Here is a 54,172-nt window from a genome sequence, read left to right as displayed (position 1 = left end):
GGATCGCCGACGTGGGCGAGGACAGGGCCAAGGAGTTCGACTTCGTCTTCTACCTCTCGGCGGGGCAGGACGAGAGCTCCACCTGGCAGGAGTTCGGGCAGATGAAGTTCAACTCCCCGGAGGAGGTGACCCCCGAGTGGGGGCCGCAGGACCCCGCGCTGCCCAACTGGGTGAAGACCCGGTACGTCCCCTGGTCGTCCTGGGCGTCGGGCTCCACCATCTGGCCGAACGCCGTCAGCGGTAGCTCGACCCAGGCGGAGAGCTCCGGAATGGGCGTCTTCGCGCACGAGTTCAGCCACATCCTGGGGATCGGCGACAACTACAACAACCCGTACGCCATCCCCGCGCGGCGCGCGTACTCCGGCCCGTGGGAGATGCTGAGCCGCGGCAGCTTCAACGGGCCCGGCGGCCCGCACAGCCGGTGGACGATCCCGGCGACGGGCGGCGGATCCATGGGCGCCCAGCACATGCTGCGCAACAAGCTGAAGCTGGGCATCGTCGACCCCGGCCACGTGCTGCAGCTGAACCGCGACACCCTCGCCGCGTCCGGCACCGTCGTGGCCAGGGTGACCGCGCGCGCCGCCGACCCGGGCGCGGGCGGGCTCGCGGGCATCAACCTCAAGCTCGGCGAGGGCGGCGACAAGAGCCCCGAGTGCCGTGAGGACCAGGACCCGGTGTGCGACGGCGGCGGCTACGACAACTACACCCTCGAAGTCGTCGACCGGATGGGCTTCGACTCCTTCACGCCCGACTCCGGCGTGCTGCTGTCCAAGACCAAGGACGCGGACGACGCCCCGTTCATCTGGGTGAAGGACGCCAATCCGCAGGACATCGACAAGGTCGACTTCGTCCTGCCCAACGGCACGCCGCAGAAGATGACGATCGGCGACTACCGGCAGCTGTCGGACGCGCTGTTCCACGCCGGGAACGGCTCGGGCAGCGAATTCGAGTACGTCGACAAGGCGAACCGGCTGCACTTCTACGTGCTCGACCTCAAGCGCGATTCCAGGGGAGTCCTGTCCTACACGGTCGCGATCCGTTCGCTGGACGGCGCGGGGCCGCAGCGCCGCGACGTGAAGGTCGACAAGGGCGAGGCGCGGGACGCGGGCTCGGGCTGGGTGAAGTGCACGATGCCGCTGCGCAACTCCGGCAAGGGCGGCGGCGGGCACCACGCCTCGGACGTGTACCGGCTGACCGCGTCGGTGTCCGAGGACGGCTGGACGACCTGGGTGCCGAACCAGTTGGCCACCGCCAGGGCGGGTGAGCGGACGTCGGTGGAGGTCTGGGCCAGGCCGGGCGCCGGTGCGGACCGGCGGGCGAATCTGCGGGTGAAGGCGGTGTCGGAGAGCGATCCGAGCAAGGCCGACACCGGCACCTGCCGCCTCGGCTGACTCTCCGAGGGCGACCCCGTCGCCGGCCGCGCGAGCGCGCGGCCGCCGCCGGAGGCTGCTGCATGACGTTCCGCCCCGTCACTCGGTTTACCGACGATATCGAATCGTTACCAAACTGCCCGGGTGCTCGATCCGGTGATCAGTGCCTGCGCGGCGTCGCTGACCTCGCATTGATCTCCAATAGCAACGATAACGTTGCATTGCGTGATCTTGGGTGAAAAGTCCGAATGGTGTTAAGTTCCGTGATCCCCGGAGGTGATCACGTGAACGGTCGGCGCCTGCTCGCCCTCGCCGCCCCGCTGATGGCCGTGGCCATCGGCACGCCCGCCTTCGCCTATTTCGTTCCTGATTATTCCGAGCAGGTCGCGGCCACGGCGTCGGCCGCGGTGCCGTCCAAGGAGCCCTACGTCCTCAAGGTCGGCACGAGCCCCGACGGGGCCGCCCTCGGCGGCATGGCCAAGAGCCTGAAGACGACCGGCGTCCAGGAACTGCTCACCCAGAAGGGCAACCGCCAGGGCGAGTGGGGCGGAAACTGCGGCGCCTCGGCCGGGGTCCCCGCCGGGGCGAAGGTGTTCTGCTTCAACTCCGGCGACACCGCCACCAAGGAGTGGTACCCGCAGGGCGTCACCGGCGTCTCCGACGCCCAGGCGGACGAGAGGTGGGGCACGGCGAAACCCCTCCTGGTCAGCTGGTACGACCACGACAAGAAGGCGCCGCACAAGAGCGCCCGCGTGACCTTCGTCAACACCGAGGACAACACCTACCGGCACGCCCTGCTGGTGTGGCCGTACCGCAACGCCAGGGGCAGGACCACCTACGAACCCGTGGGCACGCACGGCTCCGACACCGGGATCCACGCCGGGGGCATCGCCTGGTACGGCAACCGCCTCTACGTGTCCGACACCAGCGCCGGCCTGCGCGTGTTCGACATGCGGCAGATCTTCGACCTGGGCAAGAGCGCGAACGGGTCCACGTCCAAGCCCGGCCTCGTCGGCCTGCACGGCAAGACCTACCACGCCTACGGGTACCGGTACGTGATGCCGCAGGTGCTGTCGTACGTCCCGGACAGGCCGTCCGGAGGGCCCTGCACCGTCAACGGCACCCCGAACCACTCCTGGCTGTCCATCAACCGCACCGGCAAGGACAGGCTGGTGACGGGGGAGTGGTGCAAGAACGGCAACGGGCGCGTGGCGCAGTTCCCCCTGACCAGCGGCAGCCCCGGATCGAGCGACCTGGAGACCGACGCCCAGGGGCGGGCCACGCCGTCCTGGGTGGCCCGCCTTCCGGCCTCCTACGTCCAGGGAGGGGCCACCGCGGACGGCACGTGGTGGTTCACGCGCAACGTCCCGTTGGCGGAGCACTCCTACCCGCCCGGCCAGAACAAGAACCAGGGGCAGCTCGTCCAGGCCGTGTGGGCGGACGGCTTCGAGGACGTCCAGCGCGAGACCGTCTCCTTCGGCCCCGAGGACCTGTCCTGCTGGCGCGGGGCCGACCAGGTCTGGACGGTCGCCGAGCACCCGGGGCAGCGCGCGCTCTACGGGATGAAGAAGCCGCAGTGCTGAGCGCTACTGGCGCACGCAGACCTCAGGCGTGACGGCCACAGCAGCGACCCGCCCGGGGGAGCGGGGTGCAACCCAGGCCCCCAGCGCCACCGTCCCCAGGGCCGCCAGGGCCATCCCCGCGCCCACCCACGCGGCGAAGCGGTAGCCGAAGCCCGCGCCGATGACGAGCCCGCCCAGCCAAGGCGCGATGGTGTTGCCGACGTTGAACATAGAAGTGACCGTGGCCCCCGCAAGGGTCCGTACCTCGCCAAGGGTCGCGTACACGCGGACGCTCACCGCGGGGTTGGTCGCAAGACCGAAGCCGCCGAGCAAGGGCACCAGCACGATGACGGCCACCGCGTTGGAAGCCCCCAGAGCGATACCGGCCGATGCCAGCACAACGCCCGTCATTCCAATGGTGAGCGTGCGGAACGGGTACGCGTCGGCCACCCGCCCCCCGATGACGATGCCGATGAGCGACCCCACGCCGAAGAGGGCGAGCACGCCCGGCACCCACCCCTCCGGTAGGCGCGTGGTGTCGGTGAGCATCGCCCCCAGATAACTGAACGTCGCCATCATCGAGCTGAAGGACAGGGCGCTCGTCCCGTACGCGATCCACAACCCGGGCGAGGCCAGGCTGCGCAACTCCTCGCGCACCCCCGGAACGTTGCCAACGGACGCGCGGCGCGCACCTGCCAACGCGGTGCCCACTCCCACCAGGGCCACCGTGGACAGCACAGCGACCGTCCAGAACGCCGCCCGCCAGCCCAGGTACTGCCCGAGGAAGGTCCCGCCGGGAACGCCCAGGACCGTCGACACGGTGATCCCGCCGATGACGATCGAGACCGCCCGCCCGCGCGCGTCCGCCGGCACCAGATCGACCGCCGCGACCACCGCCACGCCGAAGAACCCGGCACTGGCGAACGCGCCCACCAGCCGGGTCGCGAACAGCACCTCGTAGCTCGGCGTCAGCGCGCCCGCCACGTGCGCCAGCGCGAAGACGGCGAGGAAGGCGAGCAGCGCGGTGCGGCGCGCCAGCCGCAGCGTGGCCATCGCCAGCACCGGCGCCCCGGCCACCATCCCGAGGGCGTACGCGGAGATCAGCAGCCCCGCGGTGGGCACCGACACGCCCAGTTCGTCCGCCATGGCGGGCAGCAGCCCGGCCAGCATGAACTCCGAGGTGCCCTGCGCGAAGATCGCGAATCCCAGCACGTAGATCGCCCACGGCACAGGCGCTCTCCTCCCTGTTTTGAATCGATCAGTCCAAAAAATGCCCGCAAAAAAGGCGAAACCCGACCGCGCTCAGATCGCGCGGAGCGCCGCGCCCGCCACCGCCTCCAGCGCCGGCCGCCCCAGCCCCGAACGGGCCGACACCCGGATCCCGCCGATCGTCGCGATGACGAAGTGGGCCAGCTCGGACGGGTCGCGGCCCGGATCGATCTCGCCCTCGCGCTGCCCGGCGCGGAACGTCGACCGCAGGATCTCCAGCCGCCGCCGGTAGTCCCGCTCCAGTAGCGCGGCGATCTCCGGATCGCGGGGCGCCAGCTCGATCCCGGTGTTGACCACCAGGCAGCCCAGCCCGTCCCCGGTCTCGTCGTCGATCATCCGCCGGAACAGCTCGGCGATCTTCTCCCGGACCGTCCCGGACCCCTCCAGCAGCTCGGTGTAGTCGCCGGCCTTGAGCTCCATGTAGCGCCGCAGGGCCCGCTCGAACAGCTCGTGCTTGCTCTTGAAGGTGTTGTAGATGCTGCTGCGCCCCAGGCCGGTGGCCTCGCACAGGTCCTGGGTGGAGGTCGCCTCGTACCCGGCGGTCCAGAAGGCGCGCATCGCTGCCTCGACCGCCCGTTCCTCGTCGAAGTTCCGCGGCCGGGCCATGGCGGCACGCTACCACGTTTTGAAACGATCGATCCAGAACCCGAAACCGCGCCCCGCCTGTCGGCGGCGGCCGCTACCGTCGCGCGCATGAGCTACTCGCTGAGCCTCTACCTCGTCGACCTCGCCAAGGCCAACGGCGCCATCGGCGGCGGGGACGACAAGCTGCGACGAATGATCGGCGGCCGCTTCAAGTCCCAGCTCGCGCACGCCGACGAGGAGTTCTCCTCCTTGATCGAAGACGGCGCCCCCACCCGCTACGACGCCGTACGGGCCGTCATCGAGGGCGGCCCCTACGACGAGGCGCACGCCTTCCAGTACGCCTACGCCTACGAGATGATCTGCCAGTTCTACGGCCGGCGGCTCTTCAACAACCATTTCTCGCCGTACCGAAGCGGCTGGCTGGAAACCGTGGACAAGGGCCTCTCCGACCTCGGCATCAAGGCCGTCAGCGTCACCGACTTCACCTACGGGTCGGTCCCTTCCGCGCTTCCCGCCCCCGAGCACCTGCCCTGCTACGGCGAATGGTCACCCGACCAGTGCGCGGAGGCCCTGACCCAATGGGAGTCGACCACCCAGGAACAGCGCGACTCCCTTGACCACGAGGTCCTGGAAGCCATCGATTACTGCATCGAATGGACCCGCGAAGCCCAGACCCGCCCAGGCTGCGGAGTAGCCGCCTTCGAATTCTGATACCCCGCGACCGGCACAAGGACCCTGGCCACCCCCTCACTCAAGAACCTCGAGCGTCGGCAGGGAGCCTTCGACCCGCGCGTCGGCCGAAGCCGGACTGATCGTCGTCAGACGCTCGCCCACCTCCGCCCGCACGAAACCTATCCCGACCGGATTGTGCCGGGACAGCCGGTACTTTCCCGGCTTGAGCGCTGCTTCGGCGGGAATGATGACCTCCGCGGCCGTCGTCCCGTTGAAGGTCCAGGAACAGTGCTTGTGGTCGTAGTACTTTTCCTGGTCGTTCTGCCTGAGGAGTGCGCCTTGGACGGGAACGGGCGTGCCCGAGGGAATGTCATTGGGTGATTTCTCACTCGTGCGGTAGAGCCAGAATTTCGGCTTCTTGGAGTCCTTGCTCTCGTTCTTCTGCTCTCCCAGGGCGACGCTGTACGAACTGTGGTAGGCGTCTCCCCTCTCCGAGTCGGGACCGTGGCAGCGGAACCGTCCCGGACCGAGATACTGCAGGCCCCACGGCGTCCGTCCGTGCCAGGTCGTGTCGACCCGGACGCGCGTTCCGGCCCTGGCCCGCGCGGGGGACACGGTGATCTTCTCGCTGATGAGCGGGCTCGCGTCGGTGTCGCCGTCGGGGATCGAGGTGTTGTCCAGGACGACACGAGGGCTGCCGAAATACGCGCGGTAGTCGCCTGTGGAGGTGCCTCCCACATCGGCGCCCGCGGGCAGAAAGTACGTCGCGATCATGACGGCCGCCGCCGTCCCGGCGACGGCCCCGCCCGCCGCCTTCGCTCCCCCGATCTTGGCCAGCAGGCCATTCCCGCCGAGCGCATGTGCGGCTTCGCCCGCAGAGCCGATGACCGCCCCGGGCGAGAGGGCACTGCTGATCAGCGCGAAGGGAAGGGCGGCCGCGAGGACCGCCGCGGCCGTTCCCAGCGCGATCAGGCCCCGCCGCTCCCAGCCGGCACCGTAGTTCGCCACGGCCGCCGCCTCGAGCTCGTCGAGAAACGCCGCCACGTTCCCTCGGCGCTGGCCAGGATGCTTCGCCATCCCTTGAACGATGAGGGATCGCAGGGCTTCCGGCACGCCGTCGATGGGAATGGGCGCCGCCATGTGCTGCGCCCGCAACTCCCCCTGCGTCGCCGCGCCGTAAGGCTTGCGGCCGGTGACGCATTCGAAGAAGACGCAGGTGGCGGCGTAGACATCGGTGGCAGGCGTCGCGGGCGCCCCCTGCCACTGCTCCGGTGCCATGTAGGCGGGCGTGCCCATGATGCCGCCCTGGCCGGAGAGGACGGCCACTCCGAAGTCGATCAGCTTGCTCTGGCCGTCGCTCTGGACCAGGACGTTCGCCGGCTTGTAGTCACGATGAACCACACCGACGGCATGGGCGGCGGCCAGGCCGCGTAGCGAGCCTTTGAGGACGGTGAGCGCGGCCTCCGGCTCCAGCGGCCGATCGCGCCGGTCCAGCACGGCGCGGAGCGAGGGACCGGCGACCACCTCCATGACGATCGCCGCTCCCCGCGGAGCCTCGACATAGTCCAGCAGGCGCGTCACATGGGGATCGGCCACGCGCCTCAGCAGCTCGGCCTCGCTGCGGAACGTGGCCCGGGCATGCGAGTCCCCCAGCAGCCCGGACGCCAGATACTTGATCGCCACGTGCTGACCGGACACCTCGTGGCGCGCCAGCACGACACGCCCCTGCGCGCCGGCGCCCAACTCCTGGAGTTCCACATGCCCGGGGAGCCGCCAGCCCCCCGAACTCATCCGATCTTCCGAAGCTGCTTGGTCAGCACCCCGCTCGCCCGCTCCGCGATCGGCCCGGACTCCTTTCCCGGCTCCGTCCGCTCGTAGTACATCGTGGCGACCACCAGGTTGCCCCGCGCCGCGTAGTCGTACATGACATGGAAGATGTTGTATTCAGTGTTCGAGGCCGAATACTCCTGCCGTTCGGTGCCGCGCAGCCGATTCCATCCGGCGAGCGTGTCCTCGCTCACCTTCCAGGTGTCGTTGTGCGCGTACAGCGTGAAGTCCTCGCGGATCTTCTTGGCCGCCACCCGTCGTTTTGCGGGGCACGAACGCGCCTTCTTCTTCAGATCCTCGTAGGAACCGGCGGCGGCCTGGGCGGTGGCGTAACGGGCCAGCACCTGGGTGTACTTGACTTCGTTCTTTCCGCTCGCACGGCTGCTGAACTGGCGGGTCGTGATCTGCGGGTCGCCCTGGAGCCTGGTCGCCGTGAGCGAGCAGATGGGGGCGCCCCCGTCCTTGAGCACGTCGGCCACGGTGCGGATCTCGCGGATTCCGGAACCGATGTCGCCGGGGCCGATCAGCCCTCGTTTCACCTGTTCCGCCGTGTAGACCGGGGGCGGCGCGGACGTGCTCGGGGCCGCCTGGCTCGGGCGGGGCGGTGCCTTGGGCTCGTCACCGCCCCCGCAGCCGGTCATCGCCAACGCCGAAACGGTCAGCATCACGGCCGGGAGTCGCAGGCCGGACCCGGCACGGCCCCTCCGCCACGTCATGACCGGGTGTTGGTCTGGATCTCGCCCACGACCAGCGGTGTCGGAGGCGAGGTCATGGACATGTCGGCGAGGTCGCCCCCTGGCGCGTCGCACTCGCCGCCCTGGCACGTCCAGCTGACGCTCCACGTGATGGTCGCGGTGATGCGGTAGGCGCCACCGGGGGCGGACGCTGAAGAGCGGTTGTAGGTGTGGCCGCATTCCGTGCTGTTGGGTCTGCCCGGCCCGTTGCAGTCGAGGGTCGTCTCGCCGAGTTCCCAGCGGACCGAACGCGGGGTCGCGGTCGCCTGGACGAGCTGGTCACCGGCGGAGATGGGCGGGGTGGAGACCGTTTGGAAGCCGTCCACCCACAACGCCGTGCGCATCCTGACGTACGTCTTGTCGGCCGGCGCGGTATGCGCGGTCGGGACCGGATACGGCGCTTCGACGCGGGCCCGCTCGGCCAGGTCGATGGTGGCCGGGGGCGCGGCCGCCGGTGGGGCAGCCGGGCCGCCTCCGACGCCCAGCCCTTGGTCGTCTCCGCCCAGGGTGGGGATCCCGCCGCCTCCGCCTCCTGAGCCGCCTCCGCCGGTGCCGCCTCCTCCGCCGGACTGGCTTCCGTCGCTTTCGGGGAAGCAGACGAGGTTGCCGGGGGAGCCGCAGGGGGCCGCGTTGGCGTGGGCGGCTGTGAGGAAGGGGACGGCGAGCGCGCCTACCAAGGACGCGCCTGCCAGCACCTTCAGCCTGGGGTGCGGGTGGTGGGGCATGAGGGTTCCTTCGGTGGGTGCCGCCGGTGGGTGGGGCTCGGAGCCGGACGAACGCGGGGCCGCGCGGGGGGAGCGGTGCGGGGGGCGGGGGGTCAGCATTTGTCGTCCCGGATGGTTTCGGAGACCTTCCAGGTGGCGCCGTCGTACCGGACCGCGGAGCGGTGCAGGTAGGCGCCTCCCGGGCCGCCGCCGATGCGCTTGCCGGTCTTCGCGGAGAAGCGGTAGCCGGCGAGGGTGCGCAGGCAGTCGACGACGTAGACCGTCATGCCGTCCTTCGCGCGCGCGTAGACCTTCGCGTTCGAGACGTTGGTGAACCGCCAGATCTCGCCCTTGGCCCTGGTGCGCTCGACGTCCTTGGTGACCTGGGTGAGGAGCGGGTCCATCGCGACCGCGCCCAGTTCCGCCGGGTCGTTGATCTCGTACACCCGTTTGAAGACGCGCTGGTACTCGCGGTAGCGGGTGAGGACGGTCTGGTCGAGTTGGGGGGTCGGGATGGTGGAGGGGGGACGGGCCGCGGTGGGCGGGGTGGGCGGGGTGCCGCTGGCCAGGGAGCCGTTGGGCTTGAAGGTGCCGGAGGAGGGCTCGTCGCCGCACGCCGACAGCGACGCGGCGGCCAGGAGCGCCAGCGTGGCGGTGGTGCGTAGGCGAGGCCGCCGGTGCGGGGAGGAACGTACCAACCGGGCGCGCATCGCCATCCCTGATCGTCCAGTCTCGACAACGGGGCGGAGTACCTGCGAAAGCTTACAGAGGAGCCTGTGACGAGAAAAGCGGTTCGTTGCGGAAAGGGAGGCGGAGGTTCGTACGAACTTTCCGGCGGGTGGCGGCGATCTCACCCTGCGTGCCGCAAGATCGTGGCAGGAGGGTGCGCGGTGGACGAGTGGCGGATTGACGGGTTCCAGGAGGTCCGGGAGCTGGGTGCGGGTGCCCAGGGAAGGGTGGTGCTGGCCCGGCATCGGACGGCGGGGACGCCGGTTGCGATCAAGTATCTGTTCCAGGGGTCGCTGCCGGAGCTCGAGCGGCTCCGGCATGAGGCGGTGCTGCTGGGGCGGGTGTCGGATCCGCATGTGGCGCGGCTGTACCGGCTGGTGGAGAGCGAGCGCGGGGCGGCGATCGTCATGGAGGCGGTCAACGGGGTGTCGCTGAAGCGGGTGCTCTCCGAGCATGGGGCGCTGGGGGCGGAGGCGTCCCTGGTGGTGTTGAAGGGGTCGCTGCAGGGTCTGGCGGCGGCGCATGCCGTCGGGGTCGTGCACAGGGATTACAAGCCGGCGAACGTCGTGGTGCAGGCCGATGGGTTGAGCAAGCTCATCGACTTCGGGATCGCGGCTCCGCAGGGGGAGGGGACGCGATCGGGGACGCCCGCGTACATGCCGCCTGAGCAGTGGCGGGGTGAGCCTGCGACGCCCGCGGCGGACGTGTACGCGGCCACGTGCGTGTTCTTCGAGTGCGTGACGGGGCAGCGGCCGTATACGGGGTCGGGGCCGGAGTTGATGGCGCGGCACCTGAACGCGCCCGTTCCGCTGGACGTGCTGCCCGAGGCGTTGCGGGACCTGGTGAGCCGGGGGATGGCCAAGGAGCCCGCGGAGCGTCCGCATGGTGCGGCGGCGTTCGTGGGGGAGTTGGAGCGGGCTGCTTCGGAGGCGTACGGGCCGGACTGGGAGCAGCGCGGTGTGCGTGCGCTCGCCGGTACGGCCGTGGCGCTGGCGGCGCTGTTTCCGTTGGTGGCGGCTGGGCTCGCGCCCGCGGCGCCGGTCGTGGCGGGGACGGCCGCGGCCGCCGGTGGCGGTGCGGTCGCGAGCGGCGGCGGCGCGGGTGCCGCTGCGGGCGGTTCCGGGTTCCTGGCGGGCGTGGGAGGTAAGGCGGCGCTGGCCGTGGCGGGGGCCGCGGTGGTGGCGGGGGCGGGCGGCACCTACGCGTACACCAACCTGAACGACGACGAGCCGCGGCAGCCGCCGTCGCGGCCTGTGGCGGCGGTGATCTCGACGATGAACCAGTCGTACACCGATGTGCGGCTGGTGGTCCAGAACGCGCAGTACGCGCAGGTCTCCGGGATTCGGGACGCGGCGCTGCAGCAGCGGATCAACCAGGCGCTGCGGGGTCCGCTGGACGAGACCATCGCGTCCCTGCGGCGGTCGACCAGGGAGGCGGGCGCGGCGTGCACGCAGAACTCGGAGGTGAACACCACCACCCGGATCGGGCTGCGGGGGCCGACGCTGATCTCTGTTGTCTACCGGGTGCGGGTGGGGTACTGCTTGCCGGCCGACGGGCAGATGCCGGGGCGTGCGGTGACGGTCAATCTGAAGACGGGGAAGGTGCTGGGTTCGGAGGACGTGTTCAAGCCCGCGACGCTGACCTCTGGTGGTGTCAGGACGCTGTGGGGCCGGTTGACCAGCACCGCGTCCGGGGACATGTGGGGGCCGGAGGGGTGCCGGAGGGAGGGGCCTGAGCGTGCGGACTTCTACCCGAACCGGGCCGTGGAGCGGGAGTGGCCGGCGTCCACGCCGTTCTTCGGGACGGACCAGTTCGAGATCAACTACTCGATCGCCGGGAGCGAGTGCCCGTACGACCGGTTGACGGCGCCGTACGCGAGCGTGCGCGATCTGCTGAGGCCGGAGATCGTGGCGCTGCTGCCGGGGCCGTCGCCGCGGAAGACCTGATCGCTTGACCTCTACTTAGCTCGAGGTTGCAGGGTGGGGGTGTTGCCGATCGAGCGGAGGGCGTGGCGATGCGCGCGGTGTGGTTGAAGGAGTTCGGCGGGCCGGAGGTGCTCGTCGCGGGGGACGCGCCGGACCCGGTCCCGGGCCCCGGCCAGGTGCTGGTGGAGGTGGTGTTCGCCAACATCACGTTCGTGGAGACGCAGTTCCGGTCGGGCGGTTTCTCGCCGTTCAAGGCGGAGCCGCCGCTGATCCCGGGGAACGGGGTCGGCGGCGTCGTCCGCGAGGTCGGTGAGGGCGTGGACGCGTCGCTGGTGGGGACGAGGGTGGTCAGCGCCACGGGCGGTTCGGGCGGTTATGCCGAGCTGGCCGCGGTGGACGCCGAGGGGCTGTTCCCGGTGCCCGCGGAGCTGGCCTTGGACGATGCCGTCGCGCTGCTGGCCGACGGCCGTACCGCGACGATGATGCTGAACGCGGTGGGGCCGCGTCCCGGCGAGCGGGTGCTGGTGGAGGCGGCCGCGGGCGGGGTGGGGAGCCTGCTGGTGCAGCTCGCCGGGGCGGCCGGGGCCCGGGTCGTCGCGGCGGCGGGCGGGGAGCGCAAGACCGGCATCGCGCGTGATCTCGGTGCGGACGTGGTGGTCGACTACACCCTGCCGGATTGGGACGGTCGCGTGCGCGCGGCGGTGGGCGGGCTGGACGCGGTGTTCGACGGGGTCGGCGGTGAGATCGGGCGGACCGCGTTCGAGCTGCTCGAACCGGGCGGACGGATGATCAGTTACGGGCTGGCCAGCGGCGAGTGGGCGGGCGTGCCCGAGGAGCGGGCCGCCGGGCGCGGCGTCGCTCTCGTCCAGGCGCAGCCGACGCCGGAGGTGATCCGGGAGGCCACGCAGAGCGCGCTGGGGGAGGCCGCCGCGGGCCGGCTGCGTCCGCTGATCGGCCAGCGGTTCCCGCTGGAGCGGGCCGCCGACGCGCACGCGGCCATCGAGTCGCGCGCCTCCGTCGGCAAGACCCTGCTGGAGGTGCGGTGAAGGTCGGAGTGCACCTGCCCGCGTTCGGGGTGGACCCGGCGGCGGGTACGGCCGAGCACGCGCGGCACGCGGAGGACGTGGGCCTGGAGTCGGTCTGGGTCGGCGACCACCTGATTCCCAACAGGCCGTACCTCGACAGCACGCTGGCGCTGGCGACCGCCGCGGCCGTCACCGAGCGCGTCCGGCTGGGCTTCGGGGTGATGATCGTGGCGCTGCGGCCGGTCGCGTGGGTCGCGAAGCAGGTAGCGAGCCTCCAGCATCTGTCCGGGGGCCGCGTGCTGCTGGGCGTCGGGTCGGGCGGGCCCGTGCACGGCGACGCGGCCTGGCGGGCGGTGGGCGTCCCCTACCGCGAACGCGGCGCGCGGACCGACGCGGCCCTGGAGGCGCTGCCCGCGCTGATCGCGGGGAGGCCCGCGAAGGTGGACGGGGAGGAGGTCGTGCTGTCGCCCGGCGCGACCGTGCCGCCGGTGCTGGTCGGCGGGGGCGCGGCGACGCTGCGGCGGGCCGCGCGGTTCGGCGACGAGTGGTACGCGGCGTTCTCCGGGCCCGCGGAGATCGCCGCCGGGCTGGGCCGGCTCCGGGAACTGGCGGAGGAGTACGGCCGTCCGGTGCCGCGGCTGACCGTCGGCGTCAGCGTCGGGCTCGGCGACCTGCCCGCCGCGCGGATCGACGCGCAGGTGCGCGGGCTCACCGACTACGGGATGAGCGAGGACGAGGCGCGCGGGTCGCTGATCGTGGGCGGGCCGGAGCGGGCGTCCGAACGGTTCGCCGAGCTGGCCGAGGCGGGTGCGCACCGGATTATCGCGATGCCGTTCCCGGAGGACCGGATGCGCCAGACCGAGCTGGTAGCGGAGACGGCCGCGCTGCTGGGGTAGCGGCGTCAGGACGTGAGGGCGTCGCGGACGTCCATGAGGGCGAAGCCGAGGAGGTTGAGGCCGCGCCACTCGGACGGGCGCAGCGCCTCCGGCTTGTGCTCGTCGAAACCGATGCCCCAGATGACGTCCAGTGGGCTGGCCTCGACCAGGACCTTCCCGGTGGTGGAGAGCAGGTAGTGGCGTAGCCGCTCGTGCGCCCCGAACTTGGCCACGTTGCCGCGCACCACGATGCCGTACCGCTCCCGCACCCAGGTGTCCTCGTCGAAGTTCGCGACGCGGCGGCCGAGGGCCTTGGCGCGGCCGGGGTCGGTGGTGGCGAGGATCTCGCGGACCCTGGCCGTGTCGCCGAACAGCCGGGCCTTCTCCGCCATCATGTAGTGCTCGGCGGTGGGGTAGGTGACGCCGTCGACCTCGAACGGGGACGGATGCCACTGGCTGAGGCAGCCCTTCGCCTGCGTCCCGCCCCAGAACAGGACGAACTCGGGCAGCGTGCCGTGCAGCTCCAGCTCCAGCAGGTCGTCGATGCGCATGCGTCCGAGCGTGGCCGAGCGCGCGCCGTCCGGGCAATCGGTTTTGTCCGGCGTGGAGCGCCCTTCCGGTGATCGCTCGATAATCTGCCGGTCAGCGTGAGTCGTCTGAAATGGGGGAACGGTCAGTGAGCGGGCAGAACGAGCGCATCGCCGAGATCCAGCGACGCATCATCGAGTTCGTGTCGCGGAACACCCCTCCCGGCAGCCGCCGCATCGATCTGCACTGCCTGGCGACGGTCGCGGTGAACGACATGGCCCTCACCGTGCTCACCGAGGACGGCAAGCTCGTACGGCCCGAGGCGATGCCGCAGGAGCTGACCGACAGCATGCTGGAGCTCCGCCGCGCGCACTACCTGCCCGAGCAGGGCACCTGGTTCTCCGCGCGGTTCATGCTGGAGCCGGGCGCGCCTATCCGGCCCATCTTCAACTACGACTTCGACCCGAACTGGGACCCGTCGATCCAGGTGGAGTGCTGGCAGCGCGACCAGATCGTGATGCCGCGCGACGGCGCGCACATGCCGCCGTGGCTGCGGGACCGGCTGGACGGCCGCGAGCCCGCGTACGAGGGGGTCTTCCAGGCCGAGGCCCTCAATCCCATGGAGCAGATGGAGATCCTCTCCAACGAGTTCTGCATCCTGGTGGCCGACCAGGCCCCGCCCCTGTGGGACCAGGTGTTCGGCCACTACCAGGTGGTCGGCGACCATGTGGAGTGCCCTCCGGCCATGGTGCGGGTGGCCGACCGCACGATGACGTCGTGGAGCGTCCCGCCCGGGGCGCAGGCGCTGCTGCAGCGGCTGCGCGCGGGCACCTACGCCTTCCAGCGCGGCGCCTGGTCGCGGATCGACTACCGGGTGCTGTACGAGGAGGGGTCCGTCCGGGTCCAGGCGCAGTTCACCAACCAGGAGGAGCCCCCCTGGAACGCCGAGCCGTCGGTGCAGGACGTGCGGCTGGAGGTGGAGCGCTTCCCCGAGCACGGTACGCGCGACTGGATCAAGCGCCGTCTCGAGGCGGCCGGTGACGGCGCGCCGGACCAGGTGCCGTCCCCCGACGACTCCCCGGCTCCCGACGGCGCCCCGGTCGGCGGCGGCATCCGCAGGGCGCGCGTGTTCGACCATGTGGGCCCGGACGGTGAAGGGCCGTCGGTGTCGCGTCCGGCCGTCCCGCAGGACGAGGTCGCGCGGCTGGTCGAGTACCTGAGGCGGGCGCCGGTCGTGCTGGCTGCGCGGTCGTACGCGCCCGACCAGATCGACGCCTCGCGCGGCGACCGGGTGCCGCTGACCTTCCACACCGACGGGTCCTGGGTGTGGGCGGGAGCGGTCGGCTACTACCTGGAGGAGCACGGCGTCCCGCCCGAGCCCGACCTGGTCGCGCACGCCCGCGCTCGCGGCTTCCAGATCCCCGTGATCGACGACGACACGATGGACGCCGCGAGCGCCGCGGTCACCGGCCGGCCCGCGCCGCCCCGCATCAACACCGACCCGGGAGCCTCGCGGCCCGCGCCCTCCTCGGTGTCCTCGGCGCTGGAGGGGCGGTTGAACGAGCTGGGCGTGGCGTCCGGGGCGTACCGGATCGGCGGCGTCGCGGACGGCGCCTGGAGCCTGCTGCCCGAGGGCGGGCAATGGGCGGTCTTCCTCTCCGAGGACGGCGAGCGCCGGCGTCGGGTGGTCTTCGAGACCGAGGAGCAGGCGGCGGCGTACCTCCTGGGATCCCTCCTCCTCAAGTCCCCGGCCGGGGACGCGCGTCGTTCGATCGAGCCGCTCGCGGGCGAGCCGCCGCTGACGCTGTTCCGGGGAAGGCACGAGGTGGAGGTGCCCGCAGGCACGACCGTCGACCGGTACGGCAGCGAGGCCGGCAACGTCACCTACGCGGTGCGGACGCCGTTCGCCGAGCGCTCGCTGCCGCCGGACTGGGCGAACCGCCCGTACCGGGCCTACCGGCTGCAGCGGCCGCTGCGGGCGCTCACGGGGGTCGCGGTGCCGTGGTTCGACCAGCCGGGCGGCGGCACTGCCTACGTCTTCGCCCGCTCCCTCGCCGATCTGGTCGCCGACGGCTCCCTCGTCGCCGTCTAGGACGCCTGACCCTCAGGCGCGGCCGATGCCGGAGACCAGGTCGAGGCCCAGGATGAGGTCGAGGTGGATGACGGTCTCCAGCTTGGCGCCCGGCGCGACGTCCGGGTCGGCGGTCAGGTCGTCCAGGACGGCCAGCGCGGTGGGGCTGTCCAGGTCGTCGGCCAGGGCCGCCTCCGCCTTGGTCGCGTACGGCCGGTCCATCGGACGGCCGGGCCGGGTCGCCCACTCGGCCATCGCCTCGCGCCAGTGCGCCAGGTCCCGTCCCGCCTCGACCACGAGGTCGCCGTCCATCTCGTCCGGCTCGCGGTAGCGCTCGCGGAGGATCGCCAGGCGCACGCACAGCGGGTCGGTGCTGGCGCTCTCGGCCAGCTCGTCCCAGGTGTACCGTTCCGGCGGCACGATCAGGCACCGGTGGTCGAGGACGTCCTCCGAACCCACCCAGATCGCCCCGCCGGGCAGCTCGCCCTCCGTCGCGACCTCCACCTCCGGGAGGTTGAGCTCGGAGAAGTCGGCCTTCGGACGCACCTGGGCGGCACGGGTCAGCGTGACGCGGCGGCGGGACCGTTCGGCGAGCCTGCGCAGCAGGTCGGCGGTGACGAGCGCCCGCTCACGGCCGGAGTGGACGTGGACGTGCATCGCATTCGGCGGGAGTTCCAGGGCCTGTCCGGTGCGGTGGTCCTGCAGGCGCAGCATGCCCCAACCCTACGGTCGCGGCCGCGCGGAACCCAGGACGACCCGGCGCGAACGCGTTGAACGCCCCGCCTCCGGAGGGTGCGCGGCGGTCAGAGGGCGGGCGAGCCGGAGAGCGGGGGGCCCTCGGGCATGGGCGCGGCGCCGTCCGGTTTGCGCACGCAGGCGAACCGCAGGCGCACGTAGTCGGCGACCCAGCCCGACTCGCGGCGCAGCGCCGGGGCGGCCAGCTCGTTGATCCGGGCGAGCAGCGGTTCGACCAGTTCCGGCGGCACGTCGGCCAGCGCGCCCGGCGCGTAGGCCCGGACCCAGTCGGCGGCGCCGTTCGGGCCCTCGGTCATGCGGGACGGGCGGTCGGCGTGCTCCAGCAGCCGGAGGGTGAAGCCGCCGTCCTCCAGGCGGGTGGCGTACTCGGCGGGGCTCGGGAAGTACCAGGGCAGCTCGGGCTCGCCGAGGCCGAAGACCCGCCAGGCGGTCTGCATCGCGACGATCAGCTCGGCGCAGTTGCCGGCGCCGCCCAGCTCGCCGACGAACCGGCCGCCGGGCCGCAGCGCCGCGTGCACCCGCGCGATCACGGCGTCCGGGTCGCGGGTCATCCAGTGCAGCGCGGCGTTGGAGGCGACCGCGTCGAAGGGCTCGGTGGTGGTGAACTCGTGGGCGTCGCCGACCGCGAAGGACAGCCCGGGATGCTGGGACGTGGCCTGGGCGATCATCTCGGGCGAGCCGTCGATGCCCAGCACGTCGGCGCCGCGCTCGGCGATCTCCGCGGCGAACGTGCCGGTGCCGCACCCCAGATCGATGACCCGCTCGCCGGGCTGCGGGTCGAGCAGGTCGATCAGGGGCGCGCCATGTGCGGAGACGTAGCCGAAGGCGGAGTCGTACGTCGTGACGGCCCAATTCACCGTCGTAATTTATCCGATCGGTCATGAACATGAGAGGGCGTTGCCAAGGCCGGGGCGCGTGGGGTGATCGGTTTCACCCAGGTCAGGCGTACGGTCGGGGCATGGGTGAACGCGACATCGCGGGCGGCGGCGAGATCCGGATCGTCGGCGCCGAGCGGCCGGACGGCCTGGAGCTGCGCACGCGCGGCCTGGCGGCGCACGGAGTGCCGGAACTGCGGGTCTCCGGGCTCGCGCCGTACCTGGGCCAGGGGTGGGCCCGCGTGCTGGCGGCGCTGGCCGGGCGCCTGGCGGCCCGCGACGCGCCGGACGGCGGTGGCGGCGTGCCGGAGGCGGTCGAGCTGGGCCCGGAGGTCACGGTGGGGCTGGTGGCCGACGGGGACGACCTCGTCCCGGTGCCGCCGCGCGGATTCACCGGCCGGGACGAGGAGTGGCGGCGCGAGGTCCTGCTCGCCCTGTTCCCGTCCGCCCACGCCTGAGACCCCGGGCGGCGCCGGGCCGACCCGGATGCGGCCGGGCCCTCCGCCAATCCTAGAATCTGGTTCTGTCATCGGGCGCGAGGAGGGGCCGCAGTGTCGTACAGGCAGATCGAGTACGGGGTTCGGGACGGGATCGCCACCGTCACCCTGAACCGGCCGGACCGGATGAACGCCTACACCAACACCATGCGGCGGGAGACGCTCGACGTCCTCGACCGGATCGACGCCGACGACGACGTGCGCGTGGTCGTGGTCACCGGGGCCGGGCGGGCGTTCTGCGCGGGCGCCGACCTCGGCGGGGGCGGCGGCTCCTTCGACAAGGACAAGAGCCAGGAGATGTTCGCCGGGATCGACGACGTCCTGGAGGACGGCACCCCGCGCGACGGCGGCGGCACGGTGGCGCTGCGCCTCGCCGGCTGCCTGAAGCCGGTCATCGGCGCGTTCAACGGCGCGGCGGTCGGCGTCGGCGTCACCATGACGCTGCCGATGGACATACGGCTGGCCAGCGAGAGGGCCAAGTTCGGCTTCGTGTTCGCGCGGCGCGGGATCGTCGCGGAGGCGGCCTCCAGCTGGTTCCTGCCGCGGCTGGTCGGGATCTCCCAGGCGATGGAGTGGGTCGCCACGGGCCGGATCTTCGACGCCCAGGAGGCCCTGGAGGGCGGTCTGGTGTCGCGGGTGTACCCGCCGGACGAGCTGCTGCCCGCCGCCTACGCGCTCGCGGGCGAGATCGCCGCCAACACCTCGGCGGTGTCGGTCGCCGCGATCCGCCGTCTCATGTGGTCGGGCCTGTCGGCGCCGTCCCCGTGGGACGCGCACCGGGCCGACTCCCGGCTGATGGCGGCGATGGGCGCCGCCCCGGACGCCGACGAGGGCGTGACCTCGTTCCTGCAGAAGCGGCCGGCCGAATTCCCGATGAAGGTCAGCAAGGATCTGCCGGCCGAGGTTCCCGACTGGCCCGTCCGCTGATTCCCGTTCTTCACCTCTGATTCGGCGGCGCGTCGCCGGGAACGGGGAAACTCGGTCCCCTTCCGGCCGCTCCTCGGCATGCCGGTAAATGGTCGGATGTGTGTGGTTAGTTAGCGAAGGGTATGTAGCGCCCGGGATAGTTGATTTCAGTGCGGTGCAACACGTTTCGGGGGTGCGTGGTGCGAAGCAGAAATCCGGCGATTCTTCTGGTCCTGGGATTGGCCGTCACCGCGGGCTGCGGCGGCCAGGGGGAGGACGGGCAGCGCAAAGCGGCGGCGGCGCGGCAGCACGTCGCGCTGAAGAAGAAGGCGGCCCCGCCGGCGCGGCCCGCCGCTCCGCCCGCGATGCGGCGGCTCGACTGCGCGAGGCTCAAGTGCGTGGCCCTCACCTACGACGACGGGCCCGGGGCGTACACGGGGCAGCTTCTGGACATGCTGCGGAGGTCGGGTGCCCGCGCCACCTTCTTCATGCTCGGCGAGAACGTCCGCGGGCACGCCCACCTCGTCCGGCGCATGGCCTACGAGGGGCATGAGCTGGCCAACCACACCTGGTCGCATCCGAAGCTGACGGGGATGTCCGGCGGTGCGGTCCGTTCGGAGATCAGCCGTACGCAGCGGGCGATCCAGGAGGCGTCCGGGGTCGTGCCCAAGGTGTTCAGGCCCCCGTACGGGGCGACCGACGCGCAGGTGGGCCGTGCCGTGGGCATGCCGCAGATCATGTGGAGCGTGGACAGCATGGACTGGCTGCACCGCAACATGGCCCGCAATGTGAGCGCCGGCGTCAAACAACCCAAACCCGGCGGCGTCGTACTTTTTCATGATATTCACCAGGCGACGGTAAAGGCGACGCCGAGCATCCTCTCGGGCCTGAGGCAGCGGGGCTTCACGCTCGTCACGGTCTCGGAGCTTTTCCAGGCCAGAACCTTGAGGGCGGGTTCTCGATACACCGAATTGTGGTGAACCCCGAGCGATAGGGGTCCAAGGAGGACGGCGGGTCTGATGTGCCGCAAAAGCACTTCGAGGCCGTTCTTCCAGTGGGTGGCGTGAACAAGTGAAGGCGAAGGCGCATCGGAAGAGGAGACGCCGTGCCCGCTCGGTTCGCGACCTGGAGGAATCGTGGAAGACCCGTCGCTCCCGTCTCCTGGGCCGGACGCGCTGTTCGAGGGCCACGAGGCCACACGAGGCACCCCGCGTCCGCCAAGCACCCCCTCGACGCCCACGCCGCCGCCCTCTCCCGGCGCCGAGCCTGGAACGGTGCAGTTCCGCCCGCCGCCCGCGACCACCGGCGAACGCGCGGCCCTGGCCGCGGCGATCCTGCTGGGCGCCGTGCTCTGCGCGCTGATCCTCGCCTCCGGGGCCACCGGCCCGCTCTGGGCCGCCGCGCCGTACTGCCTGGCGGCCCTGACCCCGTCCGCCGCCCTGGCGCTTCTGCTCCTGAGCAGGCGCGGCGCCACGCTCGCGGGGCCCGAGGGGATCGTGAACCGGGGGTTCTGGACGACGAGCAGGATCCCCTGGCACGAGATGACCGGCTTCGAGGTCCGCGCCACCCGCTCCGGACGTTCCGTGGTCGTGCTCAGGCGACACGCGGGCTCCGTCACCCTGGCCGCCCCCGTCGAAGGGGCGCTCTCCCGTGACGGCTCGTTCGGCGAACGGCTGCAGGTGCTCCGCGCCCTCGCCGCGGCGTACCGGCACGCGCCTCCGGGCCTGCGGGAGCGCACTTCCGGCCGGACGCGCCGGAAGACGGTGCTGCTGACCCTGCTCGCCTTCGTGCCCCTCCCGCTCGCGGCCTGGTCTCCGTGGCTGGACTCGTGGTGGCCGGGCAGGGGAGAGGCCCTCAGCGTCCCCGACCCGTGCGCGCTGGCGGGCCCTGAGCTGGGCCAGGGGGCGTGGCGTGTCCCCGCCGCAGGCTCCGCCGGGCCCGGCGGCCCCTGGAAGCGGACCGGCCACCCGGGGGCCCGGCGGTGCCAGCGGGAGCAGGCCGGACGCGGGCGGCTGTTCATGGAGGTCGAGGTCCACCAGAGGAGGTACCTGGAGAGCGCTTCGGGCCGGGCCGCCTCCTGGATGGCCTACGAACGCGGCGGGCCCGGGGCCTATCGGCCCGTAGGGGACCCGCACGTCCGCCAAGGCGTCGAGGCCCAGGCCAAGCCGGGGCCTGGCGACACGCTCCTGATGGCCCGCCGGGCGAACGTCGTGCTCACCATGCAGTGGGTGCACGGCGGCGCGGCCGGAAGCGACCGGGGCGTCGCCGAACTGGCGCGCATCGCGCAGGCGGCCCTGGGACGCGTCGCCCTCGGCTGAACTCGGAAGGCGCCGAGGCGGTGATCAGCCGTCGGAGCGGGGGCGGCGCCTGGGCGGGGGCTGCGGCGGGACGACCTTGCCGGCCACCACGATCTCCTCGGGCACTTCGACCAGCTCACCGGTGCGCCGGCGGACCTGGAGCCGTTTGCCGGACCACGATTCGAGCACGCCCACCACGTCGCTGTACTCTCCCGTAGGCAGGCGGCGGCGAAGCGAGACCCGCTGACCCACGTCCGCCGGAGTGATGGACACGACCAGCCGCGCGGCGAAGTGGCCGGACATGTGAGGACCCCCGTGTCGAATCGACTGAGCCGTGGTGGCAATACTATTCACAGCGAGCGTGCGGTAAGCCGTGACGTGCGGCGGGGCCGGTACACCCGAGAGGAGTCACGAACGTGACCTATGTCATCGCGCAGCCCTGCGTGGACCTGCTCGACAAGGCATGCATCGAGGAATGCCCGGTCGACTGCATCTACGAGGGGAAGCGCCAGCTCTACATCCACCCCGACGAGTGCGTCGACTGCGGTGCTTGCGAGCCGGTCTGCCCGGTTGAGGCCATCTACTACGAGGACGATGTGCCCGACCAGTGGAAGGACTTCTACAAGGTCAACGTGGAGTTCTTCGACGACCTGGGCTCGCCCGGCGGCGCCTCCAAGGTGGGCAAGATCGACAAGGACCACCCGATCGTGGCCGCGCTGCCTCCCCAGGAGCACGACGAATAAGACTCCGGGGCGCGTAACGGAACGATCCCGCGCGCGCGGTTCCCGCGAGACAAGGGTTGCGTACCCTCAAGGCCGTGGCCTCCTCACGTCGAGGCCACGGCCTTGAGGGCTCTTGAGAGCCATGTTGGCTTTGGTGAAGAAGGTGTAGGAGGGGTGGATTTGCGCGCGCTGCCGGACTTTCCGTGGGATTCGGTGCGGCCGTACCGGGAGCGTGCCGCCCGGCACCCCGGAGGCGTGGTCGACCTGTCGGTCGGCACCCCCGTGGACCCCACCCCCGCGTTCGTGCAGGAGGCGCTGGCCAAGGCGTCCGACGCGCCCGGTTACCCGCAGACCTACGGGACCCCGCCGCTGCGCGAGGCGGTGGCGGGCTGGGCCCGGCGCCGCCTCGGGATCGCCCAGGCCGACCCGGACGCGGTGCTCCCGGTGATCGGCAGCAAGGAACTGGTGGCCTGGCTGCCGACGCTGCTGGGCGCGGGCCCGGGCGACCGGGTCGTCTTCCCCGAACTGGCCTACCCGACCTACGACGTGGGCGCCCGGCTGGCGGGCGCCGAGCCGGTGGCGACCGACGGGCTGCTGGCGCTCGGCCCGGCCGTACCGAAGATCGTCTGGGTGAACTCGCCGTCCAACCCGACCGGCCGGGTGCTGCCCGCCGAGCACCTGCGCAAGGTGGTGGCCTGGGCGCGCGAGCGCGGCGCGGTCGTGGTCAGCGACGAGTGCTACCTGGAGTTCGGCTGGGACCCCGGGCACCCGCCGGTGTCGATCCTGCACCCGGAGGTCTGCGACGGCTCGCACGAGGGCCTGCTGGCGGTGAACTCGCTGTCCAAGCGGTCCAACATGGCCGGGTACCGGGCCGGGGTCGTGCTGGGCGACCTGGCCCTGGTGAAGCGGATCCTGGAGATCCGCAAGCACGCCGGGATGATCGTCCCGGCCCCGGTGCAGGCGGCGATGACGGCGGCGTTCCAGGACGACGCGCACGTCGACGAGCAGCGCGAGCGGTACGCGCGGCGCCGGGCCGCCCTGCGCGCCGCGTTCGAGGGCCACGGCTTCCGCGTCGACCACTCCGAGGCGTCCCTCTACCTGTGGGCGACCCGGGACGAGCCGTGCTGGGACACCGTCGGGCACCTCGCCGACCTGGGCATCATCGTCGGCCCGGGGGAGTTCTACGGCCCGGCGGGCGGACGGCACGTCCGGATCGCCTTCACCGCCACCGACGAGCGCGTGGCGGCCGCCGTCGCACGGCTCTGAGTTCCGGCGAACCGCAAAACCGGCGAAACAGTTGTATCCAGGGAACCAGCGTGACCTGGGTGACGTCTGAGGCGCGCATAGTTATTTCCTCCTGATCTCGGTAGGATCCGCGCGTTGCCCCAGATACCGCTGCTTCAACGGAGGTGCCCGTGGACGGGCGAGTGATTGCCGTCCTGCTGGCGCTCATCCTGTGCGCTCTCGTCGTCATCATCGTCCTGATGGTGCGGCGCCGTCCGTCCGGGACGGCCGCCGCCCGCCCCGCGGACGCCGCCGCCCCGCGCGACCCGTTCGCCGCCGAGGACCAGGTGGCGGGCGACCCGCGCACCATCAAGGCGGGCGACATGGTCGAGTACCTCGGCGTCCGCTACTTCGTGCGCGGCTCGGTACGGCTCCGCGAGGGCGGCTTCACCTGGAGCGAGCACCTCCTGGACGCCGACACCATCGAGGGCACCAAGGTCTGGATCTCGGTCGAGGAGGACCCCGACCTCGAGGTCGTCTGGTGGACCGAACTGGACGCCGGCGACCTGCGTCCCGACAGGAGGACGCTGACGGTCGACGGCGTGGAGTACCGGCGCGACGAGCACGGCACCGCCGACTACTCCAGCGAGGGCACCACCGGCGTCGGTGCCGAGGGCCGGGTCGAGTACGTCGACTACGAGGCGTCCGGCGGCCGCTACCTGTCGTTCGAGCGGTACGGCGGCGGCGCCTGGGAGGCAGGGACCGGCGAACGCGTCCCCACCGGCACCCTGACGATCTACCCCGGAAGCTGAGCCGGTCTTGCTCGCCTCCCTCGACATCCCCTACGCGGACTCGCGCGCCGACGCGCTGTCGTTCGCGCTCGGGCTGCCCCGGCTCGACGCGCTCGCCGTCCTGCCGGTCGAGGCGCCGGAGAACGCGGTGGTGGAGCTCCGCCTGCTCGGCGCGTCCCACCAGGTCTTCGCCGGCCCGTTCAGCGAGACCGTGGCCTGCCTCCCCGGCGGGCACGACCCGGTGCCCGGACGGTTCCGCGCCACGGCCGGCGGCTGGGCCTACGACTTCACCGCGACCACGGTGGCGCACGACGGCGACGCGGCGTTCCGCCGGGCCGTCGACGGCCTGCGCGACCGTCTCGCGGGCCGTGCCGACGCGCTGACCGGGACCTTCCCCGGCTCCCCGCACGCCGTCACCGCCCTGGCCGTGGCCGCCGGGGACGCCCCCGGCGGGCTGGGGTGGCGCACCTGGCACGCCTATCCGCAGACCCGGGAGATCGTCATGACACGGAGCCGGCTGGTGAGCGAGCGATGAGCGAGGACGCGGCGCCCGCCGGGAGCGGCGGGCGCGGGATGAAGGCGCCCGTGATCGGGTCGCTGGTGCTGGCCGGCCTCGGCGCGATCGTGCTGCTGATCGCGCTGTTCGCGGGACGCACCTCGCCCCGCGGCTGGATCCCCGACACCTACACGCGGGTCGCGGACGACACCTACGCCTCGCAGCGGCCGCCGCTGACCGTGTCGCGCGAGATCCTGCGGCGGTTCGAGACCGACGAACGGGTCTACACGCCCAACGGCGTCTTCCTGCGCTACCACAACGCCGTGGTCGGGATCCTGCCGGACGGGCGCGGCTCCCGCATCACCTTGGACACCCCCGACCGCGGATACGCCCGCTACCACTCCTCGGTGGGCGGGCACTGGGGAGGCCCGGGGGGCCGGGCGTCCTCGTTCCGCGGCGGCGGCCCCGGGGAGGGCGGCAAGTGAGCGGCGGTCAGAAGGGCCAGAAGGGCGGCGGGTCCGGCGCCGGGCGGACCGAGAGCGACCAGAAGGCGCTCCAGGCCGCCAACAGCGAGATGTCCAAGGGCGGCTGCGGCTGCCTGGTCGCGATCTTCCTGGTGGTGTTCGTCGTCCCCTTCCTGTGGGGCCTGTACGACGAGGGCGTCTTCGACCGCAAGGACCCGGGGATCGAGTCCGCGCCGGTGTTCGGCCCCAGGGAGACCGGGCAGCTGGTCGAACGGCTCGCCACCGCGTCCAGGGCCCAGGGCGTCTGCTACGGCTGGGTGATCGAGTCCGGCCGGTACCGGGCGATCCCGACGGTGACGCCGTCCTACAGCGGCACGTTCCGCCCGGAGAGCACGCGGCCCTCGCCGACCGTGCCGCGTACCGGAGCGTCCCCGGAGACGACACCGCGTACCGGAGTGTCCCCGGCCCCGCGCCGCACGCCGGAGACCGGCACAGCCCAGCCCACCCGCCGGCCCGGCACCGTGCCCTCACCCTCCAAGACCCTCACGCCCTCCGAGCGCAGGGAGATCGACCGGGCCTTGATGCAACTGCAGGTGAGCGGCGTCGAGTACGGCTCCAACCTCGGCGTCGGGGTCGACCCGCGCCGGCACCTCGACCGCTGCCCGCGCTGGGCCGTCCTCACGGCGGACTACAGCTACTCCTCGTCCGACCAGGAATGGACCTCCGGCACGATGGAGATCGAGACCAGCCGGGACCTCGACCTGGAGACCACCAACCGGTTCGAGCTGGAGGCGCAGGTCTCCCAGCAGAAGCAGGACGACATCCTCGGGACCAACTCCATCGCCCGGCTCTCCGACGTCATCGGCTCCATGCCGATGCTGGTCGCCCAGGAGGGCCTGGCGGCGCCGGTGCCCGCCGCCTCACCGGCGCCCGCCGCCCAGGCCGCGCCGGCCGCCGACCGGCTCGACGAGCCGCTGAACCTCGGCCGCACCATCTTCATCGGAATCGGGATCGCGCTGATCGCGGGCGGGGTGGTCTGGATCGCCGTCGCCGCCGTACGGAACCGGAGGGGCACCAGCTCATGATCGACGACATCCTCCAGGAGAGCGGTGCCGCGCTCGCCTACGGCGCCATCGGCATCGGGCTGATGGCCCTGGGCTACCTGGTGGTGGAGGTGACCACACCGGGCAATCTCGGCCGGCAGATCTGGACCGAGCGCAACCGGGGCGCCGCGCTGATCCTGGCCGCCAAGCTGCTCGGCGTGGGCGCCATCGTGACCACCGCCATCGCCGTCAGCGAGGACGACCTGGCCGCCGGGCTGCTCGGCACGGTCACCTACGGCGTCATCGGGATCGTCCTGATGACCGCGGCCTTCTACATGCTCGACCTGCTCACGCCCGGCAAGCTGGGCGCGACCGTCGTCGACGCGCGGGAGCTGCACCCCTCCTGCTGGGTGGTCGCCGCCGCCGACCTCGGCACCGCCGCGATCGTGGCCGCCGCCATCTCCTGAGCACGACCCGTTCCGTGGCAGACACCGAGACCGACGACACCGAGGCCGAGGCCCCGGCGGCGCTGCGGCTGCCCGCCCGCGCCGCCCGCGCGCTGGTGCTCGCGGCGGTGTTCACCTGCGCCGCGTGCGGTCTGGTGTACGAGCTGGCGCTGGTCGCCCTCGGCAGCTACCTGGTCGGCAACTCCGTCACCCAGGCGTCCATCGTGCTGTCGGTCATGGTGTTCGCCATGGGCGTCGGGTCGCTGGCCGCCAAACCCCTGCAGCGCTTCCCGATCGTCGCGTTCGCCGTCGTCGAGGGGGTGCTGGCCCTGCTCGGCGGGCTGTCGGTGCTCGTCCTGTACGCGGCGTTCGCCTGGTTGAACCTGTACGTCCCCGCGCTGGTCGTCGTGGCGTTCGCGGTCGGCGCGCTGATCGGCGCGGAGATCCCGCTGCTGATGACGCTGCTGCAGCGGATCCGGCGGCAGGACGCCGGCAGCGCCGTCGCCGACCTGTTCGCCGCCGACTACGTGGGCGCCCTCATCGGCGGCCTCGCCTTCCCGTTCTTCCTGCTGCCGCTGTTCGGGCACATCAAGGGCGCCCTGCTGGTCGGGGCGGTCAACGCCGTCGCCGGCATCGCCGTCGTGCTGTGGCTGTTCCGGCGGCAGATCCGCCGGGGCGCCCGCACCGCGCTGTGGGCGGGCATGGCCGCCGTGCTCGCGGTCCTCGGCGGCACGTACGCGCTGGCCGACCGGTTCGAGGTCTCCGCCCGCCAGGTCCTCTACCGCGACCCGATCGCGCTCGCCGAACGCACCCCGTACCAGGAGATCGTGATCACCCGGAAGGTGGCCCTGTCCGGCCGCCCCGACCTGCGGCTGTTCCTGAACGGCGACCTCCAGTTCTCCTCCGTCGACGAGTACCGCTACCACGAGTCGCTGGTCCACCCGGCGATGGCGGGCACGCGCGGGAACGTGCTCATCCTCGGCGGCGGCGACGGCCTCGCACTCCGCGAGGTGCTGCGCTACCCGGACGTCCGCAGCGCCACCCTCGTCGAACTCGACCCGCAGATGACGCGGCTGGCCCGCACGTACAAGGAGATCGCCGACCTCAACGGGCACGCCTTCGAGGACCCCCGCGCCCGGACCGTCCACGCCGACGCCTTCTCCTGGCTCCGCACCGCCACCCGGCGCTACGACTCGATCATCGTGGACATGCCCGACCCCGACGACGTCGCCACCGCCAAGCTGTACTCGGTCGAGTTCTACGGCCTGGTGAAACGGGCCCTGGCACCGGGCGGGCGCATGGTCGTCCAGTCCGGCTCGCCCTACTTCGCGCCCCGCTCGTTCTGGTGCATCGAGAAGACCATCCGCGCCGCCGGGCTGGCCACCGTCCCGTACCACGTGGACGTGCCGAGCTTCGGCGACTGGGGCTACGTCCTCGCCGCCCCCACCCCCGACCCCCCCAAGCTCGAACTGGCCCCGTCCCTGCCGGGCGGCCTGCGCTACCTGGACGCCGACGTACTCCGCTCCGCCGCCGTCTTCGGCAAGGACCTCCGCCACCGCGACGTCGACATCAACACCCTCCTCCACCCCCGCCTCGTCGAGTACGAGAACGACGAATGGAAGGAAGCCTGACCCGGGCCCGGACAGGGCCAGGGTCAGGCCGGGTGGCGGCGGCGCCCGAGTATCCCGGGGGCCGCCGTGGTGCGTTTTCGCGCCGGAGGCAACCAGCGGAGGCTCAGGGCGTCTCTGAGACATGGAAGCTGAAACGGTGCTCCCCGAACGCGCGGCGGACCAGGCGGCCGACGAGGCGACGATCGCGGTCACCGAGCTCTATCGAGGGCACGCGCTCGGACTGATGCGCCTGGCCCTGGTGATGGTGGGCGATCGGGTGACGGCCGAGGACGTGGTGCAGGACGCGTTCATCGGGCTTTACCGGCGCTGGTCACGCCTGAGGGAGCGGGACAAGGCACTGACCTACGTGCGGTCGGCCGTGCTCAACGGCTGCCGTACGGCGCTGCGGCGGCGCGGGCGGCCGTTCCGCGGCGAGCATCTGCCTCCGGTGTGGTCGGCGGAGGCGGCGGTGATGGTCGGCGAGGACCGGCGCGAGGTACTGGCGGCCCTGCACCGGCTGCCGGCCCGGCAGCGCGAGGCACTGGTGCTCCGCTACTTCTGCGATCTCACCGAAGAGGAGATCGCCGATGCCATGCGGGTCAGCCGAGGCACCGTCAAGTCGACCACGTCCAGGGCGATCGCCGCGCTGGGCCGGATCCTGGAGGAGGAACTGTGAACGCGACCGAAAGGCGTCTGGCCGACGCGCTGAAGACCGCGGGCGACACGCTCGGTCCGGGGGACGTCCCCCCGCTGGACCTCTCGTCGAAGCACCGCCGGTCGGTCCTTGCCAGGCCACTGATCCTTGCCGCGGCGGCCGCGTCCGTGGCCGCCATCGTCGTCGGCGCCGGAGCCGCCGCCGTCACGATCGGCGGCTCCCGACCCGATCGGGAGCCCGGACCGCTCACGCGGCAGGCCGACGAGAACAACAGCGTCGTGGTCTACCTGTGCGCGCGCACCTCGTCCAACCCCGTCTGCGGCAAGAAGGACGCGACACAGGTGCAGAAGGACGCACTCAGTAAGGAGCTGGCGAAACTGCCCTGGGTCCATCGGGTGGAGTATGAGAGCAGGAAAGAGGCCTTCGAGAGGTTCAAGAAGCAGTTCGAGGAACGGCCGGGCTTCGTCGAATCCGCCAGGGAAGGCGACATCCCCGACTCGTTCCGCGTGACGGTCCGCGACCCGGGGGACCGGAGCAAGGTCGGGCGGGCCATGATCGGGCGTCCCGGCGTGGATCAGGTCGTCGTCTCCGAGAGGGCCTGACAACCCCGCCGCGGCCGGAAAGCGTTGCCGCGTCCTGGTCTAGGGGCGGTCCTCGTCGCCGGTGGTCGATCTGCGGATGGCGCGGTCCACGGCGCGCTGGAAGGAGCCGACGAGTGACTGGATCATCAGGGGCTTGAGCTTGGCGGCCAGTTCCAGCAGTTGCTCGCGTTCGTCCGGGGGACGGCCGCGTTCGCGGTAGGGGCGCACCACCGTGTCCTGGAAGACGCGCTGGAGTTCGGCGGCCAGCTCCGAGGTGTGGTGTTCGATCAGCTCGTGCGTGGAGATCAGGGTGTCCAGCGGCAGGGCCGACAGTTCCGCCGCCGTGTTCAGCAGTGCCGGGCTGAGGACGCGGGTGCCGTCGGGGGTCTGCTCGATCACGCCGAGCGCGGCCATCTTCTTCAGCGCCTCGTCGTCCAGGTGGCGCCCGGCCCGCCGGTCGAGCTCGTGCCGGTCCAGGATCTCGGTCTCCTCGGGCGCCCACGGTGACAGCAGGGCGCGCTGGAGGGCGAGGTCCTCGGGCGAGGCGTCGGCGGGGATGCGTTCGAGGTGCCGCTCGATCGCGGCCAGGGTGAGGCCGAGGGCCTGCAGTTCCCGGACGAGCTCCAGCCGCGCCAGGTGGTCGGGCCCGTACAGGCCGGTGCGGCCGCGCAGGCGGGGCGCCGGGAGCAGGCCGCGCCCGGCGTAGAAGCGCACGGTGCGCACGGTCAGGCCGGCGCGGGCGGCCAGCTCGTCGACCGTCATCTCTTCGACCGGGTCCATGGCCGCCTCTCCTATGTGACAGTCCTAGTGTTACATTAATCCTGTATCAGGATGCACTTACTACAAGGAGCCGGCCGGATGGCACGCGAGATCTTCACCGAGGAGCACGAGGCGTTCCGCGACATGGTGCGGTCCTTCATCGCGAAGGAGATCACCCCGTACCACGAGCAGTGGGAGCGGGACGGCGTCGTCTCGCGCGAGGTGTGGCTGGCCGCCGGACGGCAGGGCCTGCTCGGCATCGAGGTCCCCGAGGAGTACGGCGGCGGCGGCAACCCCGACTACCGCTACTACGTCGTCCTGAACGAGGAGTTCGCCCGCGCGAACGTCAGCGGCCCCGGGTTCTCGGTGCACAACGACATCAACGGCGCCTACCTGCTGCGGCTGGCCGACGAGGAGCAGAAGCGGCGCTGGCTGCCCGGCTACTGCTCGGGCGAGCTCATCACCGGGATCGCGATGACCGAGCCCGCCGCGGGGTCCGACCTGCAGGGCATCAAGACCACTGCGGTCAAGGACGGCGACGACTACGTCGTCAACGGCTCCAAGACGTTCATCTCCAACGGCATCCTGTCCGACCTGGTGATCGTGGTGGCCAAGACCGACCCGTCCGCCGGCGCCCGCGGCGTCAGCCTGCTGGTCGTCGAGCGCGGCATGGAGGGCTTCGAGCGCGGCCGCAACCTCGACAAGGTCGGCATGCACGCCCAGGACACCGCCGAGCTGTTCTTCGACAACGTCCGCGTCCCCAAGGCCAACCTCCTCGGCGAGGAGGGCATGGGCTTCATCTACCTGATGCAGAACCTCGCCCGCGAGCGCCTGTCCATCGGCGTCACCGCCCAGGCCGGGGCCGAGGTCGCCTTCGAGCAGACGCTGGAGTACTGCAAGACCCGCGAGGCGTTCGGCCGCCCGATCGGCAAGTTCCAGCACAACCGCTTCACCCTCGCCGAGATGAAGACCGAGCTGACCGTCACCCGCACGTTCACCGACGACTGCATCGCCAAGGAGAGCCGGGGAGAGCTGAGCGCCGAAGAGGCCGCGATGCTCAAGTACTGGAACACCGAGCTGCTCAAGCGCGTGGTGGACCGGTGCGTCCAGCTGCACGGCGGCTACGGCTACATGACCGAGTACCCGATCGCCAAGGCCTACCAGGACGTCCGCATCCAGACCATCTTCGGCGGCACCACCGAGATCATGAAAGAGATCATCGGCCGCTCCCTCGGCGTTTGACGCCGGTATCCCGCCGCAGGCCACTAGCGTGGCCGGGTGCGCACGCGATTCGATCCTGAGGAGACCGAGGAGTTCGAGGCCGCCAGGGACCTGATCCTTCGCCGCTGCACGGCCTGGGCCGGGGAGCGGGACCTGGCGGCGGACCCGTTCATCCTCTCCTCGGCCCTGGAGTACAGGCACGACGGTGCCGACGGACGGCTGGCGTGGTGGACGCCCCACCAGGTGCACGGATTCCTCCTGGAGTGGATTCCCCGCCGCGTCGCCGCCGAGCCCGAGGAACTGACCGGTGCCCCGGAGACGCTGCGCACGCTGATCGGCTACCTGGACGCCACCGGGCTGCTCGACCCGCGCGGCGCGAGCGCGGCCGAGAACTCGGCGGCGATCGACAAGGCCGCCAAGGATTTCGAGACGGCCGTGCGCGACCCGCTGCGGCAGGGCCTCGCCACGTTCTGGGCCCGTACCGCCGCCCGCGCCGGCGTGGACCTCGCCGATCCGGACGCCCTGGAGCGCTTCACCGAGGACGTGCACGCGGGCCGCGTGGACTTCGACGAGGAACTGCTCGGCCGTCTAGTCGAAGGCGACGACCTGGACGGGGAACGGCTGTTCGCGCAGCCGCCGGTGTTCCTGCCGCCGGAGGACGAGCTCGCCCGAGCCGCCGCGGCGAGCCCGGTCATCGAGCGGCTGCGCGCGCTGGCGGAATGGGCCGGTAAACAGGGGCGCGCCCTCACCCCCAACGGCTACCTGCGGATGTCCGACGCCCGGGAACTCGTCGACCTCCTCGGCACCGGGGACGAGGTCGAGGGGGTGCGCAGCGCCGGGGAGCTCGCCGGGCTGAACCTCGTCCTGTCGTGGGCGAAGCGGGCCCGGCTGGTACGGGTGGCCAAGGGGCGGCTGTACGCGGTCGCCAAGGCGGCCCCGGTGCTCGCCGATCCGCCGGCGCTGTGGCGGCGGGCGTTCGAGGCGGTTCCCGACCTGCGCGACGAGATCTGCCGGTCCATCTGGGCGGACGGCGGATTCTCCTTCATGTACGCGGACTTCCCGCTCGTCGTGCCCGACGTGCTCAACACGATCTACGGATTGGAGCCCGCCGTCCCCGTCCGGCGGATCGCGGAGTCGGTATGGCTGAGCTCCACCGAGGACTACCTGCTCGAACCGGTGGACGCGCCGCTGCTGGAGGCCGAGCGCGCACGCGTCGGCGACGACGTGGCGCGCCTGCTGGACGTGCTGGCCGATCTCGGCGCCGTGGAACTGACCGAGGGCATCGCCGACCCGCTCTACAGCATGGACCTCACCGCCGGGGACGGCGTCCTGCCCCCCGACGCCGAGCCTCCCTTCCCGCCGGACGCGGCCGAGCGGCTGAGGCGTGACCTGCGGCGCCCCGGCACGCTGGTCCGGCTGACGGACCTCGGCGCGGCGGCCGTCCGCGAGCGGCTGGTGGCCGAGGGCCGGGAGGCGGGCCTGGTCGGCGAGCTGAGGGACGCCTCTCCCGAAGGGCTGCTCGGCGTCGTCGCCGACCACTACACGGCGGAGACCGGCCGGGCCGAGATCGCCGGCTGGCTGGACGCGCACGGCGGTGACCTCGAACCGCTTCTGGAGGCGATCCGCACCTGCCCCTTCCGCAGGCGGGCGGGCATGATGCTGGACGCGCTGGTCACCGCCCTGCCCGAAGGGACGAGCGCGCTGCGCCGCTGGCGCGGTGACCCGGGGCTCGCACCGGCCGTGATCGCGTACATGGTCGACGAAGGCATGTGCGGCCAGGACGACCTCACCGAGGCCGAGGGCCTGCTGGGCATGACCGAGAGCATCCTGACGCTGCTGGAGGCGGCCGGACCCGACGTGGTGCGCGAGCAGCTCGCGGGCGAGCTCCAACCCGGCGGGCTGGCGACCTTCGCCGAGGCGGTCCTGAACTCCGGCCATCCCGACCGGGAGGGCCTCCGCGAGTTCCGCGAGCTGGTAGCGCGCATGTCCGCCGTCCACGCGATCGATGGACGCCGGAAACGTCGCGCGGCGCCGGGCGCCAAGGGCCGCCCCACCGGCCGCGGCAAGAAACGCAAGCGCTGACGGTCAGGGAGCGAGGTCGGCGGTCAGTTCGGCGGGGGCGTGGGCTGGTGCGCTCTGGGCGATGGCGTGGATGGCGGGTCGCAGCACTTCGACGATGTCCTCTGCTTTGGCGTCCCGTACTCCCTCCAGGTGGAGCAGGTCGCGGCCGATGATGGCGCCGAGGGTGATCGCGCCGATGAGGCCGGCGCGCAGGACGGCGTCGTCGGCCGGGATCGCGGCGGCCACTTGGCGCTGCTGTTCGGTGATCGCCGCGCGCACCTCACGGCCGGCGTCCGGGTGGGTGAGCATCGAGCGCAACATCGCCAGCGTGCCCGACAGGTCGCCGCGCAGCTTGTCGCCCAGGGAGGCCAGCAGCACTTCGGCGACGTCCTCGGCAGGGCCGGTCACCGGCTGGTCCGGTGCGAGTTCTGCGACGCGCGCGAACAGTTCCTCTTTCGACCCGAAGTAGCGCATCACCAGGCCGGGGTCGGTGCCGGCGGCGGCGGCGACGGCCCGGATGGTGGTGCGGTCGTAGCCGGACCGGGCGAACAACTCGCGCGCGGCCTCCAGGATGCGCGCCTCGGTTCGCCGGCGCCGCTCGGCGCGGGACAGGGGTGGTGGCTCGTCCGGCATGCCGTTCAGTCTACATGTGTTGACTCATTTGGCGGACGGTTGCTAGCCTCATTCAGTCAACACTCGTAGACTTAAATGGGGGGCGTCATGGACGACACCGGCCCGCGCGCGGTCCTGGAGCGTGCGCAGCACCTCTTCCTCGCCAAGGACCTCAACGGCTTCGCCGACATGTTCGCTGTGGACGGCACCCACGAGCTGCCCTTCGCCCCGCCCGGAGTGCCGAAGTTCCTACGGGGCCGCGAGCCCATCCGGCAGTACCTGACCTCGATCACCTCGACCCCGCTGGAGTTGACCCGCTTCGACTCCCTGGCCGTCTACCAGACCGAAGACCCCGAGACGCTCATTGCCGAGTACGAAGGACACGGAAGGGTGGTCAGCACCGGCAGGCCGTACACGATGCCTTACATCCAGCTGCTCAGGGCCAGGGACGGGGAGATCCTCACCTGGCGCGACTACTGGAGCCCCCTTGCGGGCGTGCAGGCGCTCGGCGTGCGCGGGCTTATCCCCACCATCGCCCGAACCGCCAGGTCGCACTGGAAACGGCGGGGACAGGCCGACACCGCCGCCGCCCGGTCGTGAGAACCGTCCACCCGATCGAGACCAGGCGCACACCCCCCCGGCCAGGGCCGACAGAGCCCGTTGAAGACCCGAGGTCGGTCGGTCAGACCTCCACGGGAGGTGCTCACCTACATCATCTCTGTCAGCGGGCGAGGTCGGCGGTCAGCTCGGCGGCGGTGGCGAGGTCCTTGGCGAGGGCCTCGCGCTCGGCCTCGGTCAGCGGCAACGCCTCGGCCTCGGCCAGCGACGCCGTAGCGCCGTCGCGATCCCCGGTGCGTATTCGCAGTTCAGCCAGGTAGACCAGCGCGGGTAGCCGCTGGGCGGGCGTGGCGTCCTCGTGCCTGGCCAGCCCGATCTCCAGCACCTTGATGCCCGCGGCCTCGTCACCGTGGGAGTCGGCCTGGCGCGCGGCCGTGGCCACCACGCGCGCCAGCCGCCCCTCCGCCGCGTCGGGTTCGTCGGCGTCGTCCTGGTATCGGCTGATCCGCACCCAGTTCCCGCCGGGGTCGACCACGGTGAAGCCGCCCGCGGTGCCCTGCATGCGGCGCGGCCGGGTCATCCGGGGGATGCCCGACACGGGGATCTTGCCGAACGTGCGGCGCAGGCCCGCGGCGAACGCGGCGTGCAGCAGCTCGGTGTCCGGGGACAGCACGACCACCGTCCCCATGGAGTCCTCCGGGTTGAACTCGGGGACGCCGAAGAAGTTCAGTTCGATCCCGTCCCGGCGGACGGTGGCGAACGGGTTGGGACGGTCCTGGCGGTAGGTCAGCTCGAAGCCGAGCGCTTCGTAGAACGGCAGGACGTCGTCGAGTCGGCGGCAGGGCAGGCACGGGATCACGGTCTCGGTGCGCATGCGAAACACCGTACAGCGTCCAAAGTTTTTGATGAAAGGCCTGCGGCGAATCAGCGCCGCGGGACGGGCATGAGCGCCCAGACGACCTTGCCCTCCCCGGTCGCGGACGGGCGGACGCCCATGTCCTTGGCGTATGCGGCGACGATCGCCAGACCCCGCCCGTGCTCGTCCAACGCGGCGGCATCGGCCGCGACGGGCAGCGCCGACGAAGGATCCCAGCACTCCAGAAGCGGAGCCCCCTCGCGTAGCGCGCAACGCAGGCGAATCTGCGCCCCACGCGCGGCGGACACGGCATTGGTGACGATCTCGCTCATCACAAGCATCGAGTCGTGCACGAGATCCCCCTGGTGCCCCCACCCCGTGAGGGCGTACCGCACCAGTTCGCGGGCCAGAACGACCGACGAAGGTTCGGCCAGCAGAGTCAGGCGCATTTCCGGGCTGGCGGCAGTCGGCGCCACCAGTTCTTGATCACTCATGGAGAACCACCCAGAGGTCGGGAAACGTTCTCTCACTCTGAGTGTTCGCGCGCTAACGTGGAGTGGATTGGAATCCGCCGAATACGCCTTGGGGGAGCGATGACTGTCCGGGAAACCATCGATCCGAACTCGTCGCTCTGGGCGTGGATGGCGTTTGACCTGTGGTTTTATCGCACCCAGCGTGGTCTCTCGCTAGCCCAGACCGCCAAGATCGTCAACGTGGCGCGGGGAACCGTATCGAACTGGGAGGCCGGTCGCCTTCGCCCTCGCGATACATATCTGAAGACGTTGGACCGTGCATGGAACACCGGCGGGCACTTCGAGCGGCTTCACATGTACGCGTGTAGCGGCCATGATCCCGACTGGCGCAAGCAGTACGTCCAGTACGAGGCGGCCGCAGACGTGATCAAGATGTATCACGGCAAGAGCGTGCCCGTATTGGCTCAGACGGAGCCCTATGCGCGGGCGATCGTCAAGGCGGCTGGACGCAGCGGCGACGTTGAGAACGAGGCCAAGTCGCGCATGAAGCGGCAAGGCGTGCTCAAGCGTAGGAATCCGCCCTATCTCTGGCTTCTGCTCGATCAGGAGGTGTTGGAAAACGTAGTCGGTGATCGCGACGTTATGGCAGGTCAGCTGCACTTTCTGCTGGAGTTGGCGGAAGTCGATCGCGTCTGTGTGCGTGTCGTGCCGCGAGGTGCGGGGTGGCATCCAGGGCACGACGGCCACTTTCAGGTGGCGACGGTCGGTGGCAAGGGAGTCTCGTATGCCGTCGCGCAGCTTGCGGGCAGGTTGATCGATGCTGGTGACGAGTCCGCCGTTCTTGAAGTACGTTTCGACGAGATCGGGGCAATTGCCCTCCCCCGCGAGGACTCGAAGGCTCTGATCCAGGAGACCCTAGGGAGGTACGAGTGATGGAGTGGCGGAAGAGCTCTCACAGTGGTGGTGGAAACGATGACTTGTGCATCGAGCTTGCGGAGTCGGCCAGTGGGGTGTGGGTGCGGGACTCCAAGGATCCGGACGGTGGTCGGTTGGAGTTCGAGCGTGCGGCGTTTGCGGGGTTGCTGGAGTGGGTGAAGTGCGGGGAACTGGGCCGCGAGTGATCGAGTGGCGTAAGAGTTCCCGCAGCGGAGGGTTGAACGATGACGCGTGCGTCGAGCTTGCGGCGTTGGCCGGTGAGGTGTGGGTGCGGGATTCCAAGGATCCGGACGGTGGTTGGTTGGAGCTCGATCGTGTGACGTTCGCGAGACTGCTCGGGCGGGTGAAGTGCACGGAACTGGGCCGCGAGTGATCACCTGGCGTAAGAGCTCCTACACCGGTGGTGGAAACGACGACGTGTGCGTCGAACTGGCGGAGTCGGCTGGTGAGGTGTGGGTGCGTGATTCCAAGGACCCGGATGGTGGTCGGTTGGAGTTTGAGCGCTCGGCTTTCGCCGGGTTGCTGATGCGCGTGAAGCGTGGGGAGCTTGGCCTGTAGCGGTTGACGCCCGGACCGTGTGGTGGCAGGACGGTCCGGATCGAAGGTTTGGGCGCAACGCCCCCAGTCGTCGGGCGGGCACGCTGAAACAGTTGTGGCGGCACGGGCCCCGCTGCGGGAACGTTCGATCATGAAGATGCTCCCTCGGCACGGCGGCACGCCGGTCCTCCGCACGGACTTCTCCGGCCAGGGGGCGTGGGACGCCGTTCGCGTGGCCATCCGCACACCCAACGAGGACGGAATCTTCCGGGGGTTCTGAGGGGCCGTCCCGCTCTTGTCTGGGCACGAGGGGCGCCGGTCGAGCACGCCGGGCGCACGCCGCGGGAGATGGTGCCGGGCGCTGCGCCGCCCGCGGCCCCTGGTCCGGGCCACAGGTGGCCTCACCAGCCGACCAGGGCCGCTACCACCGCCAGGGCCAGGCGAGCCCGACCACCTCCCACAGTTCCCACGGGGGCTGGAAGGGCATTCTCGCCAGAATGGGCTCAGAGTCACTGGTGGGGGCCATGAGCAACCTCAATTCGGGGTGTGTTTCAGCGTGGCTGGACAAGCACCACGCTCGGGGACGAGCATCCGGGCCGGCCTCTTGTTCAGTCTCTCCAGTGGAGATCAGGGAGAGCGGGGCCGGGTGATCCGGCCAGCGGCCATCGACGCGGTCTGAGGGAATGCCATGAGCATCGCGTTCGATGCGTCTGACGGGCCGTCCACCTGGTGGGCGGCGCGGGAGCCGCAAGATGGCGAGGCGGATCTCATGTCCGTCGCGCGGTGGTGTCGAATCTCGTCGAGCCGGTTCGTAGCCAAGGTAAGAGGCCGGCACGGGCCGGTCGCCACTCACAGGGAGAGCGTCATGACCGCTACCTACACCTTCGACGTCTTTTGCAGCCTCGACGGCTACGGCTCCTACACCAGCAGCGGCGACTGGGGCGGCTACTGGGGCAAGCAGGGTCCCGAGTTTCTCGACCGCCGCCTCGCCTTGTACGGCGAGGAGCAGCGGATGGTCCTCGGGGCCACCACCTTCCGGCAGTTCGTGCAGGTGCTGGGGCCGGGCACCGCGCCCGAGGTGACCGACCCGGTGAACACCCGGATGCGGAACCTGCCGACAACGGTGGTGTCGACGACGCTGGAGAGCCCCCTCGACTGGCCGGACGCGACCGTCGTGAGCGGCGACGCCGTCGACGTCGTCGCCCGGCTCAAGGAGGAGTCCGACGTGCCGTTGCGCTCGCACGGCAGCCTGTCGATGAACCGGGCGCTCATGGCCGCCGACCTGGTCGACCGCGTCCAGGTGACGCTCTTCCCCGTGATCACCGGTCAGACCGGAGCGGACCCGATCTTCCGGGGTGCGGCCGACTTCGACCTCGAACTGATCGAGAGCCGGACGCTCGACGGCCACATCCAAGAGCTCGTCTACCGGCCCACCCTGCATGCCTGAGTCCGTTCATGCACCATTCGGAGAATCTCAGTGATTCCGGTTCCTGATTCACTGGCGCCTGCCCCGGCGCGCTGGGGTCTTACGTCAGTCGGCCGTGTAGGCGGCCTCGTCGCGGTTGGCGGCGGGCCAGGTCGGCAGCAGGGGGGCCGAGTTCGGTGTCCCGGGTGGCGACCCGGTGGCCCCGGAACGGCGGATCGTAGCGGTGCCAGGGCCGGATGGAGTGGCGGAAGAGCTCTCACAGTGGTGGCGGAAACGATGACCCGTGCGTCGAGCCGGCGGAGTCGGCCGGTGGGGTGTGGGTGCGAGATTCCAAGGATCCGAATGGTGGTCGGTCGGAGTTCGAACGTGCGGTGTTCGCCGGTTTGTTGGTGCGGGTGAAGCATGGGGGGCTTGGCTTTTAGCGGACGACGATCTTCCTCGTCACTGCGCTCTGAGACGGCGTGGACTCGTCGTCAAGGGACTGTGGACTCTGCGCGAAGGACTTCCCGGATCGGCCCCGACAGAATCGGGGTGTGTCACAAGGGCACAGGTGGAGTCATCGAGCCTGAATCCCGGTCACGTTTCCACCTCGACAAACGACGCGCCCGCGCGGTCAAGGACGGAAACGATGACACGGCGTTCCACTTTGCTGGGCACCACCCTGCTGGCCCTCGTCGCTGCGGCCCCGCTCACCGCGGGCAGCGCGCAGGCGGTGGAGAACGAACCGGCCGCCACGGAACCCTGGGACGCGGCCACCGGCGCCCCGGAAAAGACGTCTCTGTCGCCCATACAGGTCGAGGAGTTCTGGACTGCGGAGCGCATGGAATCCGCGACCCCGATGCCCGTGCCCGAGGCGACACCGGGCGGGGACGACGCCGGGGAGGTGCCTCCGAGCACCCAAGCGGAAAGCGGTGAGGGATTCGTCCCCGAGGCGCCCGTCAGCGGATCCATTCCGGGAACGCTGGCGCTCGACTACTTCTCCACATCCCGAGTGTGGTCGACGCACGGGAAGATGCCCGCCGCGACGATCGGGAAGCTTTTCTTCACCAAGAACGGCTCCAGCCGGTCGTGCTCCGCCGCGACGATCAACGCGTCCAATCGCAACACCATCTGGACGGCGGCGCATTGCGTCAGCAACGGCAACGGGGGCTGGAGTTCGAACTTCGCGTTCGTGCCGGACTACCACGACGGGAAGAGGCCGTACGGCACGTGGACCGCCAAGTCCTGGGCGGTGCCGAAGGGCTACCACGAAGGCAAGAACAGCAGGTACGACCTGGGGGCGATCGCCCTGAACCTCTCCTCGGGCCGGAGGGCGGGCAACGTGGTCGGCTACCAGGGCTACAAGTTCGGCGAGGGCCACAACGAGACCAGCTTCCAGGACACGCGGGCGTTCGGCTACCCGTCCGACACCCACCCGCCCCGTTCCGGGATCGACTCCAAGCAGCTGAGGTTCTGCGTCGGCTACGCGGCGCCGGACGCCCTCTTCCGGCGGATGGCCTGCGACATGGGCAAGGGCGCCAGCGGCGGGCCGTGGATCACCGACATGCCGCTCTCCCGTGGCTGGGGCTACATCATCGGTCACAACGCCTGGATTTACGGGGCGAGCGAGTTGTGGACGTACGGCCCGACGCTCGGGACGGCCGCCATCAACGTCCGCGCGGCCGTCCACACGGACTAGCCCCGGCGGGTACGGGTCACTCCTCGTCGGATCCGTGCTGCTCTCGGCGCGCTTGGACCAAGTCGGCGGAGCGTCATTTTCTGGACGAGCCTGCTCAGGTACTCACCGTCGCGGCCGGACTTCTTCGGGGTTGCCGGTTCGGGCGGCTTCTTCGATGGTCGTCAGCAGGTGGTGGAGGCGGGCGGCGGTGTGGAAGTTCGGGGTCGGCTGGCGGTTCTCGGTGAGGGCGCGAGCGAACTCCTGGTAGACGGCGGCGACGTTGGCGACCGGGCCCGCGGACGGGTCGAAGGGGACGGTCACGTAGGCGTCCGGCACCTTCGTCGGTTCGTTGTTGACGCGGATGTCCCAGTCGGTCCAGTGCATGTACGTGCCCGGCTGGGGTGGCGTGATGACGATCGTTCCCTCGGAGCCGACGAGCTTGACGAGGAAGCCGTCGGGGCTGCCGGAGGCTCCATGGACGGTGATGGACGCCGTGGCGCCGTTCTCCAGGGTGCCGTGCACCAGTACGTGGCTGGGCGTTTGGTTGGGGATTGTTCGGGAGGTTCCCTCCAGGGTGAGTTGGTCGTACAGGCGGGGGAGTCTGGCGGAGACCTCGGCGAGGCTGCCGGTCATGCGTTCCAGCGTCGCGATGAAATGGCCGGCCATGATCGTCAGGATGGTGGCGCCTCCGGCAGGGTCGGCGCACCAGGCGAGGTCCGGGTAGATGCTGCCGCCCCCGTACGGGGCGCCCGACGCCACCAGGACTGCCGACTCCAGGCGGCCGATCCGGCCGCCATTGATGAGGTCGGCGACGAAGCGGGCGTCGGGGGAGTGGGTTCCCTGAAGGGAGACGGCATGGAGCACGCCGGCGGCCGTGGCGGCTTCGGCGAGGTCCGGTGCTTCGTCGGGATCCGCGGTCAGCGGCCACTCTGAGAGCACGTGCTTGCCCGCTTTCAGCGCGGCCCTGATCACTTTCGAGTGCTCGGGCGCCTTCACCGAGACGACGACCAGGTCCACGCTGGGGTGTGCCGCGAGGGTGTTGGCGTCGGTGAAGGCGTGCGGGACGTTGTGTCCGGCCGCGGCCTTGCCGGCGCTGGCCTGCTTGGTCGTGGCTACCGCGGTGACCTCGAACTCGGGCAGTGCGGCGAGGGCGGGCAGGTGCGACCCTGCGGCCCAGCCACTGGCACCGACGACTCCGACTCTGATCAAGGCTGCTCCTAGTTATGTACCTATCGGTAAGAAACTAGAGTGTGCGGGGGTGCCGTTTCAAGGAGGTGGGCCATGCCGGGTGGTCGTCCGCGGGCTTTCGACGCCGATGCCGCGCTCGACCGCGCCTTGGAGGTCTTCTGGAGGCAGGGGTACGAGGGGACGTCGCTGTCGGATCTGACCGGCGCGATGGGCATTAACCGGCCCAGCATGTACGCGGCCTTCGGCAACAAGGAGCAGTTGTTCGTCAAGGCGTTGGATCGCTACGGCAGCGGGCCTGGTGCCTATGCCGGTCAAGCGGTGGGGGCGCCCACCGTGCGGGAGGTCGTCGAGCGCATGGTCGAGGGGGCCGTCGCGCTGACCACGGGCCCGGATACTCCGCTGGGGTGCCTGAGTGTGAATACCGTCCATGCCTGCGGGCCGGATTCCGTGGGGGTGCGGCGGGAGACCGTCGCGCGGCGGATGGCCGGGGAGGCGGCGCTTCGGCGGCGGTTCGAGGGGGCGTCCGACCTGCCTGAGGGGTGTGACCCCGCCGCGCTTGCGCGGCTCGTTCTCACCGTCTGCGACGGTATCGCGGTCCAGGCGGCGAGCGGGCGTACGCGCGAGGAGTTGCGCCAGGTGGCGCGGCTTGCCGTGCGCGGCCTGTTCTGAGGCCGGCCACTCGCGCCAGGTGGCCGGGGTCCTCGTCAGAAGTCGGTGTCGATGATCTTGTCGATGTTGCGTTCGGCGAGGGCGGTGATGGTGACGAACGGGTTGACGGTGGTGTTGCCCGGGATGAGCGCGCCGTCGATGACGTACAGGCCGGGGTGGCCGTGCAGGCGGCCGTGGTTGTCGGTGGCGCGGTTCAGGACGGCGCCGCCGAGCGGGTGGTAGGTCAGGTGGTCGCCCCAGATCTTGTACACGCCGAAGAGGTCGGTCCGGTAGATCGTGCCCTCCTTCGAGTTGATCTTGTCGAAGATGGTCTTGGCGGCGTCGATGGACGGCTGCTTCCAGGCGGTCTGCCAGTTCAGGTCCACCCGGTTCGCGGCGGCGTTCCAGGTGAACTGGGCGCGGTTGGGGTTCCTGGTGATCGACAGGTAGAAGGAGGCGTAGGTCTCGATCCCGGTGGGCAGCGGGGCGACCTCGGCGAAGGCGCCGCCGGCGTCCCAGTTGTCGATGCCGCCGGTGGGCATGGACGACTGGATCGTTCCGGTCGGGTCCCACAGGTGGTTGGCGCGGCCGCACATGACGTTGCCGTTGTCGCCCCAGCCCTTGCCGATCTCGCCGTTCAGGTTCGGCAGCGCGCCGGTCGCCCTGAGCTTGACCAGCAGCTTGGACGTCCCGACGCTGCCCGCGGCGAAGAAGACCCGGTCGGCGGTCACGGCCTTGGTGGCGACGGTGCCGCCGGTGGTGTTGAGCTGCTCGATGGTGACCGTGTAGCGGTTGCCCGAGGCCGGGGTGACGTTCGTGACCCTGTGCAGGGCGGAGATGGCGACCCTGCCGGTGGCCTTGGCCTGGGCGAGGTAGGTCTTCAGAAGTGACTTCTTGCCGTGGTTGTTGCCGTAGAGGACCTCGGCGTTGAGCGCCGACGTGGGGACGCTCCCGGCGGCCTCCTGCTTCATGTAGCCGAAGTCGTACACGTTGGGGACGAACACGAACGGGAACCCGGACCGCTGGGCGTGCTTGCGGCCGACGCGGGCGTACTGGTAGCAGTCGGTGGTGTCGAACCAGGCCGGGTCGATGTGGTTGACGCCCAGGCCGGCGTTGGCGCGCGGGTAGTAGACGTCGTACATCTCGTTGGCGTCCACGGACGGCAGGATGCCGCCGAAGCGCTGGCGCAGCGGCGTGACGGCCATGCCGCCGTTGACGAGGGAGCCGCCGCCGATGCCGCGGCCCTGGTAGACGGTGATGCCGCTGAAGTCCTCGGCGTCCAGGATGCCGGTGTGGCGCGGAACGTCCTTGTCGAGCGGGAAGCCGAGGAAGTTGCTGAGGGGCTGCTTGGTCCGGGTGCGGAGCCAGTAGGAGCGGACGTCGGGCGTCCTGGTGTTGGCGAAGATCTTCCCGTCCGACCCGGGGGTGTCCCAGGACATGCCCATCTCGACCATGTGCACGTCCACGCCGGCCTGGGCGAGCCGGAGGGCGGCGACGGAGCCGCCGTACCCGGTGCCGATGACCAGGACGGGGACGTGGGCGCCGTCGGCGATGGGCGCGGGCGCGGGGGCGGCCGCGGCGGTGCGGGACAGCGCCCCCAGCGCCAGGATAGAACTCGTTCCAGCGATGAATCCACGGCGGGTGACGTCCGTGGATCTGCTACTTCGCTTGGTCGCCTCGCTCATGTGACCCTCCTCGGTCGTGGCGCGATTAGAACAGGTTCTACATTGTGCTGTGAGGTGCGTCACTACCTACTGATGAGTAGCTTTTGGTGAAACGCCAGGTCATCGGGCATGCACACAAAGCAACCAAATGCTTGCTAGGGAAAACCCTAGGCAGGACCCCGCCCCCTTGTTAGATTCCAGCGCATGATCCCCACGATCGTCTGGGGGACCGGCAACGTCGGTCGCCTGGCCATCCGCGCCGTGCACGCCCACCCGGCGCTGGAGCTCACCGCCGTGATCGTCCACGACCCCGGCAAGGCGGGCCGGGACGCCGGAGACCTCGGCGGCCTCGGGCACGACCTGGGGATCGCCGCGACCACCGACCTCGACGCGGTCCTCGCCGCCCGGCCCCGCGCCGTGGTGTACGCGGCGTCCGGCGACATCCGTCCCGACGAGGCCCTCGCCGACATCGTCCGGGCGGTCCGCGGCGGCGCCGTGGTCGTCACCCCCGCCCTCTACGCCTTCTACGACCAGCGCAACGCCCCGCCCGACCAGCGCGAGGCCGTCCTGGACGCGGTCAAGGAGGGCGGCGGCTCGCTGTTCGTCTCCGGCGTCGACCCCGGCTGGGGCAACGACGTGCTGCCGCTGCTGCTCAGCGGGCTCGGCACCGACGTGGACGCGATCCGCTGCCAGGAGATCTTCGACTACTCCACCTACGACCAGCCCGACTCGGTCCGCTACCTCGTCGGCATGGGCCAGCCGATGGACTACGAGCCCCCGATGCTGGCGCCGACCGTCCCGACCATGGTGTGGGGCGGGCAGGTGCGGCTGATGGCCCGCGCCCTCGGCGTCGAGCTGGACGAGGTCCGCGAGACCCTGGAGCGCCGCCCGCTGGAGACCACGGTGTCCACCCGCACGATGGGGGAGTTCGAGAAGGGCACCCAGGGCGCGGTGCGGTTCGAGGTCCAGGGCGTCGTGGACGGCGAACCGCTCATCGTCATCGAGCACGTCACCCGCATCCACCCGTCCTGCGCGCCCGACTGGCCCGTCCCGCCCGGCGGCGACGGCGCCCACCGCGTGATCGTCGAGGGCCGCCCGCGCATCGAGGTCACGGTGGAGGCCCGCGACGAGAACGGCAACATGGCCGCGGGCGGCAACGCCACCGCGGTCGGCCGCCTGGTCGGCGCCGTCGACTGGCTCGCGGACGCCGCGCCCGGCCTCTACGACGCCCTCGACGTCCCGCTGCGCCCCGCGACCGGCAGACTGGGAAGGAGACGGCCGTGAACATCGACATCCCCGAGGGCAAGGACGCGATCGGCTACGTGTGGGGGGAGATGGTGCCCGGCATCGGCCCCGCCGCCTCGACCTTCGCGATGTCGGTCTACGCCCACACCACCCTCGGCCTCCGCGAGTTCGAGGCCGCCCGCCTCCGCGTCGCCCAGATCAACGGGTGCGCCTTCTGCCTGGACTGGCGCACCGAACGCGACGGCGAGAAAGTCGAGGAGGAGTTCGCCGACGCGGTGACGAACTGGCGCACCACCGACGCCTTCGACGACCGCACCCGCCTCGCCGCCGAGTACGCCGAGCGGTACACCCTGGACCACCACGGCCTCGACGAGGACTTCTGGACCCGGATGACCGCCCGCTACAGCCAACTGGAGATCGTGGAGCTGAGCATGTGCCTCGGCTCCTGGCTGGCCTTCGGACGCCTCAACCACGTCCTGGGCCTCGACACCATGTGCCTCCTGCCCGGGCACTAGCCGAGGTCCTCGATCAGGGCGGGGTGGCGGGGGTCGTCCATCTTGACCACGACGTCCGCCGTGTGGCGCGGGTCGGCCTCGTGCTCGTAGCGTTCGTGGGCGGGGAGCGTCCAGGCGTCTTCTTGCGGGGTGCGGCGGGCCAGGGCCGCGGCCGACATGCTCAGGTGGACGGTCAGCTCGAACGGCAGCCACCGGCCCAGCAGCAGCGCCCCGTCCAGGAGGAGGACGGCTCCGGGAGGGACGTCGACGTACCGGGCGCGCGTGGCCCGGTCCCGGACGGGGTCCCACAGGCTCGGCAGCACCTTGCCCGTCCCGCCTGGATCGAGCGGCGCCAGGACCTCGCGGAGCAGCCCGCCGGAATCGAGCCAGTCGTCGTAGAAGGCGTTCGGGTCGTGCCGCCCGAACTCGTACCGCAGCGACGCCGGACGCAGGAAATCGCGCGCCGAGACCCGCAGCACGTCCCGCCCCCGGGCACGCAGAGGCGCCACCAGCGCGTCCGCCATTTCCCCGGGCGCGGCGGCATCGGGCCCGTCGACGGCGACCCGCAGCCACTCGCCCGGTGAGGCCGAGGCCAGTCGCTCGCTCAGCTCCTCGACCAGCAGCTCAGGCGATATCGGACGTACGCGCACCCCTCCATTGTCAGGCCATGGCCAGGGCGTGCAGGGCACGGGCCGCGGCCCGCGGCGGCATCACGTCCGTGCGGATCACCAGCGTGCAACCGGTCGAACGGCCGGGGGCGATCTCCTCGTCCGAGGGGCCGGAGCCGTGGGTCAGGCCCGCGGCCTTGATGCGACCGCGTCGTTCACGTCGTCTTCTTCCGTCCCTTCGCCGTCCTGGTCGCCGGAGCCGTCCGGTGCTCTTCATTGCCGTCGGAACCGTAATGGTCCAGGGCTTTCATGACTTCGGGAGCCAGCGCCTCCGCCAGCGCGGGCGCGAGGGCATCGGCCAGGGCGGACGCAAGGGCCTGGGTGAGCAGGATCCTTTCGAGCACCGAGGCCCTCGGCGGCGCGTTCGATGACGATGCGATCGCCGTTTCGATCAGGGCCGCCATAGGGTCCCCGCCGCCGCGTGCGCGCGACTTCGTGGACTGGCCGGCCTCATTGAGTATGTCGCGGATGAGATCGTCGATCAAAGACTCGGCCATGTCGTGGCCGGCCGGCTCGCCAGATTCCTCCGACACCATGAGGTGCTCCTCTTCGGTTGATGTGACCCGTCTCCCCAGTCGCCGCGATTCGTCGCGGCGACTGGGGAGTTCCTTCGCCGTCGGCCCGGGGCCTTTCTTATCGTCCCGCGAGCGCCGCGAGGAGGAGCGGGTGCTCGATGCCCGACTCGCCGCGCCCCTCGCGGCGGCGCATGAGCGCGGCGAGCAGGAGCGGGTGCTCGATGATGGACTCGGAGCGCTGCTCACGGCGGGCCGCGAGCGCGGCGAACATGAGCGCCTCGAAGGCGCGCTCTTCGCTTTCAGGTGCCTCGGTCGGCGCGGCTTGTTCCGCAGTCGTCGTCATAAGATGCCCTTACAGTATCGGTGGCCGTTGGACTGCTGACAACGGCTGCTCTACCCATGGGCGTTAGGTCCTATCTGCGACGGTTAATTGCTCGGCATCAATTGACCGGTACTTTCCCCGGCCTGGTCCGATCCATTGTTCTGGCATGATGGCCGCAAATATTGATCCAGGACTCGGGAATATCGAGGTGGCCGCCTCCGGCTAGCGCCGTCAGGGGACGGGGGCGGCGGTGCGCAGGGCGTCCAGGTTGGCGGTGAGGAAATCGTCGAACGTGCGCGCCGGGCGGCCGGTGAGATCCTGGACGGCCGTCGTCGTGGCGGCCTGGGCTCCGGCGGCCACGTCCCGGACGAGAACGGCGAGGTCGTCGGCGAACCGGGCCGGCGCCCCCTGGGCTTTCACCGCGGCGGCCAGATCGTCGGCGGGCAGTTCCAGCCGGGCCGGCGGCCGTCCCAGCGCGGTCGAGATCTTTTCGGCGACCTGCGCGTCGGTGAGCGCCTCGGGGCCGGTGAGGACGAAGGTCTCGTTCCTCTCCCGCGGCGTCGTCAGCAGGACCGCGGCGCAGGCGGCGATGTCGTGGCAGTCGATGTGGGCCACCGGGGCCTCACCGAAGGAGCTGATCAGGCGTCCGTCCGGGCTGAACGCCCCGGCCGCCAGGTAGTTCTGCATGAAACCGGACGGCTGGAGCAGCGACCAGGCCAGGCCGGAGGCTTCGAGGTGCCGCTCGATCTCCCAGTGCGCGCCCTGGGCGAGCCGTCCGCCCTGCTGGGCGTCGAGCACCGAGACCTTCACCACCCGCGTGACGCCGGCCTTGCGCGCCGCGTCGATCGCGGCCTTCTGCTGGCGGACCATCGGCTGCTCGCCGTCCACGGGAAGGGCCCCGGGGCCGTTGAGGAACAGCCGGTCCACGCCGTCGAGCGCCGCCGCGACCGAGTCGGGGTCCGAGAAGTCCCCGACGGCGAAGTCGCAGCCCAGGGCGCGGCCCTTGGCCTCGTCGCGGACGAGCGCCCGCAGTGCCGCGCCCTGCCCGCGCAGCCTGCGCACCAGATGCCCGCCGATGGAGCCGGTGGCCCCCGTCACCAAGATCATGTCTCTCCAAGCGATAACCTGAGGATGCCTCGGGAAAGTTAACCCGAGGCTGCCTCGAATTAGCAAGGGGGACCATGGCCGCGCCTCGCCGACGGCCGCGCGCCGATGCGCGGCGCAACTACGAACGCCTGCTGGCCGAAGCCGACGCGGCCTTCCGCGAGCAGGGCACGGACGCGTCCCTGGAGGGCATCGCGCGCCGGGCAGGGGTCGCGATCGGCACGCTGTACGGCCACTTCCCTAATCGCCGCGCCCTCGTCGGCGCGCTCCTGCGCGAACGCAACGAGGCCCTGTTCGAGCACGGACGGCACCTGCTCGCCGGCGCCGACCCGGTCCGGGCCCTCACCGACTGGGTGCACGCGGTGGTCGAGCACGCCGCCGCCTACCAGGGGCTGGCCGCCCTGCTCGCCGGTGGCCTGGACGACCAGGAATCGGAACTGCACGCCTCCTGCGTCACCATGAACGAGATCAGCGACGAGCTGATCGCCGCCGTCCGGTCGGCCGGCGCCCTCCGCCAGGACGTGACCGGCGCCGACGTCTTCACGCTCATGAACGCCGCCGCCTGGACGCGCGAGCGCATGCCCGCCGAGCACGCCGACCGGCTCCTGCGGCTGGCCATGGACGGCATGCTGGAACCGGGCGCGGTCAGCGGATGATGACGCGGTTGGCGGGGGCCTGGCCGTCGGGGGTCCAGCCGTCGTGGCCGGAGTCGGCGAGCCACCGCTTCTTGGCGTGGCGGATCTCGGTGAGCCCGTACGCCTGGGCGTGGGTGACCGCCCACGTGGCCACCGCCCAGCCGGTGCGCTGGTTGGTGACCTTCACCGCGTCGTAGTGGCGGGGCGGGGCGGCGTTGGGGGACGGGGCGACCGCGCCGTTTTCGGCCTTGCGGAGCGAGGATTGCGGTGCGTCCAGTTGGAGGCGGCCGCCGAAGGCGCGGCGCATCTCGCGGATCGCCTCGGCGCGGCGCGGCGCGGTCTTCTTGGACGGGGTGAACCAGCACCGGACCGAGGACGCCTCGCGGCCCGTGAAGGCGCGGGCGAGCAGCCTGCCGTCCGGCTCGTGCTGGGCGTAGGCGTCGCCGTCCGCGCTGCGCTGCACCAGCTGCGCCGCGTCGTGCAGGTCGCGGTCGAGGTAGTCCTTCACCTTGACCAGCGCGTCGAAGAACTTGCTGGTCGACTGGACGGGGTCGCGCAGCTTCTCGGGGGTGCCCCAGCCCTGCGAGGGGCGCTGCTGGAACATGCCGACCGAGTCGCGGTCGCCGTCGGGCAGGTTCCGGATGTGCGACTCCTGGATCGCGGTCGCGTACGCGATCACCGCGGCCCGCTCGGGCAGCTGCTTGCGGTACGCCACCGCCGCGATGGTCGCGGAGTTGGCGGCCTGCTCCAGGTCCAGCGGCATCTTGCCCAGCGTCGTCTGCGCCTCGCAGTTGGACCCGTGCAGGTAGGGGCGCGCGCTGTGGAACAGGGCGTACCCGCCCGCGGCCAGCGCCACCACGATCACCAGCGCCACGCCGGTCCAGCGCCACCGCCGGTTCCCCAGGCCCTTGGGGGCCCGCGCCCTCAATCTCGCCCATGCAGCCACGCGACGACCGTACCGGGAGATGGCGCCTACTAAGCTCAGGGGCCATGACCGAAACGTTCACCAGCCCGATCTCCGGCACCATCGACGAGCTGTGGGAGCGGCGCGCCGACCTGACGCCGGACGACGCCGACGCCCGCGCGGCCATCGTCGCGGCCGTCGACCAGATCGACTCCGGCGAGGCCCGGGTCGCCCTCGTCGACCCCGCGACCGACCAGGTCGTCGTGGACGAGCGCGCCAAGCGGGCGATCCTCCTCAGCTTCAAGGTGCTCGGCATGGTGCGTTCCCAGGTCGGCGACTTCCGGTACCACGACCGCATCCCGCTCAAGAGCCGGCTGGACGGCGTCCGCGTCGTCCCGGGCGCGATCGCCCGCTGGGGGGCCTACCTGGCCCCGGGCGTGGTGCTGATGCCCTCCTTCACCAACATCGGCGCCTACGTCGACTCGGGCACGATGGTCGACACCTGGGCGACCGTGGGGTCCTGCGCGCAGATCGGCAAGAACGTCCACCTGTCCGGCGGCGTCGGCATCGGCGGGGTGCTGGAGCCGCCGAACGCGGTCCCGGTGGTGGTCGAGGACGAGGCCATGATCGGCAGTCGCTCCATGATCGTCGAGGGCGCCCGGGTGGGCCGCGGCGCGGTGGTCGGCTCGGGCACCAACCTGTCGGCGTCGATGCCGGTGATCGACGTGGAGACCGGCGAGGAGATCAGCCGCGGCCGCATCCCCGACTGGTGCGTGGCCGTCGGCGGCACCCGCACCAAGGAGTTCAAGGGCGGCACGTTCGGCCTCCCGGCGGTGCTGATCCTCAAGCGCCTGGAGGAGGGCCGGCGGCACAACAAGGCCGAGCTGAACGACATCCTCCGCGACCACGGCATCAACACGTGACCGTCGAGTGAGAAGGGGCCCGCGGCGTTCGCCGCGCGCCCCTTTTTCACTCAGGTGCGCTTGGCGTAGTCGCCGAACTCACCGAAGTCGAGCAGCACGCATGCCTCGTCCCCCACGACCTCGGCGTCGTGGCCCGGTGGAATGGCGGCCACGTCGCCCGGTCCGATCTCCTCCTGCGTCCCGTCGGACATCAGTATCCTGATCCGCCCGGACAGGCAGTAGGACAGGTGCGAGAACTCGCACAGCTCCGTGCCGGCGATGGGCTTGACGTTGTTCGACCAGCGCCAGCCGGGCTCGAACGTCCCGCATCCGACCTGCTGGCCCGCCAGCGTGATCACCTCGGCGCGGCCCTTGCCCTCGAACATGCGGGTCTCGTCCGGCCGCTGGAAGTTCTTGACCTCGACCCGTCTGGTCTCGAGTTTCGGCATCGTTCCCCCCGTGTCCGCAGAGTCTCCCGACGCCCTCGCCACCACCTCCGACCCTACGCACGACCAGGTCATGAGACGACAATCTCCGGCGGCCCCGCCCACCGGAGCCCTGCCGTCCCGGTGGGGTGCGTACGCTGGGGCAGCATGCGGCTTGATCTGGGTGTGGACGTGGTGGAGCTGACGGCGGCGATCGTCGACGTCGAGTCGGTGAGCGGGGACGAGAAGGCCCTCGCCGACGCCGTGGAGGAGGCGCTCGCGCCCCTCCCGCACCTGACCGTGGTCCGGGACGGCGACACCCTCATCGCCCGCACCGACCTGGGCCGGGACCAGCGGGTCGTCATCGCCGGGCATCTCGACACCGTCCCGCTGAACGGCAACCTCCCCTCGCGCGTGGACGGCGACCGGCTCTACGGGTGCGGCACCACCGACATGAAGAGCGGCGTCGCGGTGGCCCTCAAGCTGGCCGCCGCCCTGCCCGAGCCCAGCCGCGACGTCACCTACGTGTTCTACGAGTGCGAGGAGGTCGAGGCCGACCGCAACGGCCTCAAGCGGCTCGTGGAGACCCGCCCCGAACTGCTGGCGGGCGACTTCGCCGTGCTGATGGAGCCGACCGGCGGGCTGATCGAGGGCGGCTGCCAGGGCACGCTGCGGGCCGAGATCACCGCGCGGGGCGAGCGCGCCCACAGCGCCCGCGCCTGGATGGGCTCCAACGCCGTCCACACCGCGGGCCGGATCCTGGACGTGCTGCGCGCCTACGAGCCCGCCCGCCCCGTCGTGGACGGCCTGGAGTACCACGAGGGCCTCAACGCCGTGTTCATCCGCGGGGGCGTGGCCGGGAACGTGATCCCGGACGAGTGCGTCGTCACCGTCAACCACCGGTTCGCACCCGACAAGTCGCTGGAGGAGGCCCAGGCGTTCGTCCGGGACGCCTTCGCCGGCTTCGAGGTGAGGTTCGTGGACGGCGCGGACGCCGCCCGCCCCGGCCTCGACCACCCGGCCGCCGCCGCGTTCGTGGAGGCCAGCGGCGCCGAGGTCCGGGCCAAGCTGGGCTGGACGGACGTGTCCCGCTTCTCCGCCCTGGGCGTGCCCGCCGTCAACTACGGCCCCGGCGAACCCACCCTCGCCCACACCAAGGACGAGTACGTCGAGATCCCCCTGATCCGCGACTGCGAACACCGCATGCGCGCCTGGCTCTCCTGACCCTGTTCGGGAAATGCAGGGTTTCCGTCGGCGGTGGAGATAGGCTATTTCCCGAACGTCGACACGGGGAGGTCGGGCGTGCCGGAGCCGCGAACACAGGCGGAGGTGCTGCGGGCGGGCGTGGCCGTCCTGACCGGACGGCTGCCTCCCGGGTGGACGCTGCGGCTGCTCGACGAGCCGTTCCCTGGTTGTGACGGGCTTCTCCAGGTGGCGGCGCCGGACGGGACGTCGGGCCTGCTGGTGGTGGAGGCCAAGCGCGTGGTCGAGGGGCGCGACGTGGCCGTCATCAGGGATTCCCTGTCGGCGCTGATGCCGCGGTGGCCGGAGGCCGCGGGGGTGGTCGTCGCCCGTTACCTTTCGCCGCCGGTTCGCGAGCGCCTGGCCGGTGCGGGGCTGGGGTACGTCGACGCGACGGGGAACGTGCGAGTGAGCCTTTCCCGGCCTGGACTCCATGTCGCGGATCGCGGCGCCGACCGCGACCCGTGGCGTGGTCCCGGTAGGCCGCGGGGCATGTTGAAGGGGGCGCCGGCGGCGAGGATCGTCCGCGCACTCCTGGATTTCCCCACTTCGTGGACGGTTCGGTCGCTCGTTGAGATGGCCGGTGTCTCGACGGGTTCGGCATATCGCGTTGTCGAGTTCCTGGAAGGTGAGGAACTGGTGAATCGCGACAGATCCGGATCGATAACGGTGCCCGACTGGGAGCCGCTGTTGCGGCGCTGGAGCAAGGACTACGGATTCGTTCGCAACAGCCGGGTCACGCGATGGATCGTGCCGCGCGGGCTGCCGGATCTGCTGCGCGGAGCGGTGGACGTTTCCGCGCGGTACGCCGTGACGGGAACGCTCGCCGCCGCCGAATGGGCCCCTTACGCCCCGGCACGCTCCGCGATGATCTATACGGACAGCGCGGAACGGGCGGCGGAGCAATGGGGGCTCCGGCCCGCGGAGGCGGGAGCGAACGTGATCCTGGCCGAACCCGAGATCGACGTGGTCTTCGCCCGTACTCTGGTCACCGCCGCGGGGGTCACCATTGCGGCGCCCTCCCAGGTCTCGGTCGATCTGATGACCGGACCCGGCCGTGCTCCTTCGGAGGCCGAGGAACTCATCGAATGGATGAAGCGCAATGAATCCTCCTGGCGTCGACAGTGACGATCTTCTCGTCCGGTCGCGATCGGCGCTCCTCGACGCCCTGGAGGCCCTGGAGGCCCATCGGGACGCGGTGATCGTGATCGGCGCCCAGGCCGTCTACCTGCGAACGGCCCGTTCCCCCGTCGCGCTGGCCGAGGCGACCAAGGACAGCGACCTCGCGCTCGACCCCAGGGAACTCGACGACGACCCCCGTGTCGAGGAGGCCATGAGCCGTGCGGGCTTCCGGCCCTCGGACGACGGCCAGCCCGGCGCGTGGCGCAATCCCGAAGGGATCCCCGTCGACCTCATGGTGCCGGAGGCTCTGGCGGGGGCGGGCGGCAGAACCGCCAGGGCCGCTCGCATACCTCCGCATGACCGCCGGGTCGCCCGGCGTGCCCGCGGGCTCGAGGCCGCGGTCGTGGACAACTCCCTGATGAGCGTCCCCGCCCTCGATCCGGCCGACCCGCGCGACTACCGGGTCAAGGTCGCGGGCCCCGCCGCCCTGCTGGTCGCGAAGCTTCACAAGATCGGCGAACGCGCCGGGAACCCGACCAGGCTGAACGACAAGGACGCCCACGACGTCTACCGGATCCTCATCGGCGTCCAGACCGCCGAGCTGGCGTCCGCGTTCGAGGTCTTGCGGGCCGACCCGACCAGTGGCGCCGCCACCGGGAAGGCGGTCGAGCACCTCTCCGTGCTCTTCGCCGCCGGGCCCGGCGCGCTCGGCTCGGAGATGGCGGGCCGAGCCGAGGAGGGCATCGGCGAACCCGAGAC

62 protein-coding genes (2 of these 62 only partly in view) are annotated in these 54,172 nt (G+C 71.1%); 40 read left to right on the top strand and 22 right to left on the bottom strand.

All coding sequences use genetic code 11. The annotated features are described in order from the left end of the window. Together ACFPZN_RS28030 and ACFPZN_RS28025 are read left to right on the top strand one after the other, a co-directional pair. Nucleotides 1-1,391, top strand: the 3' portion of a protein-coding gene (locus ACFPZN_RS28030) for a M6 family metalloprotease domain-containing protein (protein ID WP_378285207.1). Its footprint begins 676 nt before the window's first position; only the last 1,391 of its 2,067 coding nucleotides appear in the window; the start codon falls outside the window, past its left edge; it ends in the stop codon at nt 1,389-1,391. A 263-nt stretch (nt 1,392-1,654) separates the two neighbouring features. Then, nucleotides 1,655-2,953: a hypothetical protein gene (locus ACFPZN_RS28025; RefSeq protein WP_378285206.1), complete on the top strand. Its 1,299-nt coding sequence runs from the start codon at nt 1,655-1,657 to the stop codon at nt 2,951-2,953. A 3-nt stretch (nt 2,954-2,956) separates the two neighbouring features. On the opposite strand, the gene ACFPZN_RS28020 is transcribed toward ACFPZN_RS28025, so the two are convergent. Next, on the bottom strand, nt 2,957-4,162 hold the full coding sequence (locus ACFPZN_RS28020) for a Cmx/CmrA family chloramphenicol efflux MFS transporter (protein WP_378285205.1): 1,206 nt from the start codon (nt 4,160-4,162) through the stop codon (nt 2,957-2,959). A gap of 72 nt (nt 4,163-4,234) precedes the next feature. Next, nucleotides 4,235-4,807: a TetR/AcrR family transcriptional regulator gene (locus ACFPZN_RS28015; protein WP_378285204.1), complete on the bottom strand. Its 573-nt coding sequence runs from the start codon at nt 4,805-4,807 to the stop codon at nt 4,235-4,237. Nucleotides 4,808-4,894: 87 nt separating this feature from the next. On the opposite strand from ACFPZN_RS28015, the gene ACFPZN_RS28010 reads away from it, so the two are divergent. After that, nucleotides 4,895-5,497, top strand: a complete 603-nt coding sequence (locus tag ACFPZN_RS28010; RefSeq protein ID WP_378285203.1) for a DUF7691 family protein — start codon at nt 4,895-4,897, stop codon at nt 5,495-5,497. A 36-nt stretch (nt 5,498-5,533) separates the two neighbouring features. On the opposite strand, the gene ACFPZN_RS28005 is transcribed toward ACFPZN_RS28010, so the two are convergent. The 4 genes from ACFPZN_RS28005 to ACFPZN_RS27990 all read right to left on the bottom strand — a co-directional run bounded on the left by ACFPZN_RS28005 (nt 5,534) and on the right by ACFPZN_RS27990 (nt 9,433). Further along, the gene (locus ACFPZN_RS28005) at nt 5,534-7,216 is read right to left on the bottom strand and encodes a serine/threonine-protein kinase (RefSeq protein WP_378285202.1); all 1,683 of its coding nucleotides are present in this window, start codon (nt 7,214-7,216) and stop codon (nt 5,534-5,536) included. A gap of 29 nt (nt 7,217-7,245) precedes the next feature. Continuing rightward, complete coding sequence (locus ACFPZN_RS28000) at nt 7,246-8,001, bottom strand: hypothetical protein (RefSeq protein ID WP_378285201.1); 756 nt, start codon at nt 7,999-8,001, stop codon at nt 7,246-7,248. Continuing rightward, entirely contained in the window at nt 7,998-8,744 is a 747-nt protein-coding gene (locus ACFPZN_RS27995) for a hypothetical protein (protein WP_378285200.1), read from the bottom strand. The genes ACFPZN_RS28000 and ACFPZN_RS27995 overlap by 4 nt, the downstream gene beginning before the upstream one ends. A 92-nt stretch (nt 8,745-8,836) precedes the next feature. After that, complete coding sequence (locus tag ACFPZN_RS27990; RefSeq protein WP_378285199.1) at nt 8,837-9,433, bottom strand: hypothetical protein; 597 nt, start codon at nt 9,431-9,433, stop codon at nt 8,837-8,839. 180 nt (nt 9,434-9,613) lie between these two features. Between ACFPZN_RS27990 and ACFPZN_RS27985 the strand changes: the two genes are divergently transcribed. The 3 genes from ACFPZN_RS27985 to ACFPZN_RS27975 all read left to right on the top strand — a co-directional run bounded on the left by ACFPZN_RS27985 (nt 9,614) and on the right by ACFPZN_RS27975 (nt 13,298). Continuing rightward, nucleotides 9,614-11,398 (top strand): serine/threonine-protein kinase, encoded by a 1,785-nt coding sequence (locus ACFPZN_RS27985; protein WP_378285198.1) that lies wholly within the window; start codon nt 9,614-9,616, stop codon nt 11,396-11,398. 68 nt (nt 11,399-11,466) lie between these two features. Next, nucleotides 11,467-12,423 carry a zinc-binding dehydrogenase gene (locus ACFPZN_RS27980; protein WP_378285240.1) on the top strand — a complete coding sequence of 319 codons (957 nt, stop codon included), beginning with the start codon at nt 11,467-11,469 and terminating at the stop codon, nt 12,421-12,423. Beyond that, nucleotides 12,420-13,298 (top strand): LLM class flavin-dependent oxidoreductase, encoded by an 879-nt coding sequence (locus ACFPZN_RS27975; RefSeq protein WP_378285197.1) that lies wholly within the window; start codon nt 12,420-12,422, stop codon nt 13,296-13,298. The genes ACFPZN_RS27980 and ACFPZN_RS27975 overlap by 4 nt, the downstream gene beginning before the upstream one ends. Nucleotides 13,299-13,303: 5 nt before the next feature. On the opposite strand, the gene ACFPZN_RS27970 is transcribed toward ACFPZN_RS27975, so the two are convergent. After that, the gene (locus ACFPZN_RS27970) at nt 13,304-13,828 is read right to left on the bottom strand and encodes an NADAR family protein (protein ID WP_378285196.1); all 525 of its coding nucleotides are present in this window, start codon (nt 13,826-13,828) and stop codon (nt 13,304-13,306) included. 125 nt (nt 13,829-13,953) lie between these two features. Here ACFPZN_RS27970 and ACFPZN_RS27965 point away from each other — a divergent pair, with 125 nt between their 5' ends. Next, entirely contained in the window at nt 13,954-15,897 is a 1,944-nt protein-coding gene (locus tag ACFPZN_RS27965; RefSeq protein ID WP_378285195.1) for a TNT domain-containing protein, read from the top strand. Nucleotides 15,898-15,909: 12 nt separating this feature from the next. Here ACFPZN_RS27965 and ACFPZN_RS27960 read toward each other — a convergent pair whose 3' ends face one another. After that, nucleotides 15,910-16,590 carry a hypothetical protein gene (locus tag ACFPZN_RS27960; protein ID WP_378285194.1) on the bottom strand — a complete coding sequence of 227 codons (681 nt, stop codon included), beginning with the start codon at nt 16,588-16,590 and terminating at the stop codon, nt 15,910-15,912. 89 nt (nt 16,591-16,679) lie between these two features. Then, nucleotides 16,680-17,489 carry a class I SAM-dependent methyltransferase gene (locus tag ACFPZN_RS27955; RefSeq protein WP_378285193.1) on the bottom strand — a complete coding sequence of 270 codons (810 nt, stop codon included), beginning with the start codon at nt 17,487-17,489 and terminating at the stop codon, nt 16,680-16,682. A gap of 101 nt (nt 17,490-17,590) precedes the next feature. Here ACFPZN_RS27955 and ACFPZN_RS27950 point away from each other — a divergent pair, with 101 nt between their 5' ends. From ACFPZN_RS27950 to ACFPZN_RS27935, 4 genes are all read left to right on the top strand, one after another. Then, on the top strand, nt 17,591-17,965 hold the full coding sequence (locus tag ACFPZN_RS27950; protein WP_378285192.1) for a hypothetical protein: 375 nt from the start codon (nt 17,591-17,593) through the stop codon (nt 17,963-17,965). Between the two features lie 93 nt (nt 17,966-18,058). Continuing rightward, nucleotides 18,059-18,931, top strand: a complete 873-nt coding sequence (locus tag ACFPZN_RS27945; protein ID WP_378285191.1) for an enoyl-CoA hydratase-related protein — start codon at nt 18,059-18,061, stop codon at nt 18,929-18,931. 218 nt (nt 18,932-19,149) lie between these two features. Continuing rightward, complete coding sequence (locus tag ACFPZN_RS27940; protein WP_378285190.1) at nt 19,150-19,890, top strand: polysaccharide deacetylase family protein; 741 nt, start codon at nt 19,150-19,152, stop codon at nt 19,888-19,890. Nucleotides 19,891-20,046: 156 nt separating this feature from the next. Further along, the gene (locus tag ACFPZN_RS27935; protein ID WP_378285189.1) at nt 20,047-21,228 is read left to right on the top strand and encodes a hypothetical protein; all 1,182 of its coding nucleotides are present in this window, start codon (nt 20,047-20,049) and stop codon (nt 21,226-21,228) included. A gap of 24 nt (nt 21,229-21,252) precedes the next feature. Here the strand turns inward: ACFPZN_RS27935 and ACFPZN_RS27930 are convergent, their stop codons facing one another. Then, complete coding sequence (locus tag ACFPZN_RS27930; RefSeq protein WP_378285188.1) at nt 21,253-21,510, bottom strand: putative acetyltransferase; 258 nt, start codon at nt 21,508-21,510, stop codon at nt 21,253-21,255. A gap of 113 nt (nt 21,511-21,623) precedes the next feature. Between ACFPZN_RS27930 and fdxA the strand changes: the two genes are divergently transcribed. The 10 genes from fdxA (at nt 21,624) to ACFPZN_RS27880 (ending at nt 29,260) form a co-directional block, all read left to right on the top strand. Then, entirely contained in the window at nt 21,624-21,950 is a 327-nt protein-coding gene (gene fdxA, locus ACFPZN_RS27925; RefSeq protein WP_197010200.1) for a ferredoxin, read from the top strand. Between the two features lie 159 nt (nt 21,951-22,109). Further along, complete coding sequence (gene dapC, locus ACFPZN_RS27920) at nt 22,110-23,195, top strand: succinyldiaminopimelate transaminase (RefSeq protein WP_378285239.1); 1,086 nt, start codon at nt 22,110-22,112, stop codon at nt 23,193-23,195. 149 nt (nt 23,196-23,344) lie between these two features. Then, nucleotides 23,345-23,965 carry a DUF4178 domain-containing protein gene (locus ACFPZN_RS27915; RefSeq protein WP_378285187.1) on the top strand — a complete coding sequence of 207 codons (621 nt, stop codon included), beginning with the start codon at nt 23,345-23,347 and terminating at the stop codon, nt 23,963-23,965. A 7-nt stretch (nt 23,966-23,972) separates the two neighbouring features. After that, nucleotides 23,973-24,479, top strand: coding sequence for a DUF2617 family protein (locus tag ACFPZN_RS27910; RefSeq protein ID WP_378285186.1), 507 nt, complete (start codon nt 23,973-23,975; stop codon nt 24,477-24,479). Next, complete coding sequence (locus ACFPZN_RS27905; protein ID WP_378285185.1) at nt 24,476-24,925, top strand: DUF4247 domain-containing protein; 450 nt, start codon at nt 24,476-24,478, stop codon at nt 24,923-24,925. Before ACFPZN_RS27910 ends, ACFPZN_RS27905 begins: the two co-directional genes overlap by 4 nt. Next, entirely contained in the window at nt 24,922-25,989 is a 1,068-nt protein-coding gene (locus ACFPZN_RS27900) for a hypothetical protein (RefSeq protein ID WP_378285184.1), read from the top strand. Before ACFPZN_RS27905 ends, ACFPZN_RS27900 begins: the two co-directional genes overlap by 4 nt. Next, nucleotides 25,986-26,414, top strand: coding sequence for a DUF350 domain-containing protein (locus ACFPZN_RS27895; protein WP_378285183.1), 429 nt, complete (start codon nt 25,986-25,988; stop codon nt 26,412-26,414). The genes ACFPZN_RS27900 and ACFPZN_RS27895 overlap by 4 nt, the downstream gene beginning before the upstream one ends. A 14-nt stretch (nt 26,415-26,428) precedes the next feature. Beyond that, complete coding sequence (locus ACFPZN_RS27890) at nt 26,429-28,024, top strand: polyamine aminopropyltransferase (RefSeq protein ID WP_378285182.1); 1,596 nt, start codon at nt 26,429-26,431, stop codon at nt 28,022-28,024. A 121-nt stretch (nt 28,025-28,145) separates the two neighbouring features. Then, nucleotides 28,146-28,679, top strand: coding sequence for a SigE family RNA polymerase sigma factor (locus ACFPZN_RS27885; RefSeq protein ID WP_378285181.1), 534 nt, complete (start codon nt 28,146-28,148; stop codon nt 28,677-28,679). After that, a complete protein-coding gene (locus ACFPZN_RS27880; RefSeq protein ID WP_378285180.1) occupies nt 28,676-29,260 on the top strand; it encodes a permease-like cell division protein FtsX in 585 nt (194 codons plus the stop codon). Before ACFPZN_RS27885 ends, ACFPZN_RS27880 begins: the two co-directional genes overlap by 4 nt. A 39-nt stretch (nt 29,261-29,299) precedes the next feature. On the opposite strand, the gene ACFPZN_RS27875 is transcribed toward ACFPZN_RS27880, so the two are convergent. Then, nucleotides 29,300-30,019, bottom strand: a complete 720-nt coding sequence (locus tag ACFPZN_RS27875) for a MerR family transcriptional regulator (RefSeq protein ID WP_378285179.1) — start codon at nt 30,017-30,019, stop codon at nt 29,300-29,302. 78 nt (nt 30,020-30,097) lie between these two features. Between ACFPZN_RS27875 and ACFPZN_RS27870 the strand changes: the two genes are divergently transcribed. Continuing rightward, nucleotides 30,098-31,240 carry an acyl-CoA dehydrogenase family protein gene (locus ACFPZN_RS27870; protein WP_378285178.1) on the top strand — a complete coding sequence of 381 codons (1,143 nt, stop codon included), beginning with the start codon at nt 30,098-30,100 and terminating at the stop codon, nt 31,238-31,240. A gap of 36 nt (nt 31,241-31,276) precedes the next feature. Then, nucleotides 31,277-33,301 carry a hypothetical protein gene (locus ACFPZN_RS27865; RefSeq protein ID WP_378285177.1) on the top strand — a complete coding sequence of 675 codons (2,025 nt, stop codon included), beginning with the start codon at nt 31,277-31,279 and terminating at the stop codon, nt 33,299-33,301. Between the two features lie 3 nt (nt 33,302-33,304). Here the strand turns inward: ACFPZN_RS27865 and ACFPZN_RS27860 are convergent, their stop codons facing one another. Next, on the bottom strand, nt 33,305-33,913 hold the full coding sequence (locus ACFPZN_RS27860) for a TetR/AcrR family transcriptional regulator (RefSeq protein ID WP_378285176.1): 609 nt from the start codon (nt 33,911-33,913) through the stop codon (nt 33,305-33,307). Nucleotides 33,914-34,000: 87 nt separating this feature from the next. On the opposite strand from ACFPZN_RS27860, the gene ACFPZN_RS27855 reads away from it, so the two are divergent. Further along, complete coding sequence (locus tag ACFPZN_RS27855; RefSeq protein WP_378285175.1) at nt 34,001-34,492, top strand: nuclear transport factor 2 family protein; 492 nt, start codon at nt 34,001-34,003, stop codon at nt 34,490-34,492. Nucleotides 34,493-34,613: 121 nt separating this feature from the next. Here ACFPZN_RS27855 and ACFPZN_RS27850 read toward each other — a convergent pair whose 3' ends face one another. After that, complete coding sequence (locus tag ACFPZN_RS27850) at nt 34,614-35,324, bottom strand: VOC family protein (protein ID WP_378285174.1); 711 nt, start codon at nt 35,322-35,324, stop codon at nt 34,614-34,616. A gap of 50 nt (nt 35,325-35,374) precedes the next feature. Then, nucleotides 35,375-35,800 (bottom strand): ATP-binding protein, encoded by a 426-nt coding sequence (locus ACFPZN_RS27845; protein ID WP_378285173.1) that lies wholly within the window; start codon nt 35,798-35,800, stop codon nt 35,375-35,377. A 99-nt stretch (nt 35,801-35,899) separates the two neighbouring features. Between ACFPZN_RS27845 and ACFPZN_RS27840 the strand changes: the two genes are divergently transcribed. The 8 genes from ACFPZN_RS27840 to ACFPZN_RS27805 all read left to right on the top strand — a co-directional run bounded on the left by ACFPZN_RS27840 (nt 35,900) and on the right by ACFPZN_RS27805 (nt 40,356). Then, nucleotides 35,900-36,712, top strand: coding sequence for a helix-turn-helix domain-containing protein (locus tag ACFPZN_RS27840; protein WP_378285172.1), 813 nt, complete (start codon nt 35,900-35,902; stop codon nt 36,710-36,712). Further along, complete coding sequence (locus ACFPZN_RS27835; protein ID WP_378285171.1) at nt 36,712-36,900, top strand: DUF397 domain-containing protein; 189 nt, start codon at nt 36,712-36,714, stop codon at nt 36,898-36,900. The genes ACFPZN_RS27840 and ACFPZN_RS27835 overlap by 1 nt, the downstream gene beginning before the upstream one ends. Then, a complete protein-coding gene (locus ACFPZN_RS27830; protein WP_378285170.1) occupies nt 36,867-37,088 on the top strand; it encodes a DUF397 domain-containing protein in 222 nt (73 codons plus the stop codon). The genes ACFPZN_RS27835 and ACFPZN_RS27830 overlap by 34 nt, the downstream gene beginning before the upstream one ends. Next, entirely contained in the window at nt 37,085-37,273 is a 189-nt protein-coding gene (locus tag ACFPZN_RS27825; protein WP_378285169.1) for a DUF397 domain-containing protein, read from the top strand. Before ACFPZN_RS27830 ends, ACFPZN_RS27825 begins: the two co-directional genes overlap by 4 nt. Before the next feature lie 130 nt (nt 37,274-37,403). After that, nucleotides 37,404-37,532: a hypothetical protein gene (locus tag ACFPZN_RS27820; protein ID WP_378285168.1), complete on the top strand. Its 129-nt coding sequence runs from the start codon at nt 37,404-37,406 to the stop codon at nt 37,530-37,532. A gap of 585 nt (nt 37,533-38,117) precedes the next feature. After that, the gene (locus tag ACFPZN_RS27815; RefSeq protein WP_378285167.1) at nt 38,118-38,699 is read left to right on the top strand and encodes a dihydrofolate reductase family protein; all 582 of its coding nucleotides are present in this window, start codon (nt 38,118-38,120) and stop codon (nt 38,697-38,699) included. A gap of 215 nt (nt 38,700-38,914) precedes the next feature. Then, on the top strand, nt 38,915-39,100 hold the full coding sequence (locus ACFPZN_RS27810; protein WP_378285166.1) for a DUF397 domain-containing protein: 186 nt from the start codon (nt 38,915-38,917) through the stop codon (nt 39,098-39,100). A gap of 206 nt (nt 39,101-39,306) precedes the next feature. Beyond that, the gene (locus tag ACFPZN_RS27805) at nt 39,307-40,356 is read left to right on the top strand and encodes a trypsin-like serine peptidase (RefSeq protein ID WP_378285165.1); all 1,050 of its coding nucleotides are present in this window, start codon (nt 39,307-39,309) and stop codon (nt 40,354-40,356) included. A gap of 102 nt (nt 40,357-40,458) precedes the next feature. Here the strand turns inward: ACFPZN_RS27805 and ACFPZN_RS27800 are convergent, their stop codons facing one another. Continuing rightward, on the bottom strand, nt 40,459-41,544 hold the full coding sequence (locus ACFPZN_RS27800) for a Gfo/Idh/MocA family protein (RefSeq protein ID WP_378285164.1): 1,086 nt from the start codon (nt 41,542-41,544) through the stop codon (nt 40,459-40,461). A 72-nt stretch (nt 41,545-41,616) separates the two neighbouring features. Here ACFPZN_RS27800 and ACFPZN_RS27795 point away from each other — a divergent pair, with 72 nt between their 5' ends. Beyond that, nucleotides 41,617-42,192 carry a TetR/AcrR family transcriptional regulator gene (locus tag ACFPZN_RS27795; protein ID WP_378285163.1) on the top strand — a complete coding sequence of 192 codons (576 nt, stop codon included), beginning with the start codon at nt 41,617-41,619 and terminating at the stop codon, nt 42,190-42,192. A 35-nt stretch (nt 42,193-42,227) separates the two neighbouring features. On the opposite strand, the gene ACFPZN_RS27790 is transcribed toward ACFPZN_RS27795, so the two are convergent. Beyond that, complete coding sequence (locus ACFPZN_RS27790) at nt 42,228-43,856, bottom strand: GMC oxidoreductase (protein WP_378285162.1); 1,629 nt, start codon at nt 43,854-43,856, stop codon at nt 42,228-42,230. A 183-nt stretch (nt 43,857-44,039) separates the two neighbouring features. On the opposite strand from ACFPZN_RS27790, the gene ACFPZN_RS27785 reads away from it, so the two are divergent. Together ACFPZN_RS27785 and ACFPZN_RS27780 are read left to right on the top strand one after the other, a co-directional pair. Continuing rightward, on the top strand, nt 44,040-45,119 hold the full coding sequence (locus tag ACFPZN_RS27785; RefSeq protein ID WP_378285161.1) for an NAD(P)H-dependent amine dehydrogenase family protein: 1,080 nt from the start codon (nt 44,040-44,042) through the stop codon (nt 45,117-45,119). After that, nucleotides 45,116-45,595, top strand: a complete 480-nt coding sequence (locus ACFPZN_RS27780; protein ID WP_378285160.1) for a carboxymuconolactone decarboxylase family protein — start codon at nt 45,116-45,118, stop codon at nt 45,593-45,595. Before ACFPZN_RS27785 ends, ACFPZN_RS27780 begins: the two co-directional genes overlap by 4 nt. Here ACFPZN_RS27780 and ACFPZN_RS27775 read toward each other — a convergent pair. From ACFPZN_RS27775 to ACFPZN_RS27760, 4 genes are all read right to left on the bottom strand, one after another. After that, nucleotides 45,592-46,224 carry a nucleoside/nucleotide kinase family protein gene (locus tag ACFPZN_RS27775; protein WP_378285159.1) on the bottom strand — a complete coding sequence of 211 codons (633 nt, stop codon included), beginning with the start codon at nt 46,222-46,224 and terminating at the stop codon, nt 45,592-45,594. The two genes, ACFPZN_RS27780 and ACFPZN_RS27775, sit on opposite strands and share 4 nt — an antisense overlap. A gap of 173 nt (nt 46,225-46,397) precedes the next feature. Then, on the bottom strand, nt 46,398-46,778 hold the full coding sequence (locus ACFPZN_RS27770) for a hypothetical protein (RefSeq protein ID WP_378285158.1): 381 nt from the start codon (nt 46,776-46,778) through the stop codon (nt 46,398-46,400). A 97-nt stretch (nt 46,779-46,875) separates the two neighbouring features. Beyond that, entirely contained in the window at nt 46,876-47,100 is a 225-nt protein-coding gene (locus ACFPZN_RS27765; RefSeq protein ID WP_378285157.1) for a hypothetical protein, read from the bottom strand. Between the two features lie 210 nt (nt 47,101-47,310). Next, nucleotides 47,311-48,186, bottom strand: coding sequence for an NmrA family NAD(P)-binding protein (locus ACFPZN_RS27760; protein WP_378285156.1), 876 nt, complete (start codon nt 48,184-48,186; stop codon nt 47,311-47,313). A gap of 74 nt (nt 48,187-48,260) precedes the next feature. Between ACFPZN_RS27760 and ACFPZN_RS27755 the strand changes: the two genes are divergently transcribed. Next, the gene (locus ACFPZN_RS27755) at nt 48,261-48,839 is read left to right on the top strand and encodes a TetR/AcrR family transcriptional regulator (protein ID WP_378285155.1); all 579 of its coding nucleotides are present in this window, start codon (nt 48,261-48,263) and stop codon (nt 48,837-48,839) included. Here the strand turns inward: ACFPZN_RS27755 and ACFPZN_RS27750 are convergent. After that, a complete protein-coding gene (locus ACFPZN_RS27750; protein WP_378285154.1) occupies nt 48,829-49,764 on the bottom strand; it encodes a hypothetical protein in 936 nt (311 codons plus the stop codon). The two genes, ACFPZN_RS27755 and ACFPZN_RS27750, sit on opposite strands and share 11 nt — an antisense overlap. Nucleotides 49,765-49,808: 44 nt before the next feature. Between ACFPZN_RS27750 and ACFPZN_RS27745 the strand changes: the two genes are divergently transcribed. After that, nucleotides 49,809-50,645: a 2,3,4,5-tetrahydropyridine-2,6-dicarboxylate N-succinyltransferase gene (locus ACFPZN_RS27745; RefSeq protein WP_378285153.1), complete on the top strand. Its 837-nt coding sequence runs from the start codon at nt 49,809-49,811 to the stop codon at nt 50,643-50,645. A 50-nt stretch (nt 50,646-50,695) separates the two neighbouring features. On the opposite strand, the gene ACFPZN_RS27740 is transcribed toward ACFPZN_RS27745, so the two are convergent. Next, a complete protein-coding gene (locus ACFPZN_RS27740; RefSeq protein ID WP_378285152.1) occupies nt 50,696-51,073 on the bottom strand; it encodes a cupin domain-containing protein in 378 nt (125 codons plus the stop codon). Nucleotides 51,074-51,217: 144 nt separating this feature from the next. Between ACFPZN_RS27740 and dapE the strand changes: the two genes are divergently transcribed. The 3 genes from dapE to ACFPZN_RS27725 form a co-directional block, all read left to right on the top strand. Beyond that, complete coding sequence (dapE, locus tag ACFPZN_RS27735; protein ID WP_378285151.1) at nt 51,218-52,273, top strand: succinyl-diaminopimelate desuccinylase; 1,056 nt, start codon at nt 51,218-51,220, stop codon at nt 52,271-52,273. A 78-nt stretch (nt 52,274-52,351) separates the two neighbouring features. Further along, a complete protein-coding gene (locus ACFPZN_RS27730) occupies nt 52,352-53,419 on the top strand; it encodes a hypothetical protein (protein ID WP_378285150.1) in 1,068 nt (355 codons plus the stop codon). Further along, nucleotides 53,394-54,172 carry the 5' portion of a GSU2403 family nucleotidyltransferase fold protein gene (locus tag ACFPZN_RS27725; protein WP_378285149.1) on the top strand. Its footprint extends 64 nt past the window's final position, so only the first 779 of its 843 coding nucleotides appear in the window; its start codon is at nt 53,394-53,396; its stop codon lies beyond the right edge, outside the window. Before ACFPZN_RS27730 ends, ACFPZN_RS27725 begins: the two co-directional genes overlap by 26 nt.

The organism is Actinomadura rugatobispora (assembly GCF_042656285.1).
Classification (GTDB): domain Bacteria; phylum Actinomycetota; class Actinomycetes; order Streptosporangiales; family Streptosporangiaceae; genus Spirillospora; species Spirillospora rugatobispora.
This window is presented reverse-complemented; position numbering and strand designations above follow the sequence as displayed.

Excerpts from the sequence above, each read along its gene's own strand:
- ACFPZN_RS28015 (WP_378285204.1), bottom strand. The coding sequence starts at position 4,807 with ATGGCCCGGCCGCGGAACTTCGACGAGGAACGGGCGGTCGAGGCAGCG.
- ACFPZN_RS28010 (WP_378285203.1), top strand. The coding sequence starts at position 4,895 with ATGAGCTACTCGCTGAGCCTCTACCTCGTCGACCTCGCCAAGGCCAAC.
- ACFPZN_RS28000 (WP_378285201.1), bottom strand. The coding sequence starts at position 8,001 with ATGACGTGGCGGAGGGGCCGTGCCGGGTCCGGCCTGCGACTCCCGGCC.
- ACFPZN_RS27995 (WP_378285200.1), bottom strand. The coding sequence starts at position 8,744 with ATGCCCCACCACCCGCACCCCAGGCTGAAGGTGCTGGCAGGCGCGTCC.
- ACFPZN_RS27990 (WP_378285199.1), bottom strand. The coding sequence starts at position 9,433 with ATGCGCGCCCGGTTGGTACGTTCCTCCCCGCACCGGCGGCCTCGCCTA.
- ACFPZN_RS27980 (WP_378285240.1), top strand. The coding sequence starts at position 11,467 with ATGCGCGCGGTGTGGTTGAAGGAGTTCGGCGGGCCGGAGGTGCTCGTC.
- ACFPZN_RS27970 (WP_378285196.1), bottom strand. The coding sequence starts at position 13,828 with ATGCGCATCGACGACCTGCTGGAGCTGGAGCTGCACGGCACGCTGCCC.
- ACFPZN_RS27960 (WP_378285194.1), bottom strand. The coding sequence starts at position 16,590 with ATGCTGCGCCTGCAGGACCACCGCACCGGACAGGCCCTGGAACTCCCG.
- ACFPZN_RS27950 (WP_378285192.1), top strand. The coding sequence starts at position 17,591 with ATGGGTGAACGCGACATCGCGGGCGGCGGCGAGATCCGGATCGTCGGC.
- ACFPZN_RS27930 (WP_378285188.1), bottom strand. The coding sequence starts at position 21,510 with ATGTCCGGCCACTTCGCCGCGCGGCTGGTCGTGTCCATCACTCCGGCG.
- ACFPZN_RS27905 (WP_378285185.1), top strand. The coding sequence starts at position 24,476 with ATGAGCGAGGACGCGGCGCCCGCCGGGAGCGGCGGGCGCGGGATGAAG.
- ACFPZN_RS27895 (WP_378285183.1), top strand. The coding sequence starts at position 25,986 with ATGATCGACGACATCCTCCAGGAGAGCGGTGCCGCGCTCGCCTACGGC.
- ACFPZN_RS27885 (WP_378285181.1), top strand. The coding sequence starts at position 28,146 with ATGGAAGCTGAAACGGTGCTCCCCGAACGCGCGGCGGACCAGGCGGCC.
- ACFPZN_RS27875 (WP_378285179.1), bottom strand. The coding sequence starts at position 30,019 with ATGGACCCGGTCGAAGAGATGACGGTCGACGAGCTGGCCGCCCGCGCC.
- ACFPZN_RS27870 (WP_378285178.1), top strand. The coding sequence starts at position 30,098 with ATGGCACGCGAGATCTTCACCGAGGAGCACGAGGCGTTCCGCGACATG.
- ACFPZN_RS27860 (WP_378285176.1), bottom strand. The coding sequence starts at position 33,913 with ATGCCGGACGAGCCACCACCCCTGTCCCGCGCCGAGCGGCGCCGGCGA.
- ACFPZN_RS27855 (WP_378285175.1), top strand. The coding sequence starts at position 34,001 with ATGGACGACACCGGCCCGCGCGCGGTCCTGGAGCGTGCGCAGCACCTC.
- ACFPZN_RS27850 (WP_378285174.1), bottom strand. The coding sequence starts at position 35,324 with ATGCGCACCGAGACCGTGATCCCGTGCCTGCCCTGCCGCCGACTCGAC.
- ACFPZN_RS27845 (WP_378285173.1), bottom strand. The coding sequence starts at position 35,800 with ATGAGTGATCAAGAACTGGTGGCGCCGACTGCCGCCAGCCCGGAAATG.
- ACFPZN_RS27840 (WP_378285172.1), top strand. The coding sequence starts at position 35,900 with ATGACTGTCCGGGAAACCATCGATCCGAACTCGTCGCTCTGGGCGTGG.
- ACFPZN_RS27835 (WP_378285171.1), top strand. The coding sequence starts at position 36,712 with ATGGAGTGGCGGAAGAGCTCTCACAGTGGTGGTGGAAACGATGACTTG.
- ACFPZN_RS27820 (WP_378285168.1), top strand. The coding sequence starts at position 37,404 with ATGAAGATGCTCCCTCGGCACGGCGGCACGCCGGTCCTCCGCACGGAC.
- ACFPZN_RS27815 (WP_378285167.1), top strand. The coding sequence starts at position 38,118 with ATGACCGCTACCTACACCTTCGACGTCTTTTGCAGCCTCGACGGCTAC.
- ACFPZN_RS27810 (WP_378285166.1), top strand. The coding sequence starts at position 38,915 with ATGGAGTGGCGGAAGAGCTCTCACAGTGGTGGCGGAAACGATGACCCG.
- ACFPZN_RS27805 (WP_378285165.1), top strand. The coding sequence starts at position 39,307 with ATGACACGGCGTTCCACTTTGCTGGGCACCACCCTGCTGGCCCTCGTC.
- ACFPZN_RS27795 (WP_378285163.1), top strand. The coding sequence starts at position 41,617 with ATGCCGGGTGGTCGTCCGCGGGCTTTCGACGCCGATGCCGCGCTCGAC.
- ACFPZN_RS27790 (WP_378285162.1), bottom strand. The coding sequence starts at position 43,856 with ATGAGCGAGGCGACCAAGCGAAGTAGCAGATCCACGGACGTCACCCGC.
- ACFPZN_RS27785 (WP_378285161.1), top strand. The coding sequence starts at position 44,040 with ATGATCCCCACGATCGTCTGGGGGACCGGCAACGTCGGTCGCCTGGCC.
- ACFPZN_RS27770 (WP_378285158.1), bottom strand. The coding sequence starts at position 46,778 with ATGGTGTCGGAGGAATCTGGCGAGCCGGCCGGCCACGACATGGCCGAG.
- ACFPZN_RS27765 (WP_378285157.1), bottom strand. The coding sequence starts at position 47,100 with ATGACGACGACTGCGGAACAAGCCGCGCCGACCGAGGCACCTGAAAGC.
- ACFPZN_RS27760 (WP_378285156.1), bottom strand. The coding sequence starts at position 48,186 with ATGATCTTGGTGACGGGGGCCACCGGCTCCATCGGCGGGCATCTGGTG.
- ACFPZN_RS27755 (WP_378285155.1), top strand. The coding sequence starts at position 48,261 with ATGGCCGCGCCTCGCCGACGGCCGCGCGCCGATGCGCGGCGCAACTAC.
- ACFPZN_RS27745 (WP_378285153.1), top strand. The coding sequence starts at position 49,809 with ATGACCGAAACGTTCACCAGCCCGATCTCCGGCACCATCGACGAGCTG.
- ACFPZN_RS27740 (WP_378285152.1), bottom strand. The coding sequence starts at position 51,073 with ATGCCGAAACTCGAGACCAGACGGGTCGAGGTCAAGAACTTCCAGCGG.
- dapE (WP_378285151.1), top strand. The coding sequence starts at position 51,218 with ATGCGGCTTGATCTGGGTGTGGACGTGGTGGAGCTGACGGCGGCGATC.